The organism is Mucilaginibacter litoreus, assembly GCF_042676805.1.
GTDB classification, from domain to species: domain Bacteria; phylum Bacteroidota; class Bacteroidia; order Sphingobacteriales; family Sphingobacteriaceae; genus Mucilaginibacter; species Mucilaginibacter litoreus.
In genome coordinates, this window is the sequence record NZ_JBHTHZ010000005.1 from 288,358 (window position 1) to 345,797 (window position 57,440).

The following is a 57,440-nucleotide window of genomic DNA, read 5'->3' on the forward strand; positions in this document are numbered from 1 at the left end:
TGGTCGGCGTTAGCGCTTTGCCCACCGTTAAGATAATGAAACAACAGGCGATGCACCATAACATCCGGATAGCGGCGTATAGGAGATGTAAAGTGTGTATAATGGTCAAATGCCAAACCGTAGTGACTGGTGGTTTTTGTAGTGTAGATAGCTTTAGCCATAGATCTGATTGCCAGATGTGTAAGCACATTTTGTTCTTTTTTACCTTCAACATCTTCCATCAGGTAATTTAAAGATTTTGCTATCTCCTTATCAGACTTGGTGTTGATCTTATAACCAAACCTGGCGGCGAATTGTGCAAAGCTGTTCAAGGCATCCGGTTTAGGCGAATCATGTACACGATAAACAAATGTGTACTTATTTTTGCCTTTGCCCATTTTACTTACAAACTCGGCTACCTTGCGGTTGGCCAGCAGCATAAAATCCTCAATTAGTTTATGCGCATCCTTACGCTCTTTAACATACACACCTGTAGGTTTGCCATTTTCATCCAGCTTGAATTTCACTTCAGTAGTTTCAAAACTAATGGCCCCGGCTTTAAACTTACGTTCACGAAGTTTATAGGCTAATTCGTTGAGTTTTATTATTTCCTCAACAAAGTCACCGGTTTGTGTTTCAATAACATCCTGTACTTCCTCATAAGTAAAGCGCCTGTTGGAGTGGATCACTGTTTTACCAAACCATTGCTCTTTGATGTTGGCGTTTTCATCCAGCTCAAACACGGCGGCAAAGCATAGCTTATCTTCATTAGGTCTTAATGAGCATAATCCATTCGAAAGCCGCTCGGGAAGCATAGGTATAACACGATCCACAAGATAAACCGATGTGCCGCGCTCGTAAGCTTCTTTGTCCAACTCAGAGTCTGGCACGATGTAATGTGATACATCGGCAATATGAATGCCTACTTCATAATTACCGTTTTCAAGCTTCTTAAAAGACAGCGCATCGTCAAAGTCCTTGGCGTCGTGAGGGTCAATGGTAAAGGTCAGTACTTCCCTAAAATCCCGTCGGCTGGCAATTTCCTCATCAGTTATAGCATCAGGTATTTCCTCCGACTCGCGTTCAACCTCAGTGGGAAATGATAGGGGGAAACCATACTCGGCCAGTATGGCATTCATCTCGGTATCGTTCTCGCCCTGTTCGCCCAATACATATTTTATACGACCAACAGGGTTTTTAGCACCGGCCGGCCAGTCGGTTATTTCTGCAACTGCTTTTATACCATTGCGTGCACCGTTAAGCTCACCCAGCGGTATAAATATATCATGCATCATTTTACGGTCGTCGGCCAGTAAAAAAGCATAATGCTCAGATAACCGCACAATGCCAGTAAATTCCATTTTGTAGCGTTGCAGTATATCTACAATTTCGCCTTCTTTACGTTTACCACGGCTTTTTGCATAAACATAAACCTTAACACGGTCGCCATTTAAAGCATTTCGCAGTTTGCGCGGCGCTACATAAATATCACTTTCAAACTCATCATCGGTGATAATAAAGGCAGAACCATCATTAGTAAGATCGACACGTCCTTCAACAAATGTCTTTAGCTCTATCAGTTGAAACTTACCTGGCGATGGCTCCTTTAAAATGCCTTTAAAAGTTTCCTCTTCCAGTATATCATGTATAACCGTACGTGCATCTGGATCCCGAACGTTTAATTTTGCCGAAACCTGTTTATAATTGAGTGGTGTATTACCGTTTTCTTCAAAAACATCAAGAACCATCTGCGTAAGCACCTGATTGATTGATGATTTATTTTTTTTCTTTTTGGACATATATATTATAATGTGCTAAGATACGGAGCTTTAGATAATCCGTATAACTATAACAAGCTTTATGAGGCTATTGTTATTCAATTTGATGTAAAGATTGTATTTAAACAAGCTAATACATTTTATTATGATAATGGTAAACTATAAAAAATGCATACTTTTAAGCTGCAATGGAAGCAAAAAACAACCCTAAAATCATACGTGCCTGGGCCATGTTCGATTGGGCGAACTCTGCCTACAACCTGGTTATCACATCCACAATTTTTCCGGCATATTATGTTGCCATAACCGAAAATAAAGCTACAAATAACCGTGTAGACTTTTTCGGATTAAGTTTTGTAAATACCGCCTTGACCGATTACGCCTTAGCTGTTGCCTATTTAATAATGGTTATACTGTTACCTGTATTAAGCTCAATAGCCGATTACCGTGGCAATAAAAAAATATTCATGCAATTTTTTACACTGCTGGGATCAGCAGCGTGTTGCGGATTATTCTTTTTTACCGCAGACAGGCTTGAGCTGGGTATCATCTGCTTTGCATTGGCAGCCATTGGCTACAGCGGCGGTTTTGTGTTCTATAATTCCTATCTGCCTGAAATTGCCACACTTGATATGCAGGACAAAGTAAGCGCCAAGGGATTTACATTTGGTTATATCGGTAGCGTTCTACTCCAATTGGTTTGCTTTGCGTTTGTGTTAAAGCCGGATTTGTTTGGTATAACAGATAAGTCGTTACCTGCACAATTATCCTTTTTATTAGTAGGCCTGTGGTGGATAAGCTTTGCAATAATACCGTTCACAGTATTGCCAAAAGGCAGCCCAAACGCACAATTGCACAACCGCAATATTATAAGAGGCGGCTTTGAAGAATTAGGCAAGGTGTGGCGAAAAGTAAAGAACATGCCGCTTCTGAAACGGTTCTTGCCTGGATTTTTCTTCTACTCCATGGGCGTGCAAACCATTATGCTGGTAGCTACTGCATTTGCAGCAAAAGAACTGCACATGGAAACATCAGCATTAATTTCTATCATACTCATCATACAATTAGTAGCTATCGCAGGCGCTACAATAATGTCGCGCCTTTCTGACAGATATGGTAACGTTCGCATACTCATCTTTGTGGTTTTTATATGGATAGGAGTATGCATAGCCGCCTATTTTACAACTACTGCTACCGAGTTTTACATTATAGCTGTTGTTGTGGGCCTGGTTATGGGAGGCATCCAATCGCTTTCACGGTCAACCTATTCTAAATATTTACCGCAAAACATTCCTGATACGGCATCTTTTTTTAGTTTTTATGATGTAACCGAAAAACTGGCAATAGTAGGGGGGCTGTTTAGTTTTGGTTTTATAGAAGAAATCACTGGCAGCATGCGCAACTCTACGCTCGTACTGGGAACATTTTTCATTATTGGCTTGTTGATTTTGTTTTCATTACTGAAAGCCGAAAGGATTTACAGGAAAAATTCGGAATTTAGCACCCTTTGATATTTGCCGATGACTATCGATCTGTTTATTCCATGCTTCATTGATCAACTGTACCCTGAAACCGCTTTTAATACTGTTAAAGTGTTAGAAAAGGCTGGCTGTACGGTAAATTACAACCCCGAGCAAACCTGCTGCGGGCAGCCTGCATTTAATGCCGGATTTTGGGACGATGCTAAAGTTGTGGGTACCAAGTTTCTGAACGATTTTAAGGAAGATAGTGTCATTGTTTCGCCATCGGCATCTTGTACCGGCATGGTAAGAAATTACTATAATGACTTGTTTACCAACACTATGTCACATAACAAGTGCCGCAATATACAGAGCAATATTTACGAGCTGAGTGATTTTCTGGTCAACATTTTACAGGTTGACTATTTTGGCGCCGAACTGGATGGCCGGGCTGTATACCACGATAGCTGCGCCGGCCTGCGCGAGTGTCATATTAAGGAAGAACCTCGTCAGCTTTTGTCAAAAGTACATGGTCTGGAGCTGGTTGATCTGCAGGCAGGCGAAACCTGCTGCGGTTTCGGCGGTACTTTTGCCGTAAAATTTGATGCTATATCTACCGCTATGGCGCAACAAAAGGTAGATAATGCACTGGCTGCAGGCGCCGAGTATATTATATCTACAGATGCATCCTGCCTGCTGCACCTGCAAGGATATATCGAAAAAAACAGCATACCAATTAAAACTATGCATATTGCCGATGTGTTAGCCCACGGTTGGGGAAATGTATAAATCATTTTACCTGGCTGGGCAAAAAACCAAATTTGCGCTTAAAAGCAACTGTAAAATGATGTGCGTTTTTATAGCCAACCATTTCGGCCACCTCGCCCACATTTCGGCCGTTTTGTAATTGATGATAAGCGCTTTCCATGCGCAAATTGGTAACGTAGCCAAACACCGTAGTGCCGAATAAAGATTTAAAACCTTTCTTCAACTTGAAATCATTAAGGCCTGTGCGACGGGCCAGTTCCATAAGCGAGCATGGATTTTGCAGGTTGCTGCTTATTATTTGTTTTGCCTCCTCTAATCTGTTAATATCTTCACGACTGAAAGCCTCAACAACTTTCTGCTGCTCCGACTGATGTAGTTGTATTGATAATATTTCCAGGATTTTCGCTTCGATCAATATGCGCCTGATATAAATCGGTTTAGTTTGATCCATCATATCAGCCAGTATAGGTTGCATGCGGCTGTGCAAATAACTGCCGGTGGCTATAGTGGTAAGTGGGGCATACATATTATGCAGTTTACTTGCCAAAACATCTTTATTTATCAGCTTATCCATAAAATTATTTGTAAGGCAAATAGTTAATAATTTGGTTGATTGCTTGATCTTGATAAGCTTTTCATCCAATGAGCAGTGAAAGCTATAGTAATTCCCTTCTGTCAATAAATTAGTTTGTTTGTCTGATGAGATAATTGACAATTCACCTTCTAAAATAAAATTTAAAAGCCAGTTATAGTTTTTGCATTGTAACAACGTATTGCACTCTTCGGTTATCCGGTAAGTAGAGTAGCAAACACATGCTCCTTCTATCCAAAATTGCTCGGCATTGTAACTACCCCAATTATCAGATACATGTATGGTTTGCTTATCAAAATTATCAGCGTCAGCGAACGTGCTACCGCCTATTTGAATGCTTTGAATATCAGATGCAGGTGATGTGAAGGTAAGATACATAAAATCCGTTTAGCGTTGTTTTCAATCCGTTTGGCGTTAACCACATTGATATGTTAAGTGCAAATTTGCATCATTATTTATAATTAGTCTAAATAAATGAAAAATATTTTTGTCAGCCTTTTATTTATTTCTACCGGCGCGATAGCGCAGAAGGCAGACACCGCACATACAGATACGTCTAAAAAATTAAAGGAAGTTATAGTTACCGCTACACGTACCAGCAAAAACTTTATGCAGGTGCCCATGCCGGTAAGCACTATCAGCAGTAAGGAGATAAAAAACAGAGGCTTAGTAAGGTTAAACGAAATACTGGCAGAACAAACCGGCCTAACGGTCTTGCCAGATGCGCATGGACAGGGGATACAAATACAAGGCTTTAGTCCGGATTATACCATGATCATGCTTGATGGCCTTCCGCTGATAGGCCGCACAACCGGCATACTTGACCTTACACGCATTACTACTATCAATATAGAAAAGATTGAGATCGTAAAAGGCCCTGTATCTTCCCTGTATGGCAGCGAGGCTATGGCAGGTGTAATCAATATCATATCTGCAGCACCGCCATTTGGCGCATCGGGCAGCATAAGTGCACGTTACGGTACAAATAAAAATGCTGATGTATCATTAAATGGGGGATATGCTAATCAGCGGCTTTCACTTTCAGGATTTATTAACCGGTACAGCAGCAGTGGCTACTCGTTGCAGCCGCAATCTGGTGGTGCAACAGTATTCCCTTTTTACAGTTACACATTTAATGGCAGGTTGGGTTATAAGATCAGTGACGCCACCCGCTTAAACCTACAAGTGCGGGATTACACCAGCACGGCAGATAACGACTTTTTGGTAGAAGGCGACCGGGTAACTGGTGATGGTACTGAAAAAAACCTGAACATATCGGGCGGTTTAACGCATAAATTCTCTGGAAAATTTATCGGCGATGTTAGACTTTATCATACCAGTTATAAAACCCAATCGCTGTTATTGAATACCATTGATAACTCGGTATACGATGAAACTTTCTTTAATCAGAATTTTAACCGTGCCGAATTGCAGGGCGATTATAAAATATTAAGTAACCTGCGCTTTACAGGTGGCGGCGGCGCACAAAATGAGAGCGTTTTAGCTACTCGGTATAACGAAAAGAAGGCTTTTAACTCCGGCTATATCTATGATCAGGCAGATTGGTCACCTTTAGAAAAGCTGAACATAATTGCAGGCGGGCGGTATGATACGCACAGCGTTTACAAATCTCAGTTCAGCCCCAAACTGGCAGCAAGCTACCGCCTTAGTGACAACTTCACTTTGTTAGCTTCTGCAGGCAAAGGCTACAAAGCACCGGATTTCAGACAACTATACCTAAACTTTACCAATGCAATAGTGGGCTACAGCGTATTTGGCTATGAAGAGGCCGCCACTGAGCTAAAAAAATTACAGGATGCCGGGCAGATACAAAGTGTGCTGATAGATCCATCCACCTTACAAAGGTTGAACGCCGAGAGTTCTACTGCATACAATTTTGGTTATCGTTACCGCCCCTGGATGGGATTGATGTGGACCGTAAATGCTTTCCGTAACAATATCCGTGATCTGATAGATTCTGAGCCCATAGCCATCAAAACCAACGGACAATCGGTTTTTTCTTACTTCAATATCCATGATGTTTACACACAAGGCGCCGAAACAGATGTTAGCTATACCTTTTTAAATCACTGGACGGTTGCCGGTGGTTTACAATACCTTGAAGCTTACGATAGAAGCGTTTTAGATAACATCAAAGCAGGCGAAGTTTTTGGTATTGACAAGGCCACGCGAGAAACCGTCAGAATAAAAAAAAGCATGTATGGCGGTTTACTTAATCGCTCAAAATATATGGCTAACACACGTGTAGCCTATACAGATGATAAGACAGGTATTACAGCATCGGTAAGAGCCATTTACAGGGGCAGATACGGTTTTTCTGATGTAGATGGCAACGGCATTGTAAACCGCGATGATGAGTATGTAAAAGGCTATGTACTGCTTAATGCATCGGTTTCAAAGTTGCTTTTCCACAACCAGTTCCGCATGCAGTTAACCGCCGAAAATATAGGCAATTATAAAAATCCTGCAGCTATAAGCAACCTGCCTGGCCGCTTACTATATGCAGGTATTACTTACAGTTTTAATCAACAACAATCACACACATATTAAACACTTAAACATGAATAAACTTAAAACTATTGCATTAGTATTATTAAGCAGCAGCTTAATGTTCGCATCTTGTTCAAAAGATAATGGTGCGCCTGAACCGGAAGAACCAACACTAACCACCCAAACAGTGGCCGACCTTGATGGCACCGCCGGCGACGTTTATTATAGCCTGGGTACAAATTCTGTCGTGACTGGAAACGACATTAATACTAATAAATGGGACCTCAAATTTTCGTCTACCAGTATTTTTGTGAATAGTGGTTCTTCCGGTTCAGGAACTACGCAGGCACAGGTAGTTAATAACACTTTTGCTGAGCTAACAACCGCTCCTGCTGATGGTTACAAAGCCGACGCCACCGGGACAAATGCGATATCAGGTTGGTATACCTACACTGCTACTACCGAACCGCAACACGCTATACTGCCGGTACCAGGAAAAATAATTGTAATTAAAACAAGCAGTGGCAATTATGCCAAGCTTGAGATGCTAAGCTACTATAAAGGTAACCCAAATACTACTACTGCCGACTTTGCCGATTTGACTAAACGCCCAGCCTCAAGGTGGTATACCTTTCGGTTTGCTTATCAGGCAAATGGCAGTACTAAACTGAATTAACAAGTGATTAGTTAATACAAGCCCTGTTTTTACCCGCGGACTTTGAGCGTTTGCCGCGGGTAATGCAGGCACCAAAACCATCTTTCCTATGTGCGAAACTACAATACTCACACAAAACGGCTTAACCGTAATCAGCCATTGTCCGGATTGCGGTATGCTGAATATATGGCATCAAAATCTGCTGTTGTGCTTTACACCTTTGCAGTTTTTTGCATTTCAACGCTTCACAAACGATATGAATTTTGAGGAAAGATGCTTTCCGTTTCCCGATGGGTCTGAAAGGGTTGTGCTTTGTACCCCTAACAGAGATATTAATTTTGTTTATACCAAACAAGAGTGGGAAAGTTTTAATACAGCCATGTTGGAAGCTGTTTATCTGCTTGAGGTATACAATACAATCTATCAGTGAGTATTGAGTGGTAGTAGAGAGTGATAATAAATTAACTATAATTAACCGTACCTTTACCGAATACCATTCATTACAACCAATTCGGTACAATTGTTGTGTTTTTAACAATTCAGGGTTTAAGCCTTTTTAAACATAAAATACATTGTACTATGAAAACTCGGGATTTAAAAAACAACAATAACGGCCACCAGGGCAGTACAACAGCAGATCGCGGGCGTAACGATGCACGTGAGTTTCAGAAGTTTAAAGGAGTAAGTAATGGTGGCGCACAGCGTTCGGATCAAACCTCCAGTCGTGATGGCGCTCACCAGCCTCAACGAAAACAAAAGTAAAGTTTAAACTGTAGAACGCCCCGGCGAAAACCGGGGCGTTTTTATGCTATAATTTAATTAAGTGTATGGAACAATTGAAACTTAAAGGACAATCAGCAATAATTACAGGCGCCGACAGCGGGATAGGCAAGGGCGTAGCGCTGGCAATGGCAGCAGCAGGGGCTAAAATTACCGTTAACTACGCGCATAATGGCGATGCAGCGCAGGAGCTTGTTGATGAAATAAAAGCCAGTGGCGGCGAAGCAATAGCTGTTCAGGCTGATGTAAGTAAAGAACACGATGTGCAGAATATGTTTTCAAAGCACCTTGATGCATTTGGCTATTTGGATATTTTAGTAAACAATGCCGGCCTGCAAAAAGATGCAGCATTTGTTGACATGACACTTGAGGACTGGAATACCGTAATAGACGTAAATTTAACCGGGCAGTTTTTATGTTCGCGCGAAGCAGCTAAGCTGTTTATTAAACAAGGTATCAGAGAAGGAGTGAGCAGGGCTGCAGGCAAAATAATTTGTATGAGCAGTGTACATGAGGTTATCCCATGGGCCGGGCATGTAAATTATGCTGCAAGTAAAGGGGGCATCAGTCTTTTTATGAAAAGTGTCGCTCAGGAGCTTGCTCCTCATAAAATACGTGTAACAGGCATTGGCCCGGGGGCTATTCAAACGCCTATTAATAAAGATGCCTGGGAAACCCCTGAAGCTTTAAACAAACTTTTAACGCTAATACCTTATAAACGCATTGGAAAAACGGAGGATATTGGCTTACTGGCTACCTGGCTTGCATCTGATGAAGCTGATTATATTACCGGTACAACAATATTTATAGATGGAGGCATGACTTTGTATCCAGGCTTTGTAGATAATGGCTGATAATTTGTCATTATAAAGTCAGAAAAGAGGTCTAATTAGTTAGCTATTTTACTTAGTGTACTTTTTACAATAAGCATAATCGATTTTAATTAACATATTGTAAAATATACACTAAGTATTTACAAAATTTTTCAAAAATTCAGTTTTAATTGGCATTAATTATTAAATATTCATAATAATTACCAAAAATTATGAAAATGTTTAATATCAAAGTATTTTTGTTGCATAAATTAAAATTGAAAGTCATGAAAAAGCTATTTATAACTACCGCCATAGCAGCCCTTTTAAGCGTTAATGTTTTCGCTTCAACTAAGCCTGTAACAGGTGGTGATGATAACGTATCATACCTTGCTGTTACAAAATTCAACAAAGATTTTTACGGTGCAGAAAATGTATCATGGAAAGTAACTGCAAACTTTCAGAAAGTTACCTTTACAATTGACGGTGTAAAAAAATCTGCTTTTTACAATGCTAAAGGAGATTTGATAGGCATAACTCAAAACGTATTATTTAATGAACTGCCAGCTAAAGCCCGTAAGGAAATCGCTGCAAAATATGAAGGTTATTTTGCTAATGAGGTAATCAAACTTGAAAACGAAGATAACTTTGATTCAACTGTATACTTTGTTGACCTTAAAAACGACAAAGAGGAGCTTTTAGTAAGAGTAACTCCGTATGCTGGCGTATACTTCTTTCAAAAAGTAAAATAATTAAAACTCACTATATATTGAGGCCGCCCGGTATCGGGCGGCTTTTTTTTATTGCAAGCTTTTGTATATCAGTTAAATTAATAATTTATTTTGGTATTAATATTTTATTATATTTGATACAGATAGTTGTATTTCTCCATTGATTATTAAGCCTTTTTATACTCAGTCTTGAATTACTTACTGATCTTAACACAATTATATTAATACTGTTATACAAGAATTATGAAAACCGGAAAAGTAAAATGGTTCAATACACAAAAAGGCTACGGCTTTATCATTACAGAAGAGGGCAAAGATCTGTTTGTTCATTTTAAAGACGTTCAAGGTGGTGTAAACGCCATAAAGGATAATGATAACGTTGAATATGAAGAAGAAGAGGGCCGAAAAGGTATGCAGGCAGTAAAAGTCAAAAAAGTTTAATCAACGTTTAAAAATATATTAACCCCTGTTAAGCAGGGGTTTTTTATTGGCAATAATTTGCACCATTACAAGCAATAATTACCTTAGCAAATCCAATTGTTTACATCAAATTGTTATGACCGATATTTCTTCGTCTAAAATTTCCAGAAACGCTATTTTCCTGGTATTAGTGGCATCCCTTGGTTATTTTGTTGATATATATGATCTGCTTGTATTTTCAATTGTGAGGGTACCAAGCCTTACCGCATTAGGTTTATCTGAAGCCGAAATTACTTCTAAGGGGCAGCTCATTATCAACATACAAATGGCCGGCCTGCTCTTGGGTGGCATATTATGGGGAATAATTGGCGACAAGCTGGGCCGTATAAGAGTATTATTTGGATCAATATTACTATACTCTATTGCAAACTTTGCTAACGCTTATGTAAGCAGCGTTACCACTTATGCTATTATACGTTTTATTGCAGGCATTGGCCTTGCGGGCGAACTTGGAGCGGGTATTACACTTGTAGCCGAAACATTAAGTAAAGAGAAACGCGGTTACGGCACCATGATAGTTGCGGTTATAGGTTTATTTGGTGCTGCAGCAGCTTATGAAGCCGCTAAATATGGCTGGCAGACCGCTTATAAAGTAGGAGGTGTTTTAGGCGTTGTACTCTTGTTATTGCGGGTAGGCACATTTGAATCTGGAATGTTCAAAAACGTAAAGGAAAGCAATGTGTCAAAGGGCAACTTTTTGATGTTGTTTACAAATACCGGCAGGTTTAAAAAATACATTTACTGTATACTCATAGGTGCGCCGCTGTGGTATGTGGTGGGTGTATTAGTTACCTTATCACCAGAGTTTGGCAAAGCATTGGGCGCAACCAGTCCTTTAAGTGCGGGTGAAGGTGTATTATACTCATACATTGGCATTGCCATAGGCGATATTTTTGCGGGCTTGCTGGCTCAAATAACAAAATCAAGAAAGCTGACTATGCTGGTTTTTCTGTTATTGTCAGTTCTGAGTTCATTCACTTATTTGGGGTCAACAGGTATTACACATGATAAATTTGTGTGGATATGCTTTTTCATGGGCTGTACGGTAGGTTACTGGGCTACATTTGTAACCATAGCTGCCGAGCAGTTTGGCACTAATATACGCGCTACGGTTACAACAACTGTCCCTAACTTTGTACGTGGTTCGTTAATACCCATTAACATGGCTTTTAATGCTTTTAAAGGCCATTATGGCATGATAAGCAGCGGATACATTATGATGGTGCTGCTTACCGTGATATCTCTGTTTTCGTTAAGCCAGCTGAAGGAAACTTTTGGCAAAGACCTTAATTATATTGAGGAAGAAGCCGGGATAAGCTGAAGCAGTTCGGGTCAGTAAAATCAAATTACCTAAGACTTGGTACGTTCTGATAGCAAAAATCAGAATGAATGTTAACAGTTTGCTTACCTTTGAAGTTCCTATAATCATTCATTCGTTATTAAATGATCAGTAAAGAACAAATAGCTGTCGAATACAAACAGATACAGGACGAGATTTGTACCGCGCTTGAAGCAACAGATGGCAAAGCCAGGTTTGAAGAAGAGCTTTGGGAGCGGGATGGTGGCGGCGGCGGTTGTACCCGTGTTATACAAAATGGTAATATCTTTGAAAAAGGCGGAGTAAATTTTTCTGCCGTACACGGCCAGTTGCCGGATAGTGTTAAAAAAGCACTTAAAGTTGAGCAGAATGACTTTTTTGCTACCGGTGTTTCTATCGTGATTCATCCCAATCATCCGCTGGTGCCAATAATTCACATGAACATCAGGTATTTTGAGATGCCTTCATCCTTCAACCGTGAGGAGCCACCGGTAAGGTGGTTTGGTGGAGGCATAGACCTGACCCCGCATTATGTTTTTGATGAGGATGCCCGTTACTTTCATGGGCAGCTAAAAGGTGTTTGTGATAATTTTCATACTGACTTTTATCAGCGCTTTAAAGTTTGGGCTGATGATTATTTTTATATCAAGCACCGCAATGAAACCCGTGGTATTGGCGGTATCTTTTACGACAGGTTAACTGCCACGGATGATATTGGCTGGCAAGATGTTTTTGAGTTTTCTAAAGCCGTTGGCCGCACTTTTGCACCAACTTATATTGAATTAGTGAAACGTAACAGGAATAAGGCTTTTAATGACGCGGAACAGCAATGGCAATATCTTCGCCGAAGCCGTTACGCCGAATTTAACCTGGTTTATGATGCAGGCACAAAATTCGGGCTGGAAACTAACGGCCGTATAGAATCTATACTGATGAGCCTGCCGCCAACCGCCAAATGGATTTATGATTATCATCCTGAACCGGGCAGCGAAGAAGAAAGAACACTATCATTACTTAAAAAAGGAATTAACTGGGCATAGCATGAAGAAAGCATTTCCTTTAATTTTAGTTCTGGCATTACTCTGCTCATTTAAAATCGGCGAGAGCTTATCCGGCAGGTGGATTTACAGCGGGGGTATCTATAATGGAAAACCCGAACCGGCACCAAAAGATTATACCTTACAACGGCAGTATGATGCCGAACATTACGCCGCCCTTTTAATCGAAAAAGACACTCCACCTGTAACTTACGAGGCCGGCAACTACAAGTTGTTGCAGGATAGTTGCTTTGAAACCCAAACCTTTAGTGCCCAGCCCTCCAACCTGATTAATGTAACAGTGAAATACCATTATCAGATCAAGAATGACACATTAACTTTTGAAGGCATTTTACCCAACGGGACCAAAGTGCAGGAGTACTGGAAAAAAGCAGACAAATAACTGAACAGTTTTTGTTATTTACAACCATGTTATATGTAAACCGCCATGCACTGCATAGCTGTGTAAAACGTGCCGAATGTTAGTAAAAAAGCCTCGGTTTTATACATAATTTCTTATCTTCGCAGGTCGCTTTGCTTGCAATAAACCTATACTGAAGCGCACAATTGTCTACAGAAAAATTTTGAAATGGCTGAAGATTTAGAAAACGAAAATTCCCACAAAGAAGACAGAATAATTCCGATAAATATTGATGAAGAGATGCGGGCAGCTTACATTGATTATTCAATGTCGGTTATCGTATCAAGGGCGCTGCCCGATGTTCGTGATGGGTTAAAACCTGTTCACAGGCGCGTACTGTATGGTATGCTTGATCTGGGCCTCAATAATAATAAACCATATAAAAAATCTGCCCGTATAGTAGGTGAGGTGCTGGGTAAATATCACCCGCATGGCGATACCTCTGTTTACGATGCCATGGTACGTATGGCGCAGGACTGGAGCCTGCGTTATCCCTTTGTTGAAGGGCAGGGAAACTACGGCTCTATAGACGGCGATCAACCAGCGGCTATGCGTTATACAGAGGCTAAGCTGCAAAAGATAGCAGAAGAGATGCTGGCCGATATTAATAAGGACACTATTGATTTCCAGCTTAATTTCGACGACTCTTTACAAGAGCCAACTGTATTGCCTGCTAAATTTCCAAATCTTTTAGTTAACGGCGCATCGGGTATTGCGGTAGGAATGGCAACAAACATGGCGCCACACAACCTTAATGAGGTAATTGATGCTACATTAGCTTACATTGATAATAATGAAATTGAAGTTGGTGAGTTAATTAAACATGTAAAAGGCCCTGATTTTCCTACAGGCGGTATCATCTACGGGTACGAAGGCCCTCGGCAGGCTCTTGAAACTGGCAGAGGCCGTATTATCATAAGGGCAACCGCTGAAATTGAAACTTACAATAACGACCGAGAACGCATCATAGTCAGCGATGTGCCATACCAGATCAATAAGGCATTAATGATTGAGCGCACGGCCGAGCTGGTTAACGAGAAAAAAATTGAAGGTATATCAGCTATCCGCGATGAATCTAACCGCGAAGGTATACGCGTAGTTTACGAAATTAAAAGAGATGCCAACGCATCTATAGTGCTTAATAACCTTTATAAGTATACAGCACTTCAAACCTCATTCAGTGTAAATAACATCGCACTGGTTAACGGCAGGCCAATGCTGCTTAATCTTAAAGATCTTATTCATCACTTTGTTGAGCACAGGCATGAGGTTGTTATTCGCCGTACCAAATTTGAGCTTGCTGAAGCAGAAAAAAGAGCGCATATACTTGAAGGCTTGCTGATAGCCCTTGACCATCTGGATGAAGTGATCAACCTTATTCGCTCATCGGGTACCCCTGATGAGGCAAGGGAAGGTTTGATTGAAAAGTTTGGTTTGACAGACATCCAGGCGCGTGCTATACTTGACATGACGCTTCGCCGTTTAACAGGCCTGGAACGCGACAAGATCAGGGATGAGTATGATGCCTTGATGAAGCAAATAGAATATTTAAAATCGATACTTGCAGATGAAGGCCTGCGTATGGGCATTATTAAGGACGAGCTCTCTGAAATTAAAGATAAATATGGAGATGAGCGCAAAACCAAAATAGTGCATTCATCCGCAGAAATGCAAACCGAAGACTTTATTGAAGATGAGGATGTAGTTATTACTATATCGCATGAAGGTTATATTAAAAGGACTTCTTTAACAGAATATCGCCGACAGGGCAGGGGTGGCAAAGGGTCAATCGGAAGCAACAGCCGGGATGCCGACTTTATAGAGCATCTGCTTGTAGCATCTAATCATAACTATATGCTGTTCTTCACAGAGTCGGGGCAGTGTTTCTGGCTGAGGGTATTTGAAATACCTGAAGGTACCCGAACTTCAAAGGGGCGCGCTATACAAAACATCATTAACATTCCTAAAGAAGAAAAGATAAAGGCATACATTAAGCTGAAGTCGTTAAAAGATCGTGAGTATCTGGAAAGCAATTTCATCATTATGTGTACCAGGAAGGGTGTCATTAAAAAAACATCGCTTGAGGCATACTCACGTCCGCGTGCCAATGGTATTAATGCAATCAACATAAACGATGGCGACTCTTTGTTAGAAGCTACTTTAACAACCGGCACCAGCGAGATTGTTATGGCGCTTCAATCGGGTAGGGCTATACGCTTCAACGAGTCTACTGTAAGGCCTATGGGCCGTACCGCAACCGGCGTGCGCGGCATAAGCCTGGATAGCGATAACGATGAGGTTGTTGGTATGATAAGTATCAACGATGCTGAAACAACCGTATTGGTAGTGTCTGAAAAAGGTTATGGAAAACGTACGGATATCGACGATTACCGGGTAACGAACCGCGGCGGTAAAGGGGTAAAAACTTTAAACATCACTGAAAAAACCGGAAACCTTGTAGCTATAAAAGGTGTTACTGATAAAGAAGACCTGATGATAATCAACAGGTCGGGTATTATTATCCGTATAGCGGTAAGCGAACTCAGAGTAATGGGTCGTGCAACACAAGGCGTAAGGCTTATCACACTGAAAAACAACGACGAAATTGCCTCGGTTGCAAGTGTAGAACATGATGATGAGGAGGCACTTGATGAAGCAATTGTTGCAGAAGCTATTGCTGATAAAGAAATAGCCCAACAAACCGACAGTGATATAGTGTCGGAAACTGAAGATTCAACTATAAAACAAGATACTGAAATTGACGAAGGTAACGCTGACGATAACGCTACCGACGAGGACCTAATTGAATAACTTATGTATAAACATAAATTAGGGTTATTAATAGCAGGATTGCTTATCACATCATTAGCGTTTGGGCAATCAGAAGCGCTAAAGGTTGTGGTAAACAATCTTGCTTTTTACAAACAAAAGGGAGATCTGGCCTTTTTAGCAAGAGCAAAAAAATCGGCTGATAGCCTGGTTGTAACAAAAAAAGATTCGGCAGACATTGAAAAAAATGTTTACCGCATTATTGTAAACTCAAGTATTCTGTATATAGATTCTACAAATACTTTAAACCAGCCTGAGGACTTCCTTAATCAGACTGCTGCTTTATTTGATAAATTTGCTTCAAAAGGTCAGATATACAAGTATCAGCCCGAAATGGATTATGCAAAACGCTGCCTGGCAAATGCATTCATTAGAAAAGGGTTTGTACTTACCAGAAATAACGATTTCAAAAATGCAGGAATTGCTTTCCAGAAAGCAAAAAAATATGCACCTGGCCAAAAGCAAATAAACGCTTACATTGCTTATACAAGCAATAAGCAGGGTAATTTGCAGGACGCGGCGAAATATTACTCCAATTTGATCAATACCGATAGTACAAAACTTGAATACCTGGAAACCGCATCATCAATTTACAAATCAATGGGGGATACGGCTAAAGCATTGGAGGTAATTAAGAAGGGAAGGCGTTTGCTGCCAACAAATAAGCAGCTATTACAGGATGAAGCTAACATTTACAACAACAAACGCGATTATAAATCGTTAGAACCATTGCTGGGCCAATTGATAGACAATAACCCAAATAATGCGGATATTACTTTTGTGGCAGCAAACTGCTATGATAATTTAAATCAGTTTGATAAAGCAGAATCGCTTTATTTACGTACTATAGAACTTAATACCATGGCCTATGAGCCGGTATTGAACTTAGGATTGCTGTATTTCAAAAAAAGCACGTTGAATAAAGGCATTAACGATAAGAAAGATATAACAAGCGCTATATTGTGGCTGGAAAAGGCGAATGAAATATCGCCCCGTGATAAAAGATGCCTTGAACTGTTACATCTGGCTTACGCTAAAACCGGCAACCAGATACAGTTAGATAGGGTTAATGACCGCTTGGAACAGTTAAACTAATAAACTATAAAATGGCTGTTAATAAGCCATACACTCATTACCAATTTAAAACAGATTCAAATGAAAATTAAATTCTTAATGGCAGGGCTGTTAGGCCTTTATTCGATAACGGCATTTGCTCAAAAGGGAGAGCTTAATGATGCACAGAAAAGTTTTGAAACTTACGATGGTTTAAAAAGCCAGGCCCAATTAGCTATGCCCAGTTTAACAAAAGCAAAAGCTTCTATAGATAAAGCTGCAGCGAATGAGAAAACAGCTAATTTACCTCAAACTTTGGCATTGAAAGCTAATATCTATGGTTCACTTGCCAATCTTGATTCGGTAGAAACTACATCTTTACCGCTATTTACCACTGCTGAAGATGCGTTAAAAAAAGCAAAAGAGCTGGATACTAAAGGCGAAAACAAAAAACTGGTAGATAACGCAAACCTGATTTTAGCGCAGTATCAATTAAACAGGGGTGTTAAACAGTACCAGGCGGGTAAATATGATGAAGCTTACAAAGCTTTTGATTTTTACCGCAGTGTAGTGCCGGAAGATACAACAGCAATTTTGTATACAGGTTTGGCAGCATATAATTCTAAAAACTATCCTGCTGCTATTCAAAACTACAGCAAATTAGTTACTACCAAGTATTCAAAAGCTGAGGCTGTTTATGGAGACCTGGTAAACATGTACTTGACAAGCAAAGATACTACTAACGCTTTGAAAGCAATTTCAGAAGGCCTTACCAAATATCCTAACAATACAAGTTTAAGAAGCACCGAAATTGAGATCAGCTTAATACAGGGAAAACAAAAAGAAGTTTTAAGCAAAATACAAAGCGCTATAGCAAATGATCCGCAAAATAAAAATCTTTATTATTATGCAGGCTTAGTTTATTCACAAATAGCTGATTCATACTTATCACAAATAAATAAAGCAACTCCAGCCAATAAAGCTGCGTTGCAAGCTCAAAGAGATGAAAATTTTGCAAAAGCATCTGACATGTATAAAAAAGCAATAGCTATAGATCCTAACTACTTTGAAGCTAACTTAAACTTAGGTTATGCAGCTATATCACCAGCTATTGATACATACAACAATGCTAATAAGTTACCAGCAAACAAACAAAAAGAGTATACTGCGGCTATTGCGAAAGCTAACTCTCAGTTTGATGCAGCTAAACCATATTTGTTAAAAGCAGTTGAGTTAAACCCTAAATCGTTAGATGCGCTGAATAACTTGCTTACTTATTATAAAGGCAAAAAAGATGATGCTAACGCTGCTAAGATTTCTGCACAGATAAAAGCATTAAAATAATTATCATATATTTTTAGCCCATTCAATAGGATGGGCTAAAAATAAAATCCATTACTTAACATAATGTTAATTATAGGAAAAATAATTTATTTTTTATATGCACTTGCATTTATTAAAACAAAACAATTTTAACAGGCCATAAACCTGGTTGTTTAATGGCTTTTAAAGGTATTGGAATCAATAAAACAAATTAGATGAAAGGCACACAAATACTAATGAGACTGGCAACCATATTTATATTTTGACAGCTAATTTTAAAAAAATGATTTCTGCTTTAATGGTTATCCGGAATTGATATTCTGGTTAAATTGCATGAACCAATAGTTATTTAAAACAAAAAACCCGGATATGTTGATCCGGGTTTTTTATGCGATAAAACCTTTATTACATAGGTTTTTTAGTGGTATCGCTGGTGGTTGTGTCAGTTTTTGTAGTATCTGTATTTGCAGTACTATCTGTGGTAGTTGCCGGTGCAGTGGTTACAGTTGAATCTGTAGCTGTGCTATCAGAACCGTTTGTAGCCTTTTCAGATCCGCATCCCATTGTGATCAAACCAATCACCGTCGCCACTAAGGCAAAACTCAAAATTTGCTTTTTCATCGATATAAGTTTAAATGTGTGTTAATCAAAATATTAGTTACAGCATATTAATTAACCCTAAAACTCTAAACTTGTTTATTTAAGTATTACAATTATTAATTTCCTAAATTTTTGCCAATAAATAGCACCGGATCCATATTTTTAATAATTCAACTCAAATATTTTATGATATTTAACAATAATGATATTATCTGAAAGAAAATTGAAGTGGATATTGCGCCTCTATCCTCCCCTGTTATTTCAGCGCATTTGGGTTATAAAGTTCAATAAAAATTTTAGGGGTGTACAGGTCAGGATTTTCAAAAGTTTTTTTAATAAAAACTATAACGGTTCGGTTTTTGGCGGTACAATTTTTTCAGCGGCAGATCCTTTTTATCCCGTATTGTTCAATCAGATTCTAAACACTAACCATAGAAAACTTAAAATATGGTCAAAATCATCCAAAATTGATTTCTTAAAACCAGCATATTCTGATTTATATTTTCAAATCTTTATAACAGATACATTTATACAACAGGCTGCTGATATGCTTGATAATACCGGTAAGTTTGAGCATAGTTTTCAAATACAGATTATTGATAGCAATAATGATGTATGCGCATCATTAATAAACGAAGTATATGTGCGCGATTACAATTTTGTAACTAAACAAAGCCAATGAAAATATTTATGAACGATGCGTTCTTTGTAAATAAGGGCTTTAAGATATCAACAGATAAAACATTGCTCAAATTTGATGTAATATTTAATTATCTTAACGGGCAATCTTATTGGGCTAAAGGCATCACTCCACAAAAATTAAAGCGTTCTATAGACAACTCGGTTTGTTTTGGCGTTTATAAAGATGACCAGCAGGCTGGTTTTGCAAGGGTTGTTACGGATATGGCCACTTTTGCTTACTTGTGTGATGTTTTCATATTACCGGAGTATCGAAATAACGGTCTATCCAAATGGTTAATGCAAACCATCATTGCAAACCCGGATCTGCAAGGCATACGAAGATGGAGTTTAGCTACAAGAGATGCACATGGATTATATAAGCAATTTGGCTTTGAACCAATAACAAATCCAGGCATTTGGATGCAAATATTTACGCCCTACACAGAGCAATAAAGAAAGTTAAAAATGAATTTACGGAGACAGATATTAGAAGGTGAAGGCGTAAAACTCGATTTTAAAAAAACGATTACCAGCTGCGAAAAAATTGCCAAGACAATGGTTTCTTTCGCCAATAATGTTGGCGGCAGGCTGCTTATTGGCGTACTTGACGACGGCACCATTAAAGGTGTAAAGGATGATAGCGAAGAACGATATATGATAACACGTGCCGCACACTTTTTTTGTCGGCCTGCCCTTGAGCCTTTGTTTGAAGAAGTTTACTATGATGATAAGATTGTGCTTATGGTTGATATACCAGAAAGCAACGAAAAACCTCATTATGCACTCGCCGAGGATGGCAAGTGGTGGGTTTATATACGCGTAAAAGATAAAAGTGTGCTTGCAAGTAAAGTTGTGGTTGATGTGCTTAAAAGATCGGCTGCTGATGAAGGAGTTTTAATTGAATATTCATCAAAAGAGAAAGCATTGTTAGAGTATCTGGATAAGCAGGACCGAATAACGGTAAAAGAATTTTGCACACTGCTGAACATTGGCCGAAGGCGTGCTCAACGCATACTGGTTGATTTAGTTTTGTCTGGCGTTTTACTGGTGCATACCACAGAAAAGGAAGAGTTTTATACGGCTACTTAGCCTAAAGTAAACCCAAATTATTACATTTGCCGGCTTCTGTAAACCGGCAATGAGAAATCTGTTCATTAAATACAAACCCTACTACAGCGACAGCTTGAAGCTTGCTATACCGGTTGTGGTATCACAGATTGGGCATACACTTGTGCAGCTGTCTGATACTATAATTGTTGGCCAGTTTGCAGGGACAAATGCATTGGCAGGTATTTCATTATCTATAAGCATCTTTTTAGTACCACTGGCCATTGGTTTAGGTATAAGCTATGGAATCACTCCCCTCATTGCGCAGCACAATGGCCGCAATAATTTTGCCGAATGCGGTAAACTTTTAAGTAACAGCTTACTCTTAAACTTAGTTACCAGTATTGTGTTATTTGCAGTTGTGTACTCTGGAATGGCCTTGCTGGTAGATAAGCTCGATCAATCACCGGCCGTAGTTGCACAGGCAAAACCTTTTATGTTCCTGCTCAGCCTTTCCATTATTCCGCTGATGGTATTTGATGCCTTTAAACAGTTTGCACAGGGGCTTGGTTTCACAAAGCAAGCCATGTATATTACTATAGTGGGCAATATCCTGAATATATTGTTAGGAATAATACTGGTTAAAGGAATGTTTGGCATCCGTCCTATGGGTATTCGGGGTGTAGGCATTAGTACGCTTGTGGATAGGTGCCTTATGGCGATAGCGATGGGTATATACGTATTGAGGTCACCTTCATTCAAAAAATTTCTGGAAGAGCTAAAGTTAAGAAGTATAACGTTTATTAGTCTAAAACAGCTATTAGCTATTGGTATGCCGGTAGCACTACAATCTACCTTTGAGCTAAGCGCATTTGGTGGAGCATCTATCCTGATTGGTACCATTGGCGCGGTACCACAGGCTGCACACCAGATAGCCATATCCTTAGCCAGCATGACTTATATGATGGCCAGTGGCATATCATCAGCAGCTGCTATCCGTTCGGGTAATTACTATGGTGCCGGTAATCATTATGAATTACGGCTGTCGGCTATATCAAACTACCATATTGTAATAGTATTTATGTTTAGCACAGCCCTTATATTTACTGTTTTCAATCAATGGCTGCCCTGGCTATACACTTCAGATAAGGCTGTTATTCATATTGCCTCTCAATTACTTATGGTTGCAGCCCTGTTTCAGTTGTTTGATGGAACACAGGTTGTGGGTTTAGGCATTTTAAGGGGCATGGGTGATGTAAATAAACCTACATTAATAACTTTTATTTCCTACTGGATAATTGGGTTGCCAATAGCTTACCTGCTGGGGATATTTTTAAAATTAGGTGTGATTGGTGTATGGTTTGGGCTGGTATCAGGCCTGATGGCATCATCTGTAATGCTATTCGTACGTTTTAGGTACGTAAGCGAAAAAGTAAGGCTGATAAATGATTTAAAAATATAACTCATTAGCAACCCGGTAAGTGTTACAGTGCGCTTCAACTATGTCTTTTATATCGGGCGAATACCCTCCACCCATACTTATCTGTACGGGGATGTTATGAAACCTGCAAAGTTCAAGTACATACCGATCACGCTCTTTACAACCCTCTTTAGTAAGCGAAAGTTTGCCTAATTTATCTGATCGCAATACATCAACACCTGATAGATAGAAAATAAAATCTGGCTTCGCTTTTTCAATTAATGTAGGCAAAGTACTTTTTAAGATGCTCAAATATTGCTCATCTTCAATACCATCTTCTAACGGTATATCCAAGTCTGAGCGCTCTTTCCTGAATGGGAAATTTTTATCTCCATGCATCGAAAAAGTGAAAACCCGTGGCTCATGCTCAAATATCTGTGCGGTGCCATTACCCTGATGCACATCTAAATCAATAATTAATATAAATTTACATATCGCATTATATAACAAATAATTAGCCGCTATAGCCTGATCATTCAATAGGCAAAAACCCTCTCCCCAATTAGTACCTGCGTGATGTGTACCACCGGCTACATTAAAGGCTACACCATATTGCATAGCATAGCTGCACCCATCAATGGTTCCCTGAGCTATCCTTCTTTCCCTTTCTATAAGTTGGGCTGTAAGCGGGAAACCTGTACGTCGCTGGTCTTTTGGTGATAAAGTTAAATCCCGTAACTGCTGCCAATAATTGGCATCATGTGTAAGCAGAATACTTTTTTCATCAAGTATATTCGGCGAAAAAAGATTTTCCGGGGTGATTGTTCCTTCATGCAATAACTGCCCGGGTATAAGCTCGTATTTAAGCATTGGGAAACGATGGCCCGGAGGCAATGGATGCGCATATATTGGGTCGTAAGCTATCTTTAGCATAACATCGCCTACTCAAATATTTCACCAACATGTAGTTCAATTCCCCTGGAGATGTCATCCAAAGGCAGGTCGTTTGCATCGGTACCAAATGGATTTTCAATTTCTTCTGCCAATAATTCAATACTTGCAAACACAAATAGTATGAACCCAATGACCGGCATAATAAAATACTTTAAATCAAAAGCCCATGTAAAAGGCAGAGTGATGATATAAGTAAATATGAATTTTTTAATAAAAACACTATATGAGTATGGTATAGGTGTCTTTTTAATTCGCTCACATCCGCCGCAAATGTCGGTAAAAGATGTAAGCTCGGGGTTGATACTCAATAGCTGCTCCGCATTAATATGCCCTGTTTTATTCAGGCGATAAACCCTCTCAAGCATTGCAGAGGCTACCTGGTTAGGAACATGCTTGTTTGGATCGATTTTTAAATGAGTGTTTTCTTCAGGCTCAAATCTATCCCTCAGATGATTTTTAAGCACACGGGCATAAAGCGGAATAAGGTAATTGAAATATGCACTGTCTTGTGTTTCTGTTAGATGCTTAAGCTTGATGGCAAGGTTACGACTGTTATTGGTTAAACTGCCCCAGAGTTTGCGGCCTTCCCACCAACGATCATAAGCTGAATTGATACGGAATGCCAGCAGCAATGAAAATACAAAGCCAATGGTTTGATGGATATAAATCACTTTTTTGATAAAAGATGTCTCAGGTATTTTAAAAACATCTATCAGAAAAAATGTAATAACCCCGGCATAAATACTAACCGACAGCATCAATGGAAAAAGTTCCCGCAGTGTATCGGCCTTATTAAAACGAAATATGAGCCCAAACCACTGCTTAGGGTTATAGTATATCATCTTTTATAAATTAATAGCTCTAATAGCTTTAAACAAGGCTTCTCCGGCTTTAAACACATCGGTAAAAGTATTATACAATGGTACCGGACTTAACCTGATCACATCAGGTTCACGCCAATCGCCAATAATGCCATTATCAGATAAATAATTAAATATGTCCTTGGCATTACGTTTACAAATTACAGAAAGCTGACTACCACGTTGTTTAATGTCCTGCGGTGTAATAATGCGGTATACTTCTTCGCCAACCTGGGTATTGATATCATTAATCAAAAACTCAAGATAGGCAGTCAACCTGTCTGCCTTGGTTCGTAAGGGTATAATCCCCCCGGCTTTTTCAAAAATATCTAAGGATGCCTTGTGCACAGCCATTAACAAGATCGGGCTTGTACTGACGTTCCAACCCTGCGCGCCTCTCTCTGCTTCAAATCCGGGTTGCATCAAAAATTGTTTTTCGCGGCGGTACCCCCACCATCCGGCAAAACGGTTAAGGGTATTATTACTAAAATGCTTTTGGTGTACAAACGCTCCGCTAATACCACCAGGACCTGAATTCATGTATTTATACGAGCACCAACAGGCAAAATCGGCATCCCAATCATGCAGTTTTACAGGGACGTTACCAGCGGCATGCGCCAGATCAAATCCAACCATTGCCCCTGCCCTGTGTCCGGCCTTTGCAATAGCTTCCATATCAAATAGCTGCCCGGTGTAATAATTAATACCACTGAATAAAATTAAGGCAAGTTCATCGGCGTTATCCTCTATTTCCTGTATTATATCTTCTGTTCGCAGGGTTAACTCCCTATCCCTGGGTGCTATTTCGATAACTGCTGTTTGAGGGTCGAATCCATGAAAACGCAACTGGCTTTCAACAGCATATTGGTCTGACGGGAAAGCACCTGCTTCCATTAGTATTTTATACCGCTTACTATTTGGTTTATAAAAGCTTACCATCATTAAATGAAGATTCACTGTAAGCGAATTCATGATAGTAATTTCTGCAGGTTGCGCACCTAACAATTCAGCTAATGACGGTAACAAACCTTCATGATAACTTAGCCATGGCTGGTTACCGGTAAACCATCCCTCAACGGCGTGGTCTTCCCATGCGTTAAGTTGCTCCTGCAGGTATTGTTTTGCTGCACGAGGTTGCAAGCCTAATGAATTACCGCATAAATATACCGCATCGTGGCCATTATGCCTCGGTATCAAAAACTCATTTCTGAATAGTTTAAGTTCATCATGCTCATCCTGCTGTTGGGCGTAAGTAAGGTTGTTTTGGTAAACCATGCTTCAATTATACAAAAAAGGCGGGTGTGTACCCGCCTTAATTTTACAAAGCTACGTTGCCGTGCTTCCCTTCATCATATTGTTTACCGGTTAGCCGCGCTTTAAGCATATTAAATAGTACCACCATGCTACTGCTGCTGCTATCCCAATATTCTGCATCGGTAGGTGTTACTTTCAAAAGAGTAAGTGCCGGATCATCCAAGCCTTTTGGGAAAAAAGCTTCAATAAAAGGGTTCCATAGCTCTTTCATTTTAGCTTTATCATCTACTGTTGTGGCTTCGGCAACAATACTTAAATAGGTGTGATTTTTAGGATCTGAGTAAGTTACCGAAATTGTGTTTTCTACGGATATCTCAGTTACCTTAGGTGAATATTCATTGGTAAAAAACCAGATATTTCCTTCGTCATCGATATCAGCCGTACCCATTGGCCTGCTATTAAAGCCTTTTTCCGGGCTATAAGTAGTAAGCATAGCTGTTTTTATTTCTTTTACTCTTTCCTGCAAATACTGCAGGCTCTCTGTTTTTGACCAATCGCTGCTCATAGTATTATTTCATTTATATAGACGAGCATATAACCAATCAAGACAGTTATTTGTTGGGCTTACTTACATAAATATTTCCTTTTACATAAAAACGGTAAGGCAGTAATGCATCTTCGCCTGCATAGTCTACCCCAATACGCGGACAAGCCGCAACTTCTTCGTCAGCAAACGTAAGCCCCCTGTCTTCTATCCAGACAGTATCGCCTTGTAGGCTTTCAGCGTTTATTTTGCGTGATATGCCCATGGCTTTTGCAACCGAACCCGGGCCTTTAGTAATATTGGGTTTAAGTTTATCCATTCCACGTCGGGCAAGCATGGTATCTAATCCTTCGGTAGGTTGTATGGCTCTTATCAAAATGGCATGGGGCTGCCCTTCAGAAGATGTAACGATATTCAGCATTTCATGAATGCCATAACATAAGTAAACATAAATAACCCCTCCCTGTGCAAACATGGTTTGTGTACGTGGCGTTAACCTCCCACCATAAGCATGTGATGCTCTATCAATAACACCTGCATAGGCTTCTGTTTCAACAATATATCCGCCGGTAAGATCACCGTCGATACAAGTAAACAAATACTTGCCGATCAGGTCTCGGCTAAGAGCTACAACATCGGGGTTATGATAATAAAATTCCGGTAACTTCATTATGTTAATATATCGGCAAGCAGGGCATTTATTTCAGTGGCCCTGTCAATCACCATTACGTGCGTGCCGCCCTTTATAACTGCTGTAGGGTTTTTAATGTTTTGATAAGGAAACACCAGGTCATTATCGCCAATAATATGATAAAGATTATCGGGTATCGTATCATTTTTCCATTGCAGTACCGCTTCCATCGCCCATTTTAAAAACACTGGCGACGATCCTTTAAGCATGCTCATAAATAAAACCTGATCCACGGCAGACATAGATCCGAATATATATTTAACTAAAAAACCTAATTGAGTGAATAGCTTGCCGGGAATTATCCGCTGCAGCGGTATACGACGGAAAACTTTAAAATAAAAAGGTGCTTCACTGTCAGTTTTGATACTTGATATCAAAATCACCTTACTTAGCTTTAAGTGTTTGGCAACTTCAGTAGCTATCATCCCACCAAGAGACACGCCAATAACCGCATCTGATGGAGTTATATGATATTGATTTGCAATTTTTTGTGCATAAATAGCTAAAGTATCCTTTTGCTCTGGAATCAGCCAGTCGGTAGCCAGCGCTTCATACTGCGGAGGGATTACTATGTTGCCAAATAGGCGCTTATCTGCACCCAAACCAGATATCAAAAAGACCTTAGGCATTGAATTTTATAAGTTGTACAATTTGCTCAAGATACTTTGCATCTGTATCATCAAATTTATCCAGTTCTTCACTGTCTACATCAAGCACCCCTATTACTTCTCCCTGGTGAAACAATGGCAAAACAATTTCCGAACGTGATAACGAGCTGCAGGCTATATGCCCAGGGAAAGCATCTACATCAGGAACAATAAGTGTTTCTGCTTTACTCCATGCTGTGCCGCAAACACCCTTAGCCTTAGCAATGCGCGTGCAGGCAACCGGCCCCTGAAACGGCCCTAAAACAAGCTCATCGTTTTTTACCAGGTAAAAGCCAACCCAAAACCATTTAAATTGTTCTTTAAGCGCAGCAGCAATATTTGCCAGATTAGCTATCAGATCAGTTTCGCCGTAAAGTAAGGCTTCTATTTGAGGTATGAGCGATTGATACTGCTCTACTTTATTTGCCGAGCCTATAATTTTCAAGTCTTCTGCCATGCAGGCAAAAGTAATGACACTAAGCTGAAAGTAAATAAGACAAATATCATATTTAATATTTTATTTAGCACACAGATGATTGTAAGCCTTACTATAGTACGTTACCGAAAGCTTTTTGTGCCTTTCGCTTTGTTTGCAATGGCCATACACCGTTTGCCTATGTCATTACAAAATGGCTGCAGTTTTTGGAAACTGCTTGGCACCGGGAGTAACGGAACATTTGACCTGCAGCCCGATTGGCAACAGTGGGGATTAATGGCCGTTTGGGACGACCGGGAAGCTTACGATCGCTTTGCTCAAAAATCCTTTGTTAGTAAATGGTGGAATGCCTTAACTAAAGAAAGCTGGACTTTATTATGCCGCCCTATTCAAAGCCATGGCAAGTGGGACGGAAAAGAGCCGTTTGGAAAGCCAACCGGCCGCGATATTGAAGGCCCTATTGCGGTATTAACACGTGCAACCATTCGCATAAGCAGATTAAAAAACTTTTGGTCGCATGTTGATGATGTGGCAGATTTAATGACTAAAGCGCCGGGCTATGTTACCTCCATTGGCATTGGCGAGGCGCCCGCTTACAGGCAGGCAACCTTTTCTATATGGGAAAACGCAGATAAGATGAAAGCATTTGCTTATGGCAGCAAAGAGCACGCTGAAGTTATCAAAAAAACACGTAGCGAAGGATGGTATAGCGAGGAGCTTTTTGCCCGATTTAAAATTTTAGACAGCAGCGGATCATTAAATGGAAAAGATCCGTTGCAGCACTTATTACATACCACACCATGAGAGTTGTTGCAGAATTACCACACCCCGATTTTAAAATTACCATCATGAGCATGAACCAAAAATTCATCGTTAAGATGGAACAAGGCACACTTGAACAAACTTTTAAAATTCCTGAAATGGATTTGACAGATGGAGTAAACTCAGTATTTGAACTACTGGACGAAGAGTTTTTAGCAAAAGTATCAGCCCGCTTTAAAGAAATGGGCCAAGACTATCAGGATGCGTATTATCGATATAATTATTAGTATAAATAAAAATCATAATACATTTAAATACATTGTGTTATAAAAAATTATTTTTGATTACAAAATTTTATTTGGCATAAATATTCATTATTTAGCTTTAACTCTTACTAAACTAATAAATGCTTTATAGTCCTTATTTATAAAACTTATATAAAATGCTAAATATAAGCTAATTAAGATTTATAAATTTAATTAACCAAATATAATTTGGCTTGTATAGTATCACTGTATAAAGATAAAAATGCACATTATTAGAAAAAATTATTACATCTATCTATATGAAATTTGACAATAATTTTAAAATATTATTTGGAAGATAGTTTTTTATTGCCCTATATTTGAAACATTATTTGGTAGTAATACCATGATCAATTTTCCTTCGTAAGGATTTTGATTTATAAAGAAGCGGCGAGAGATCAGGCTCGACGAACCGCTGGCAACCCTGCAAAGTGTAGAAGGTGCCAATTCCTGTCCCGGAAGAATAGATTACCCGGGGGATATAAATTAATTATCATGAAAAGTCTGATTTATTTAGCTAAAACAAACACATCAAAAGCCCTACCGGGTCAAACTGTATACAACCAATCTGCAGGATGTATTTGTATGTGTTGCTGCTGTTGTTAACGCAGCCACGTCCACCTTTCTTTTCGAAAAAATACGTGCAAACCAGTGTGGATATTTGTATCCCTTGTCAATCAACACAATTAAATCAATTTTAAAACATTACTATCATGTCAGCCCTAAAATTTGAAACTTTGCAGTTACATGCAGGCCAGGAAGTGGACAGTGTAACTAACTCGCGTGCTGTTCCGCTATATCAAACTACATCATACGTTTTCAATAATGCCGAGCACGGTGCAAATCTTTTCGCTCTTAAAGAATTCGGTAATATTTATACCAGGATCATGAATCCGACTACCGATGTTTTTGAAAAGCGCATTGCCGCCCTTGAAGGTGGTATAGCTGCGCTTGCAACAGCATCTGGCCAGGCAGCACAGTTTATCGCCTTAAATAATATATTGCAGGCAGGTGATAACTTCGTCACCTCTCCTTTTCTATACGGAGGAACTTATAATCAGTTCAAGGTGGCATTTAAACGCCTTGGTGTTGAAGTTCGTTTTGCCGAAGATGACTCTGCTGAGAACCTTGAAAAACTTATTGACCATAAAACGAAAGCGCTTTATGTTGAAACAATAGGAAACCCCGGTTTCAATATCCCCGATTTTGAGAAGCTTGCACAGCTGGCTAATAAACATGATTTGCCTTTAATAGTAGATAACACCTTTGCCGCCGGAGGTTATTTGTTCAGGCCGCTGCAGCATGGCGCTCATATCGTAGTTGAATCGACCACTAAATGGATAAACGGCCATGGCACAAGCATTGGTGGTGTAATTGTAGACGGGGGCACTTATGATTGGGGCAATGGTAAATATCCGCAATTTACTGAGCCAAGCGAAGGTTATCACGGATTGATATTCAACGATGTTTTTGGCAAAAACGGGCCATTTGGTAATATCAATTTTATTATTCGTGCACGGGTTGAAGGCTTAAGAGATTTTGGGCCTGCGCAATCGCCATTTAATTCATGGCTGAACATACAAGGGTTGGAAACCCTGTCATTACGTGTACAACGCCATGTAGATAATGCCCTTGAGCTTGCCAAATGGCTTGAGCAGCAGCCGCAGGTAAAAAAGGTCAATTATCCCGGGCTTGAATCGTCCCCACAACATCTTAACGCTAAAAAGTATTTAAAAAATGGCTTTGGCGCTGTTTTATCCTTTGAAGTAAATGGCGGTAAGCAAAATGCTTCAGAAGTAATAAATAACCTTAAGCTTGTTAGCCATCTGGCCAACGTGGGCGATTCAAAGACATTGATCATTCAGCCATCTGCAACCACACATCAGCAGTTGAGTGATGCTGAACAATTGTCTGCCGGTGTTACCCCTGGCCTGTTACGTGTAGCTGTTGGTATTGAACATATTGATGATATTAAAGCCGATTTCGAGCAGGCATTAGCGAAGTTACCACAATTGATATATGCCTGATATTATAGTTTTAGTTTTTAAGTGATGGTTATGAAGGGGTAGCCGCTAAGCGCTACCCTTAATAACAACAAAAGAGAAATGAGTACACAAACCTTTACCTATACAGGAAAATTTGAACTTGAAGCGGGCCGTAGCTTACAAGGTATTGAGATAGGTTACACTACATACGGCACGCTTAATAAAAACCGGGATAATGTAGTGTGGGTATGCCATGCCCTCACTGCAAATTCCGACGTTTTTGAATGGTGGAAAGGCCTTTTTGGCCATCAGGATCATTTCAATCCGGACGATTATTTCATAATATGTGCCAATGTACTGGGATCTCCATACGGCACAACCAGCCCGCTTAGTAATAACCCTGCCACAGGTCAACCCTATTTTTTAGCGTTTCCTGAATTTACTATCCGCGATATTGTAAAAGGGCATCAATTGTTGGCTAACCATTTAGGTATTGATCATATCGAAATACTTTTAGGTGGTTCGTTAGGCGGGCAGCAGGCACTGGAATGGAGCATACTGGAGCCCGAACGTATCAAAAACCTGATACTTATTGCTACCAATGCCAGCCACTCTCCTTGGGGAATCGCCTTCAATGAGTCGCAACGGCTGGCTATTAGTGCAGATCGTACTTTCTTCGCCGGCTCTGCAGATGGTGGCAGCAAAGGGTTAAAGGCTGCACGCAGCATTGCGCTCTTATCCTATCGTAATTATAAAACCTATGGCATTACACAGCAAGAAGATGGTGATGATATACCAGGAACGTTCAAAGCAGCTTCATACCAGAATTACCAGGGCGAAAAGCTGGTTAACCGGTTCAATGCTTATAGTTACTGGTATTTATCAAAAGCTATGGACTCGCACAATGTTGGGAGAGGCAGGCATGGCGTTGATAAGGCGCTAAGTTTAATTAAAGCGCGCACGCTTGTAATTGGTATAAAATCTGATGTGTTGTTTCCTGTAGAGGAGCAACAATATCTTTTCAGGCACATACCTAAATCAGCATTTGCCGAATTGGATTCGTTTTATGGTCACGACGGTTTTTTAATTGAAACCGAAGACCTTACAAAAGTTATTACATCGTTTTTGAAAACGGATGTAAAAGGAAAAATTATTGAATTACAAAAAATAGCTTAATGAGCAAGAAATTGAATATTGGCCTCTTCGGATTTGGTGTTGTAGGCCAGGGATTATATGACATCATCAAAACGAAAAACCTGAATCTCGAAATTGTAAAGATCGCAATAAAGAACCCTGAAAAAGAGCGCTCTTTGCCAAAAGAGCTTTTTACTACTAACAGGGATGAAATACTGAATAACCCAGAAATTAACACTATTGTTGAGCTGATAAATGATACCGAAGCCGCATTTGAGATTGTTTCAAGAGCGCTTAGCTCTGGTAAAAATGTAGTATCGGCCAGTAAAAAGATGATTGCCATTTATCTGGATGAGCTGATCGAACTTCAGCATAAACATGGCACCTCTTTATTGTACGAAGGCGCTGTTTGCGGCAGTATACCTATCATTCGTAATCTGGAAGAGTATTATGATAATGAATTATTGCACTCTATAAGCGGTATTTTCAACGGCTCATCAAACTACATCCTTTCCAAAGGATTTTTGGAAAATTTAGATTACGATTCTGCTTTAAAACAGGCGCAGGACCTTGGCTTTGCTGAAACGGACCCTACTATGGATGTTGGCGGCTTTGATGCTAAGTTCAAGCTGATCATAGCGGCATCACATGCTTATGGGGTGGTTATCAAACCTGAAAATGTATTAAACATAGGCATTCAAAATTTATCAGCCAATGATTTGCAATACGCCCGCGAGAAAAACCTTAAAATAAAATTGGTACCGGTTGCCAAAGAGCTTGATGACCGCCATGTCACCCTATTTGTGCTGCCAAAGTTTGTAAATGAAAGTGAGTTTTTATATAACGTAGAGTATGAATATAATGGTGTAACAGTGCAGGCTGCATTTGCCGATCAGCAATTCTTTTTTGGTAAGGGCGCAGGTGGTCACCCCACTGGTTCTGCAGTACTATCAGATATTGCTGCATTACGCTATAATTATGCTTATGAGTACAAAAAAGCCAAAGGATTAACCAACCTACAGTTTACGAATAACGTGGAGATAAATATTTATCTGCGCTATGAGGATGAGGCTTTGGTAGACGCACTGAATTTTGAAGAAATTCACGAGCGCTTTTATTCTGGCAATTATAAATTTGTGATAGGTAAAATCAACCTGCAGTCACTTATTCAAAATCTGGAGCTGATAAATGCTGACAACGCTTTTGTGGCTTTCGCTGATCAATTGACCGGCATTACCTTAGCAGAACGCAAATTAGAAAGTGCTGTATTATAAAATCAAAACCGACTATAAACAAAATGGCCCCGAAATTCGGGGCCATTTTGTTTATGCGTTGTGCTAAATTATTTCACAGCATCTATAATAGCTTTAAAAGCATCTGGATTGTTCATAGCCAAATCAGCTAACACCTTACGGTTTAAACCGATTTCTTTAGCGGCTAACTTACCCATTAACTGTGAGTAAGAGATACCATGCTGACGGGCACCCGCGTTAATACGCTGGATCCATAAAGCCCTGAACTCTCTTTTTTTGGTTTTACGGTCGCGGTATGCATACTGTAAACCTTTTTCAACTGTGTTTTTAGCAATAGTGTAAACCTTGCTGCGTGAACCCCAATAACCTTTGGCGAGGTTCATGATTCTTTTCCGGCGTCTTCTCGACGCTACTGCGTTAACTGAACGTGGCATTTTGTTTGTTTTTTGGTAGTGAGTGTTCCTGTTTTACCCGGAAGCTTCAGACTCTAATACCTGGTTAAAAATTAATTAATTACTTGCCGATACAAAGCATGCGTTTTACGTTACCCATGTCAGCATCAGATACTAAACTGGTGTGACCAAGGTTACGCTTACGTTTGGTTGACATCTTGGTTAAGATGTGGCTTTTGTATGCGTTTTTTCTGGCAATTTTACCGGTTCCAGTAAGCTTAAAACGCTTTTTTGCACTGGAATTGGTTTTCATTTTTGGCATAACTGTTATTTATTTAGATATAAGATTTGAGATGTGAGATCTGAGAAAACCTACCTCAGCCACACCTCATTTCCTGTGTTTACACTGTTACTAATTCAAAGACCTAATCAAAGAGAATTATCTCAAATCTCAAATCTAACGTCTTTTATCTATTTTTTACCTGCCTTAGGCGCTACCGTTAAAAACATACGCTTACCTTCAAGTTTAGGCAATTGTTCTACTTTACCAACCTCTTCTAATGCTTGTGCAAAACGAAGCAGTAGTATCTCGCCTTGTTCTTTGTACACAATTGCACGGCCTTTGAAGTGAACGTAAGCCCTTACCTTTTCGCCTGATTCCAGGAATTTGGTGGCATGCTTTAATTTAAAATCAAAGTCATGGTCATCAGTATTCGGCCCAAAGCGTATTTCTTTAATAACGGTTTGCTTGGCATTATTTTTTATTTCCTTCAGCTTTTTCTTCTGCTCGTAAATAAACTTATTGTAATCAGTTACTTTACAAACCGGTGGGTTAGCGTTTGGAGAAATTTCGACCAAGTCAAGCTCCTGTTCCTGGGCAATAGCCAAAGCATCTCTTAACGAGTAAACACCCTGTTCTACATTGTCACCCACAAGACGCACTTCCTGCGCCCTAATGAACTGATTGATATTATGTTCGGCTTCTTTCTTCTTAAAAGGAGGCCGTGGTCCTCTGTTAAATGGTCTGTTTAATGCCAAGTTATACTGTTATTTCTTTTATTATTTGCTGTTTAAATTCTTCAATACTCATACTTCCCATATCGCCGGCACCATGTTTACGTACCGAAACTTTGCCTTCTGCGGCTTCTTTTTCGCCTACAATAAGCATATACGGGATTTTTTTGACTTCAGCATCGCGTATTTTACGGCCGATTTTTTCATCTCTAAAGTCAATCAGCCCGCAAATATCGGAATCTTTTAACTCATCTGAAAGTTTTTTTGCATAATCTTCATACTTTTCTGAAATCGGCAGTATGATGAATTGTTCCGGCGACAACCATAATGGGAAGTTACCCGCGCAATGCTCAATTAAAACAGCCACAAAACGCTCCAGAGATCCAAAAGGCGCACGATGTATCATCACCGGGCGATGTTTTTGATTGTCACTTCCGGTATATTCCAATTCAAAACGTTCTGGCAAGTTATAATCCACCTGGATGGTACCTAACTGCCATTTACGGCCAAGCGCGTCTTTCACCATAAAATCAAGCTTAGGACCATAAAATGCAGCTTCACCGTACTCTATTACTGTAGGCAGGCCCTTCTCTTTAGCGGCTTCAATAATTGCCGATTCTGCCAATGCCCATGTTTCGTCGCTTCCTATGTATTTGCTCTTGTTTTCCGGATCTCGTAACGATACCTGTGCAGTATAATTATCAAAACCAAGCGCGCCAAAGGTGTATAGCACTAAGTCTATTACTTTTTTAAACTCATCTTTCACCTGGTCAGGCCGGCAAAATAAATGTGCATCATCCTGTGTAAAGCCACGTACACGTGTCAGTCCATGCAGTTCGCCGCTTTGCTCGTACCTGTATACGGTACCAAACTCGGCAAAACGCACCGGAAGGTCCTTGTAAGAGCGTGGTTTAGTTTTGTATATCTCACAGTGATGCGGGCAGTTCATTGGTTTTAACAAGAACTCCTCTCCTTCCTGCGGAGTTTTTATAGGCTGGAAAGAATCAGCGCCATATTTTTCATAATGACCTGAAGTGATATATAAATTTTTATGGCCGATGTGCGGAGTGATTACCTGCTCGTAACCTGCCTTAACCTGTGCGGTTTGCATAAAGCGTACTAAGCGTTCGCGCAATGCAGTACCTTTAGGCAGCCATAATGGCAAGCCCATACCCACTTTTTCGCTAAAGGCAAAAAGCTCAAGCTCTTTTCCCAACTTGCGATGGTCGCGCTTTTTCGCTTCTTCTATAAGGTGTACATACTCAGCAAGCTCACTTGCTTTAGGGAAAGTAACACCATAAATACGCGTAAGCTGCTTGCGGCTCTCATCACCACGCCAGTAGGCACCGCCCATACTCATTAATTTAACGGCTTTAATATGGCCGGTATTAGGGATGTGCGGACCGCGGCATAAGTCAGTAAAGTTCCCTTGTGTATAAAACGTGATTGAACCGTCCGGCAGGTCCTTTATCAGGTCGAGCTTATACTCGTCACCTTTTTCGGTGAAATATTCAATAGCATCAGCTTTGCTAACCGGTTTGCGAATATACTCGCTCTTGGTTTTAGCCAGCTCAATCATTTTATCTTCGATCTTTTTAAATTCTTCTGATGAGAATTCACGGTCGCCAAAGTCTACATCATAATAAAAGCCGGTCTCTATAGCCGGGCCGATACCAAATTTGGTACCCGGATATAATGCCTCAAGTGCTTCGGCCATTAAGTGTGCCGACGAATGCCAGTAAGTTGATTTGCCTTTGGTATCATTCCAGGTCAACAGCTTTACGGATGAATCTTCTTCGATAGGACGACTTGCATCCCAAACTTCGCCGTTTACTTCGGCTGCTAATACGTTACGTGCTAAACCTTCGGAGATAGATTGTGCTATCTGCATGGAAGTGATCCCCTTGTCGTACTGACGAATGGAACCATCAGGGAGTGTAATGTTAATCATCTACAACTATGATTTAAATTTTATAAAATGTGTGATATAAAAAATGATCGCATACTAACGCGATCTTTCAACTTGATGCAAAAATATGATTTTAGGGACAAGCAGAAAATTTAATATCATAAACCTTACTGACATCAACAAAAAAAAGCGGCCCGATAGCCGCTTTTCCTGAATATGTTTAATTATTATCCTTTAAAATGTTGGATGATCAAACTGGCCAGTTCCACGCCTATACGTTCCTGCGCTTCGTTAGTAGCAGCACCAATGTGGGGCGTTAAAGAAATTTTAGGGTGTGATAAAATGTCCTGACGTGGCGTCGGCTCATTATCAAAAACATCCAGTGCAGCAAAGGCAACCTTACCACTGTTTAAAGCAGCTATCAGATCGCTTTCGTCAATCAGTCCACCGCGTGAACAGTTAACTAAACCAACACCTTTTTTCATTTGCTCAAATTCAGCAGCTGTTATCAGTGGCTTGTCGACAAATGGCGTATGCAGCGATATAAAGTCGGCATTTGTGATAATATCTTCTTTGGTAGCAGTTTTAACAGCAACCTTAGCAACAAAGCCACCACCTAAAACCACTTCAATCTCAGGTGCAAACGGAAAAACGTCATAAGCCAACACTTCCATACCTACGCCAATAGCAATTTTTGCTACTTCGCGGCCAATACGGCCAAAACCAAGTATACCTAAAGTTTTACCACGAAGCTCGACACCTTTAGCATAAGCTTTTTTCAGATCATTAAATTTTGTAGCTCCGTCTACCGGCATTTTTCGGTTACTATCCTGCAAAAAACGAACGCCGCCAAACAAATGGCCAAATACCAGTTCGGCCACAGATAATGATGAAGAAGCAGGGGTATTGTAAACACCTATGCCTTTTTCCTTGGCGTATTCAACATCAATATTATCAACTCCTACGCCACCACGGCCAATCAGTTTAAGATTAGGGCAGGCATCAATCAAGGCCCTGCGCACTTTAGTTGCGCTGCGTACAGTAATGGCATCGTATTCCTGTAAACGTACGGGTAATTCGTCCTGAGGTATGTTAGTAGTATCTACCAAAAAACCCGCATCCTCCAGCATCTTTTTCCCAATGGGATCGATGCCGTCATTAGCTAATATTTTAATCATTGTTTTGAATGTTCTTTAGTTTATCAGCTCATTGGTTTATTGGTTCGCATTGTTATAGAAAACTAATGAACAATTAAACCAGTGAACCAATTGAACCATTATTTATTTTTTTCAGCGAACTCACGCATGGTATCAATCAGCACATAAACGCTGGTGATAGGTAATGCATTATAAATAGAAGCACGGAAACCACCCACGCTTCTGTGGCCTTTTATGCCCACAATTCCCTTTTCGTCACAAAGTTTCAGGAAAGGTTTCTCAAGTTCGGGGTTTTCCATCACAAAGCATACGTTCATTCTTGAACGATCTTCGGTCGCGGCAACCGCTTTAAATAACGGATTGCGATCTATTTCTTCGTAAAGTACTCTCGCTTTCTCGTTATTATCTTTCTCCATTGCTTCAACACCGCCTTTAGCTTTTAACCATTTAAGAGTAAGCATAGATACATAAATGGCGAAGCATGGTGGTGTATTATACATTGAGCCGCCTTCTATCTGTACCTGGTAGTTAAACATAGCGGGTATCTTACGGCTTGTTTTACCTAACAGATCATCTTTAACAATTACCAGGGTAACACCGGCAGGTCCCATGTTTTTCTGAGCGCCGGCGTAGATCAAACCAAAATCCGCAATGTTTACTTTACGGCTAAAAATGTCTGAAGACATATCGCACACTAAAGGCACCGGCGATTGAGGGAACTCTTGCAATTGGGTACCGTATATAGTATTGTTTGATGTGATGTGGAAATAAGCTGCATCCGCAGGTACGGTATAGTCCTTAGGAATGTAGGTGTAATTACTTTCTTTTGAAGTTGCTACAACCTCAGTAGTACCAAAAAATTTAGCCTCTTTGATAGCTTTGCTTGCCCATACCCCACTATCCAGATAGGCTGCTTTACCACCTTCTGGTAACAGGTTATATGGAGCCAAGGCAAATTGCGTACTTGCACCGCCCTGTAAAAATAATACAGAGTAACCTTCAGGCACGTTAAATAATTCTTTAACCAATGCAACCGCCTCATTTAACACTTCTTCAAATTCAGGCGACCTGTGCGATATCTCAAGTAATGATAAACCCGTTGCGTTAAAATCAAGTACAGCTGCTGCAGCCTGTTTAAATACCTCTTGGGGTAAAATACCAGGGCCGGCACCAAAATTATGTTTCATAACAATGTTTATTAAATGATCAGGTATTATAAAGTTTATATTTGAAAGTGCCGAAGTTAGCAATTTCGACAATTTTCATAGACTTTTTTTACACTTTTTTAACAAATAGATTTTTGAAAAAAGGCAAAAATTATGAATTTGTTAATGAAAAGAGATATTTAAATACTAAGAATGCAAGTTTTGCAATTAAATGTGTTTTAAACTGCTAATTGTATCAGATGGGCTATCCTTGGAAAATATTGAATTACCGGCTACAAATACATTTGCACCAGCTTCTTTCAATTTACTAATGTTACTTGTATCTACACCACCATCAACTTCAATCAACAAGTTCGGATTGGCATTAATAGCCAACTGCTTTATTTCTGCAAGTTTTGTATAGGTATGCTCTATAAACTTTTGCCCGCCAAACCCAGGGTTTACCGACATGATCAACACCATATCCAATTCAGCAATAATGTCTTTTAAAAATGAAACAGGAGTAGCAGGATTTATAGCTACGGCAGCTTTACAGTTTAGCTGTTTGATAGCCTGTACAGTACGATGCAGATGCGTGCAAGCTTCAAAATGCACCGTGATGCTATCAGCGCCCGCATCCTTAAAATCGTTCAGGTAACGGTCGGGGTCTACTATCATTAAGTGAACATCCAGTGGCTTTTTTGCGTGCTTTTTAATAGCCTTCAACACCGGAAAACCAAAGGATATATTAGGTACAAACATTCCATCCATGATATCCACATGGAACCAATCGGCCTCGCTATTATTAATCATTTCAACATCGCGTTGCAGGTTGGCAAAGTCTGCGGATAATACGGAAGGTGCTATCAAATGGTCCATGCGGTAAATATATAATATTGTTTTAAGGATGTAAACAACAGTAAATAATTGTGACATCCACTGTGCAATCAATACCTTTTGCAGTGATCTTACTTACCTTTAGATAATCATCTCGGGTATATCTCTTTCAATTATCAATTTTCCGGCTGTAGCTTTTCTTATATCATCTACGGTAACCCCCGGCGCCCGTTCGAGCAATTTAAAACCACCCTGAGGCAATACATCAAGTACAGCTAATTCCGTTACTATTTTTTTTACACAGTTAACGCCTGTAAGTGGTAAAGTGCATTTAGCTAATAGTTTTGATTCACCCTCTTTATTTACATGCTGCATGGCTACAATAATGTTCTCTGCAGACGCTACGAGGTCCATCGCCCCGCCCATTCCTTTTACCATTTTACCCGGAATTTTCCAGTTGGCTATATCACCATTCTCTGATACTTCCATTGCGCCCAATATGGTAAGGTTCACTTTTTTTGCGCGGATCATGCCAAAGCTCATGGCGGAATCAAATATAGCCGATCCCGGTAACTTGGTAATTGTTTGCTTACCCGCGTTAATGGTATCCGCATCTTCCTCGCCTTCAACTGGAAATGGCCCCATGCCCAGCAGGCCGTTTTCAGATTGCAGCACTACATCAATATCATCAGGTATATAGTTGGCTACCAGTGTTGGGATGCCTATACCAAGATTAACGTAGTAACCGTCCTTAACTTCTTTTGCTATGCGTTTAGCTATACCTGTTTTATCTAACATCTTTATTTATTTGATGACATTGTGGCAATCCTTATTAAGTTAACTGGCTATGAGATTGCTTTGTTCCCCGCAATGACAGGGTTTAATTATGTCTTCCCCTAACTGTAAGTTTCTCTATCCGCTTTTCATACCCTTCACCTTTGAATATCCTGTGCACATAAATACCCGGCGTATGAATATAATCCGGATCCAGTTCACCGGGTTCAACCAGTTCTTCTACCTCGGCTATTGTGATTTTACCAGCCATGGCCATTACCGGATTAAAGTTACGTGCAGTTGACCGGTATACCAGGTTTCCCATTGTATCGCCTTTCCATGCTTTTACTATGGCGAAGTCGGCATCAAAGGCCATTTCCATTAAGTAATCTTTTCCACAAAAATTGCGCACTTCCTTGCCTTCTGCCACCTCGGTACCAATGCCTGCAGGCGTAAAAATAGCGGGCATGCCATAGCCTGCTGCCATACAACGCGTTGCCAATGTTCCCTGTGGTATCAGTTCAACTTCAAGTTCCTCGCTTAACAGTTGCCTTTCAAACTCGGCATTCTCTCCTACGTAAGAGGATATCATTTTTTTCACCTGGCGGTTACGCAGCAACAACCCGATCCCAAAATCGTCCACGCCGGCATTATTAGAAATACAGGTAAGATTTTTTACACCGCTTTTTACCAGTGCAGCTATACACTTTTCTGGCAGACCGCAAAGCCCAAAACCACCAAGCATTAAGGTCATGCCATCTTTTATGTCGCGTATGGCCTCGTCAGCGCCGCTTACTGTTTTATTCATGTTTATAATTGGTTACCACAAATCTAAGTATTCAAAACAAATACTATGCATGCATAATATAATTTTTACATTGTATTTTCTAAGTACCGCAGTCTTCCAATCAAATTACTTAACCTACAATTAAAAAAATCAAACAAAATATATTACCAGTGTTTATTAAATAGCATCAATCTATAAACAAATGGAATTACAAAATGATAATCAGCATGAAGAGCCTAAGGCTTATCGTGTTAATGATGACGATAATTTAGAAGAAAAAGATTTACGTAAGCAAACCTTTTTATTTGGCACTGAAGAAAAGGATGGTACCGAACCAGGTATGGAAGCCAATGGTGCCGGCGGCCAAAACTTTGGAGAAAGCAATGTTACGCCATCCGGCGATGACCCTAACAACCCATCCCAAAACGCGGGGTATGATAATGAATATTTTAAACGTGCCGAACCCTCAGAAGAGCACCCGGAGTTTCAGAATTTTAAGGATCCTAACCAATTAGGGCAGCCAAATTACAGTGAGGCGACAGGCGCTGTACCAACCGGCCAATCAGACGAGGAAAACGCAGCACCTGCCAAAGAGGGCTCTGATGAAAATAAAAATGATCAAAATGAAAATTTTCAGGAAGGCACCGCTGACAACGACGGCCATAACACCGGCATAAACAGCGATGGCGATGTAGCCGGATATAACGAACTCCCAGACCAGCAAAAGGTTGGTGAGTAATAAAAAGGGGGATTTACTTCCCCCTTTTTATTTCATTGCCTTTACATCCAGGTCAGTATAGTATCTCTTCTTCTTTACAAAAAAGTCCCACACAATGCTGCGGTTATACATGCCGGTTAATTGCCACTTTTTCTTCAGCTTACCTTGGGTTCCAGTTTTAGTTTTACTAAACAATCTGCGCACATAATTTTGGTGTGCCCTGCTTACTGCCCAGGCATCCTTACGCTTGCCCTCGGCCAAAAACCGAAATATGGCAACCAGGTCCATCCAAAAGCGTAAACTTATAACCCACAATCCTCTCCATAGCGGCAGATTGTTCTTTAACATCAATAAATTGTTACGAAAGTTTAAGTATGTTTTTAGTGGATTTTCGGCATTCAATGTTCCGCCACCAACATGGTAAACAGTAGATTCGGCACAATACATTACTTTATAGCCTAAATTTTTTAATCGCCAGCACAGGTCAATCTCTTCCATGTGGGCGAAAAAGTTATCATCAAAGCCCCCAGCTTCCTGCCAACACTTTCTTTTAACAAATAAGGCTGCGCCAGTCGCCCAGAATACTTCACAGCTTTTGTCGTACTGGCCTTTATCTTCTTCTATTTCATAAAACATCCGTCCGCGGCAAAACGGGTAACCAAATTTGTCTATAAATCCACCGGCTGCCCCCGCGTGTTCAAAGTACTCCTTCTGGTAGTAAGAACGGATTTTGGGTGCAGCTGCTGCAATAAGGGCATCGCCTTCCATCAAGGCGATCACCGGCTCTATCCAGCCGGGCTGTACTTCAACATCAGAGTTAAGCAATACATAATAATCTGCTTCTATCTGATTGAGCACAAGATTATAGCCACCTGTAAACCCATAATTGGCACCGGTTTCTATTACTCTGATATTGGGGTATGTAGTCTTTAAAAACTCAACAGAACCGTCAGAAGAACCATTATCCCCTACCACAACCTGCATGTTAGGCCAGGTTGATGCAAGCACATAAGGTAAAAAATCCCGGAGGTATTTAACGCCGTTCCAGTTTAATATCACCACGGCGACTTTTGGCGGATTCGTCATAAATTTATATCCTCCGGCCGGTGTTTCCAACGTCGATGGCTCCATAGCCAGTATTGCGGTTTTTCTTGTATCAATTTTTCAAGGTAATGTACATGTGCTTCAGTTATTTCATGCCCTGTAGTTGTTTTAGGCTGCTCTATTAAAGGCACAAGTGTATAAGTATAGTATCCCCGCTTAACCCGGTCGATCCGATAAAATATTACCACAGCATCAATCATTTTTGCCAGCTTTTCAATCCCCAGAAAAACTGCGGTTGGCTGGTTCAGAAATGTGGTAAAATAATTTATCTCATGGGCTACAGGCGTCTGGTCGCTCACTAATACACTAAAGCTAAGCTCATTTTTAATAGCTATCATGGTACGCAAAGTTTGCTTCATAGAAACTAACATGGCCCCAAACCTTGCCCGCACGTTATTAAATAATCTATTAAAATCCTCGTTTTGCAAGGGTTTATAAACTATCACGCGCTTTTCATTTGTTAATAAGCCAAAGGCCAAAGCCGCCATCTCCCAATTGCAATAATGCCCTGCTGCCGCAATGATGCTTCTGCCCTGGCCAAAATAATGCTGTACCAACTCCGGATTAGTTGGCTTCATTCGTTTACGTAATGAACTCTCTGAAACGCTTATCATTTTTACCGTTTCAACTACCAGATCAGTTAAATAATGAAAATATTGCTTTTCTATTTTACGACGATCAGCGTCGCTCCTTTCCGGAAAAGAATTTGTGAGGTTTTGCCTTACTACACTTACTCTGTACCTGATCAAATAATATATAACAACATACAGTACATCTGCAATAAAATAAAGCAGCCAAAACGGCAATAACGATATAAGGTATAAAAAAAATATACCTGCGTATGAAGCCGCTTTTCTTAACATTTTTCCCAATTTTGCCACAAACATAAAAAATATATATGATTGCTAACGGTGCTGTTTTGCCGATGTTTTATCTACCACCAGTTGAGTTTTTCAGTAAACTAAACACATTTAAACCTAACATAGTATTTGAGCGCGAAGAACATTTCCCTAAACAAACTTATCGTAACAGGGCCAATATTTATTCTCCGGACGGCGCTTTAAGTTTGGTAGTCCCTGTGATAAAAGGGTCGAAAAATCATACTAAAACCAGGGATGTAAAGATAAGTTACGATTTCAGGTGGCAGCGCCTGCATTGGATGAGCCTGCAGGCATGTTATCGCCGTTCGGCTTATTTTGAATATTACGAAGACAAATTCGCACCATTTTACGAAAAGCAGTACGAATACCTTTTTGATTTCAACCGGGAACTGCTCGAGTTGATACTCTCCTTTATGAAAATTAAGCTTGATCTGAAATTTACAGAGACTTACGAAAAAAGCTATCAGGATATAACTGATTTAAGGGAAGCTTTTAACGCCAAAACGCCAACTTATTATGAACAAAAACAATATTTCCAGGTTTTTGATGAAAGAATGGGTTTTATCCAAAACCTAAGCATTGTAGATCTGCTGTTTAATCAGGGACCACAGGCGGTAAATTATCTGTAAATGAAAACATACTCATCCAGGGTACGCTATAAACATAAAAGACGAAATTTTGAAGTAGGTACCCGACCGGGCACTATCTCTATCCCTGATGATGCACTGGAACCAAAAATCGAGGTCTACTCGTTCAATGAAAAAGATTTGCAGGTAAGCACCGGTAAGAATATGGAAACTATTACCAAGCAAATTGCAAAATGTACCGATCATACCCATTGGATAAAGATTAACGGGCTTGGTGATGCAACCCTTATAGAAGATATTGGTAAATTTTTAGGCATCAACCAACTGGTGCTTGAGGATGTAGTAAATACACACCAACGGCCCAAATTTGATGAGTATGAAGGTTATGTATTTGGCACCAGCCGCATTTTATATATTAACAAAGAGAACGAACTGGTGAACTGCCAATTTAGCGGCATTGTTAAGGATAACATCGTCATCAGCTTTGAAGAAAGCTATAATGATTATTTCAAGCCGGTTAAACAGAGGCTTGAGGCAGGTAAAGGCTTGATCAGACTTGCTGGCCCAGGTTACATATTATATACCTTAATTGATACTATCTTAGATAATTATTTTGTACTGCTGGCGCAATTGGGCGATAGTATTGATGAAACTGAGGACAGGTTATATCAAAGCCCTAACAAAGCTATTATGTTTGATGCGCAGCACCTTAAACGCACCTTAATAGTTGTACGGAGGGCATGCTGGCCAGAAAGAGACAAGATCAATGATATGATACGCAGCGAAAACCCGCTGATAACCAAGGATACAAAAATTTACCTAAGAGATGCTTATGACCATTGTATACAAGCAATGGATATGATTGAAAGTTATAAAGAGGTAACCAGCAGTATTATAGATCTGTATTTAAGTATGGTAAGCAACCGGATGAATGAAATTATGAAAGTGCTTACTATCATCTCGGTTATATTTATTCCACTTACATTTATTGCCGGCATTTATGGCATGAATTTCAGTCGCGAAGATACCCATGGTCATGTTATTCCTGATAATATGCCGGAACTATATGCCCATCATGGTTATGTTTATGCACTTGTCGGGATGTTTGTTATAGGAGCAATTCAGTTGTTTATTTTCTGGAAAAAAGGGTGGTTTAACAAGCTTTGATCTGAGGTACTAACAAAATTATTTATGGATGTTTACTACCTCATTCACATCAATTTCGAGTACTTCACAAACTTTAAGAAGATTTTCGACGGTAAGTTTACTGTAACCAAGTTCGAGTTTTGAATAGGCGTTTTGCGAACACTTCATACGCATAGCCATATATTCCTGGGTATAATTATGGTCTTCTCGAGCCTTACGGATATTCTGAATAATAGCTTCTATATTTCTTGCAGATTGCGACTTCATAGTTTAATAAGGGTAAAGTCACAATTACGAATAAAATTTATTTTCAGATTTATTTAATTTACCTGCAGTTAAAACCAAATGGTGTAATGCATAAAAAAAGCGGGCAGCTCGCCCACCCACTTTTTTTGAGAAAAACTAAATTATACCTAAAAAACAAATAGAACCTTTTAAAGTAGCCGGAAGTCAGAAGTTTAAAGTCTTATGTCGAATACTTTGAACTTTTGACTCAAGACTTTAAACTAATTACTTACTCAACAATCCATCCAGCGTTACAGAAGCATAATAAATGCCGCCTATAGTTGGGCCGCCTGCATATTGTATATATCTTTTATTAAATACGTTGCTTGCCCCTATTTTAAAGGTTGCATAGTATACAGGTACACGCAAGGTAACCTGCGCATCAACGGTGTGTATGGCCGGCACTGTCCCGGTCACCAGCGGGCTTTCCCATAGGTATGATTGCTGCCATTTATACACCACGTTGAAGCCAAAATTTTTCACTACTTCGCGGTTACCAAATGAAATATTGCCAGACCATTCAGGCGTGTTAAAACCTGTCACAAAGATGTCTGAAGCTTTCTGTGCCTTTAATTTATTAAAGCTTACATTGCCGGATACGGTATATCGCTTGTAAAAATTATAGCTTAACCCTGCTGATGATCCATAGTTATTATAAATATTTTTTGCATTAGTGTATACGCGGTAACGGCTTTGCCCCTGGCTTGCAGCATTTGTTGACGTAGCAGTAGTTGGATCACGGTTGATATCCAGCATGGCTAATACGGCCTGGTCTGTACCAACTGTTGTTCCGTTTGGTACAAATACCTGCACCTGGCCTAAAAATCCATTATAGCGGTTAGCATAGGCATCAATATCTAAAAACACCCTGTTATCAGCAAAAATACCTTTGTAGGCTATTTCAAAAGAAGTGATTTGCTCCGGTCGTGCCTTAGGCAGATCTGCCACCTGTAAAAGGCCACGGTTAGCCAATGCAGTAGCATCATCGCCGGTTGCTGATTGTGCTTTAACCGCCGCGTTAAACGCGGTTACCGATTGTTGTGTGTAGCTATTGTTGAGGTAACCTAATCCCTCGTTTATAAACTCAAGACTGCCTACACGTTTAACACGGCCGTTGTTCACGTATGACAAAGCCTCGAACAAAGACGGAAAGCGGTAACCGTTTTGAAAGGTAAACCTAAAGTTGTGGTTTGTTGCAGGCGAGTAAACAGCTGCTAAACGTGGTGTAAATTTAGGCTGAAAATAAGGATTATAATCCCAGCGAACAGATCCAAATAGCTTCAGCTTTTCATCAAACAACGTTTTAGTAACCTGTGTAAAAGCACCATATTTTTTATAGATTACATTATCGCCAAAGCTGCCATCGGCTAATGGTGTATTCCGATCTGCAATAGGGCGGCTAAAATCAACAAAGTTATTACCATCTGGGATGATAGAATAAACACGCACATCGGCACCAACCAACAGATCAATAAATTTGATCTTATTGCTTAGGTCCCATTGTGCCTCGGCATTGTACAGGTGGCTCTTTTGCACTAAAGCAGCACCGCCGGTTTCAGGTGCGTTAGGTATCAGGCTCGATTTAATATCCCAGTTGTTTATGCCGATGATGGTTTTGCGTAAGGCATCAAAAGCCGGGGTGCCGGGCTCCACCCTCCCGGCATCCGCGGCGGCGCGTGCAGCTTGTGTTGCAGCAGCCAGGTTAGCAGAGGTCAGTCCACCGTTTGCATTAGCGTAAGTATTTAGTGCATTTTTATAAGTTGTGCCCCAGGCAGAGTTGCCGGCATGATTCAAATCCAGGTTATCGGCAAGCGGTTTAACATTGAAGGAGTTACCCGTATTCTCAATAGATTCATAGGCCCTCACTAAAAAGTCGCTGCCTTTCAATTCTACCTTGTGGTTTTGCACGGTGGCACCATCTAACGATATTTTATTACCACGTTGAAAAACGCCGTCCATACGGCCGTACCTGTAAGTATATGATAACTGTAAATCAGGCTTTAATTTATAAGCTACTGTACCATCCAGTTTAAGGTTAGTCACTTTTGGGTCAACCAGATCAATCTCATTGTAACCCGTACGTGCAACCGTAAGGTTTGGCCTTGCTACTCCATCTACTACAATGCCTTTTATAGATACAGTGTTACTGCCGGCAAGTGCATCATCACCATACTTGTTCCAACCATCATAAGCGGCATTATTAGCGCCGGTAAGTTCCGGATAAGCAGGGTTAGCAGTTTTCAAATTGCCTGGGTTCTGGTCCAGGCGGGTATTAGATTGCCAGTCGGTACCGGTAAGGTAGCTGGCATTTACTTTAAATGCAAATTTATCATTCCATGCTTTGGCGTAGCGTATGGCAGTTTCGTTAATAGTACTTGGATCAACACCTATTCCGTCCACATGGTTTACTCCAGTGCGGTGATAAAAACTTAAGCCTTGTGTCTTAAAGGGATCTTTAGTGAATAAGTTAGATAACCCGTTAATGGCATTTGTGCCATACAAGGCTGCCGCAGCGCCGGGTGTGATCTCTATACTGGCAATATCCAACTCTGTAGGGCCGATAGCGTTACCCAATGGTACACCTAAGGTTGCAGATTGCATATCCACCCCATCCGCCAACTGCATAAATCTGAAATTGTTAGGGCTGTTGAATCCCCTGGTATTCGGCACTTTCAGGGTTATACTGGTAGTGGTCATCTGCACTCCTTTAACATTTTCTAAAGCATCATAAAAGCTGGGCCCGGGCGATTGCTTCAATGCGGTAATGCTTAGTTTATCAATAGCTACCGGCGACTTCAATAACTTTTCCTCGCGGCGTGATGCGGTGACTACAACTTCGTTGATCAGCAAAGCCTGATTGGTTAGCTGAACATTAATGGCGCTACTGGCATTGCGTATTATAAATTCCTGGCTTTGATAGCCAACCGCAGTAAATATGAGTGTAAATGGAAGTTTGATATTACTGGTCAACGAAAATTTACCGGCACTATCGGTAGATGTTTTATTATAAGTACCTTTTATGGAAACTGTTGTCCCCACCAAGGGCTGGCCATGGTCGTCGTTCACGCGGCCGCTTAATACATAACTGCCATTAAGCTGTGCTTTTGACAAACCCGGTACAAGCGCTAAAACAAGCGCAATAAGTTTTACTAAACTTTTAAAGGACTTCATTAAATAAGGTTGTGAGAATGAAAAAATGGATCAGTTAACTATTGATTTGGCTCAACAGCAGCAACAACATGCAGCAGTGCACTGCATTCGATTTGTATGATTTAATGAGGAAGTAAATAAATAATACATTGTCTATAGAATTACTAGACAAAAATATAAATTGTTTATCTTTCACCAAATTAATTGTAAAAATTTTTGAATTAGTAAGCTCATATACTGTATTATGGCGGCTTATAACTGCTAAATGCGTATTATTGTCTACTAATCTTATATACAATAATGTCTGTTACTTATCGCCGCATAGTTATTAAAATAGGTTCTAATGTGATTACACAATCTGATGGCCTGCCGGATATTGCGCGTATTGAACACTTGGTAACACAGGTTGCAGAGATAAAGAAACAGGGTATTGAAGTAATTCTTGTATCATCGGGTGCAGTGGCATCAGGCAGAAGCCTTATTAAAATTTCAGAGAAATCAGACGCGGTTGCAGTCCGACAATTGCTGGCTTCCATCGGTCAGGTAAAATTGATCAATATATATGCTGAGTTGTTTAACAAATTCGGAATCCTTTGTTCGCAGGTATTAGTAACCAAAGAAGATTTTCGCGATAGGCTGCATTACCTTAACATGCGTAACTGTTTAACAATACTGCTGCAGCATAACGTTATACCGGTTATTAATGAAAATGATGTAGTATCGGTAACAGAACTGATGTTTACTGATAACGATGAACTGGCCGGCCTAATAGCCGCTATGCTTAATGCTGATGCATTGATAGTACTTACCAATGTAAATGGTATTTATAACGGCGACCCGAAGCTGCCCGGCTCATCTGTAATAACCGAAATAAAGGGCGGCGAATTGAACTTTGCATCCTTTGTAAGCTCCGGAAAGTCGCAGTTTGGTCGGGGTGGAATGATCACCAAGTCGAACATTGCGCTTAAAACAGCACAATTAGGTATTGCCGTACATATCGCCAATGGCACAACGGGCAACATCCTTAGTAATGTTTTGACCAACAAGGCAGAACACACTCGTTTTGTACCTGTTAAGGTGGCATCAGGCAAAAAGAAATGGATAGCACACTCAGAAAATGCAGCCAAGGGTATTGTTAAGGTTAATGAAGGTGCTAAAGCTGCTTTAACCTCTAACAAGGCATCGAGCCTGCTACCTGTTGGAATAACAACCGTTTTAACCGATTTTAAAAAAGGTGATATTATAAAAATTTTAGATGAAAATGATAAGGTAGTCGGAATAGGCATAGCTGAGTATGGATCTGATAAGGCACGTGAGCGCGTTGGCCAAAAAAATCAGAAAGCGCTAATACATTACGATTACCTTTACTTGCAGTGATAACATCATGGATTATAATCATTACTTTGAAAACGCATTGAAAGCCGGAAGGAATAAAATCCTCTCTCCTGCTATAATCGACAAGATTCTGCTGGAGCTTGCACAAGCTGCTATTGAACAAACTTCCTTTTTGCTACAAGAAAATGCAAAAGACCTTGAGCGTATGGATGCTGCTGATCCTAAGTATGACCGCCTTAAGTTAACAGCAGAACGGATTGAAAGCATAGCTAACGACATACGTAATGTAGCGGGATTGGAAAACCCGCTTGGCAGGGTATTATCGGCGAATACTATGCCCAATGGCCTTAAAATATCAAAGGTACGTGTTCCGCTTGGTGTGGTGGGCGTTATCTACGAGGCACGGCCTAATGTAACTTTTGATGTATTTTCGCTTTGTTTTAAAACAGGTAACATCAGCATATTAAAAGGCGGCAGTGATGCTGAGCATTCTAATAAAGCGATCATTAAAGTGATACATGATGTTTTAAAAAGCAATAGCGTAGACACTAATTATGCTACCTTATTACCAATAGAAAGAGAAGCGACAGACGCATTGCTCAACGCAATCAGCTATGTAGATGTGCTTATCCCCCGTGGAAGCCAGTCGCTGATTGATTATGTTCGTAACAACAGCAAAGTGCCGGTTATAGAAACCGGCGCGGGCATAGTGCATACCTACCTTGACGAAACAGGCGATCTGGAAAAAGCGGTAGCAATAATTGATAATGCAAAAACACGCCGGGTAAGTGTTTGCAATGCGTTGGATTGCCTTATCATCAATAGCAAACGGCTTGGCGACCTTGTACACATTGCGGAACCGCTTAGCCTTAAAGGCGTACAGCTTTATGCAGATCAAAAAGCCTTTGAAGTGCTTGATGGAATATATTCTGACAAGTTGTTAACTAAGGCTCAGCCTGAACATTTCGGCACGGAGTTTCTGTCGCTTAAGATGGCCGTTAAAACAGTAGATACGCTTGATGAGGCATTGCAACACATTGCCGAAAACAGCTCAAAACATAGCGAGGCCATTATATCTGAAGATGAATTGAGCATAGAGAAGTTTCTAAACCGAGTTGACGCGGCGGCGGTATATGTGAACACATCAACCGCTTTTACAGATGGCGCCCAATTCGGTTTAGGCGCTGAAATCGGCATCAGCACCCAAAAATTACATGCACGCGGCCCAATGGGCCTGGATGAGCTGACCAGTTATAAATGGATTATAAAAGGCAACGGACAAATCAGGAAGGTGTAATTTAGGGCAGAGTATGCCTCTGCCCTGCTGTATTAAAGGTTTATGGATTCAATGGCCTTTTCTAATGCCGTTTCCTTAACACCGGGTATTTTTAAACCCTCCGCCCGGAAAAACTTTATATCAGCCATTCCTAAAAATCCTAACACGGTTTTAAGGTAAGGTTCAATAAAGTCAATAGGCTTAAGATCACCTTCAGAATAAATTCCTCCTGAAGATATAGCAACATACACCTTCTTTCCCTTAACAAGCCCTTCTGGCCAGCTTTCCGTATAACGGAATGTCTTACCCGCTCTTACAATATGGTCAATCCATGCTTTAAGGCTGGAGTGGATTGTGAAATTGTACATAGGTGCGCCTATAACTATGGCATCGGCATCCATTAGTTGGGCAATGGCCTGGTCTGAATGTTTTACGGCTTCAGCCAGCTCGGGCGTAAATTGTTCGGGTGGTGTAAAGAACGAGGTAAGGTGCGATTCTTCCAGATGCGGAAAAGGTTGGTCAACCAGATTGTAGATTGTTACCGTACTGCCAGGGTTTGCCTGCTGCAGCTTTTTTACAATGGCATCTCCAAGTTTAATGCTGAAAGATTCGTTGCCGCGAGGGCTTGATATTAAATGCAATATTTTCATTTTTATTCTGTTTTGTTACATCAGCAAACCTATGTATCCTAACTATTCAAAAGATATCAGTATCCCAAAGGATAGTACTATGCTTTAGGATAGTTGGTAGATTTGCAGTATGGCTAATGAGGCAAAACATGTCACCGAACAGTGCAATGCAGCACTTAACGCTATCAGAGATACGCTTTATGTTTTAAGCGGCAAGTGGAAGATCCAATTGATAGTGATTCTGCGGGATGGGCCTATGCGATTTAATGAGATACAGCGGGCTTTAATAGATATCACGCCTAAAGTACTTTCAAGAGAATTGAGAGAACTGGAGTTGAATGAGTTTGTCATCCGGAAGGTTTATGATACTTTTCCTGTCACAGTAACTTATGAACTAACACCTTATAGCGCTACCCTCGATCCAATAATCGACAGCTTGCGTAAATGGGGTGTTCAGCACCGCGAACGTATTGTAGAAAGCAGGCGCAGTAGTGAAGAGCGACTGCCTTAAAAGTGTATTTATAAAAATACAACGCAAGGGTTACTTTATATATAATGCGGTAATTAAGGCATAGTAATTATTATCCTTTGAAAAAAGTAATCAAAATAAGTTTTCGCGTATTATTGAGTTTAATAATATTTATTGGATTATATATCTTAACTGCCTTTACGCTTTCGAAAATCACAGTACCAGCTGAAAAATCCTTAAATGGAGATATTGATATCTATATTTTGACCAACGGCGTGCATACCGATATAGTTGTGCCAATAAAATCCAGGCAGATAGACTGGAGCAAACAAGTAAGTTTTAGTAATACGATACGGCCCGATACAACAGCCAGTTTAGTAGCATTTGGCTGGGGCGATAAAGGCTTTTATTTAAACACCCCAACCTGGGCAGACCTAAAGTTCAGTGTGGCATTTAAAGCCGCATTTGCTCTAAGCACATCAGCCATTCATACAACTTTTTATAAGCACCTATCAGAAAGCTCATCCTGTAAAAAGATTAAGATAAATAATGAGCAATACGCCAGATTGATAGCTTACATTCAAAATAGCTTTCAGCAAAGCGCCAACGGAAACACTATCAATATAAGAACCAATGCCAATTATGGCGATACAGATGCTTTTTATGAAGCTAAACGTAAATACAGCTTATTTTACACATGTAATACCTGGGCCAACAATGCTTTGAAAGCTTGCGGGCAACGCGCATGTTTATGGACGCCTATGGATAAGCCAATATTTGATAAATACCGATAATGGTTATTGTTGACTGTAACTTGAAGCTTACCATTTTACCCTGCTCTGACCCAAGCTATTAATGCCATTAATACTAAAAGCGTATCTTTGCAGCCGATATGAGTAAGCACGGTAGAATTCTGGTGGCCATGAGCGGCGGTGTTGATAGTTCTGTAGCAGCAGTAATGCTGCATGAGCAGGGCTATGAAGTTATTGGCCTTACCATGAAAACCTGGGACTACGCGTCTGCCGGTGGCAGCTCTAAAGAAACAGGTTGCTGCAGTTTGGATAGCATTAACGATGCCCGTTCATTGGCCGTTGCTTACGGCTTTCCCCATTATATACTGGATATTAGGAACGAGTTTGGCGATTTTGTGATCGACAATTTTGTGGATGAATATTTGGCCGGACGTACTCCTAACCCATGTGTACTTTGTAATACGCACATTAAGTGGGAAGCACTTTTAAAACGCGCTGACAAACTGGATTGCGAGTTCATTGCAACCGGACATTACGCTAATATCCGTCAGCAGGATAACGGGCGTTATGTAATCTCAAAAGGTAAAGACGAAAATAAAGATCAATCTTATGTACTCTGGGGAGTATCTCAGCGTAATCTTGCCCGCACTAAATTTCCTTTAGGCAGTTTTTCTAAACCAGAAATCCGCCAAATGGCTGTGGACATGGGCCAATTAGAACTTGCCGGCAAAAGCGAAAGCTATGAAATTTGCTTTGTTCCTGATAACGATTACCGTGCTTTCTTGCGGCATAAAGTCGACGATCTGGATGAGCGTATTGGCCCGGGTAATTTTGTACTGACAGATGGTACCATTGTAGGTAAGCATCAGGGATACCCTTACTATACCATAGGTCAGCGCAAGGGTTTGGGAATAGCTTTGGGTAAACCTATGTTTGTTACCCAGATCAATGCCGATAACAACACTGTTGTTTTGGGTACCGCCGAAGAACTTGAACGTAAAGAAGCATGGGTGCGTAACCTGAATCTCATCAAATACGAAAGCATTACAGAACCTATTGAAGCTGTAACTAAAATACGCTATAAAGACGCTGGTACCGAAAGCAGGATTGTGCAGATAGGCGACCATATGAAAGTATCATTCGAGCATATGGTATCGGGTATAGCACCTGGCCAGTCGGCGGTGTTTTATGAGGGTAACGACTTGCTTGGCGGCGGCTTTCTGTTATAAACTTTACGTTAAAAGCGTAAAATCTGCAAACATTTTTCCTTTAAAAACATTCCTGTTTAACAGCCTGTAAACCTTGCGGCAGCGCAAAACAATTTGCGTTTCTATTACTTTATGTTTTCTTTGCAAAAAAAAGGGGCTTAAATGGCTAAAAATTTACTCATAGTTGAATCACCGGCGAAAGCCAAAACCATCGAAGGCTATCTTGGAAAAGACTTCACCGTAAAATCAAGTTACGGCCATATCCGCGATTTAGTAAAGTCTGAAGATGCTATCGACATCAATAATAACTTCAACCAAAAATATGAGGTACCTGCGGATAAAAAACAGGTAGTCAGTGAGTTAAAGAAATTAGCTAAAGAAGCAGACATGGTTTGGCTCGCATCCGATGAGGACCGCGAAGGAGAAGCTATATCATGGCACCTATATGAAACCCTGGGCTTAAAAGAGCCCGCCACCCGTCGTATCGTATTTCATGAAATTACCAAGCCCGCAATTTTGAGGGCTATAGAAAATCCGCGCAAAATTGATTATAACCTGGTGAATGCCCAGCAAGCCCGCCGCGTTTTAGACCGCCTGGTTGGTTTTGAGCTTTCGCCTGTTTTATGGAAAAAGGTTAAACCTTCACTTTCAGCTGGCCGTGTACAATCGGTAGCTGTGAGGCTTATTGTTGAGCGTGAGCGTGAGATAAATAAGTTTAAAAGTGAAGCCGCATATAAAATAGTAGCTGTATTTGGTACAGGCAAAAGCGCTTTCAAAGCAGAACTGTCAGAGCGTTTCGCAAAGCAGCAAGATGCCGAAAAATTTCTTCAGGATTGTTTGAATGCTGTTTTCGAGATCAAATCATTGGAAACAAGGCCAACCAAACGCTCACCGGCCGCACCGTTTACCACATCAACGTTACAACAGGAAGCCAGCCGCAAATTAGGCTACTCAGTAGCACGTACCATGCAGGTAGCCCAAAAACTATATGAATCTGGTTACATCACTTATATGCGTACGGATTCTGTCAACCTTTCTGATACCGCATTGGCTGCAGCAGCGAATGAAATTAACAGTGCTTATGGCGCTAAATACCATCAGCAACGTAAATATAAAACTAAAAGTGCCGGGGCACAAGAAGCTCATGAGGCCATCCGCCCTACTTATTTCGATAAGCATACTATTGATGGCGATAACTCTGAAAAGCGTTTGTATGACCTGATATGGAAACGGGCCATCGCCTCACAAATGAGTGAGGCTCAGTTTGAAAAAACAGTTGCAAAGATCAGTATATCAACCCGTAAAGAGGAACTTACTGCAAATGGGGAGGTAATGAAGTTTGATGGTTTCCTGAAAGTTTATCTTGAATCAAATGATGATGAGGATGATAACCAGGCAGCAGATGGCGAAAATGCCATACTGCCACCTTTAAAAAAAGGGCAATCTCTTGATCTTCAGGAAATGACCGCAACCGAGCGCTTTTCGCGCCCACCGGCAAGGTATACCGAGGCCAGCCTGGTAAAAAAACTCGAAGAGTTAGGTATCGGCCGTCCATCTACCTATGCCCCTACAATATCAACCATTCAAAACCGTGGGTATGTAGTTAAAGAAGAACGTGAAGGCAAACAGCGCAACTTTAACGTACTGACGCTTAAAAGTGGTAACATCAGCAAAGACACGAAAACAGAAAATACCGGAGCAGAACGTGGTAAATTGTTCCCTACCGATATCGGCGCCGTGGTAAATGATTTTCTGGTACAACACTTTCAGGGCATTGTTGATTTCAATTTTACAGCAAGTGTTGAAAAGGAGTTTGATGAGATAGCTCAGGGCCTTAAGGACTGGACCAAGATGATACGTACTTTTTACGATCCTTTTCACAAAGATGTAGAGAGTACCATAAAAACCGCTGATAAAGCAACCGGCGAGCGCGAACTGGGCGTTCATCCCGAAAGTGGTAAAAAAGTATCTGTACGGATAGGTCGCTTTGGGCCTTTCGTACAGATAGGTGAAACTCCTGCCGACGATAAGGAAGAAAAGCCTGCGTATGCAAGCCTGCGTATGGGCCAAAGTATTGAAACCATAACGCTTGAAGACGCGCTTGAACTTTTTAAGCTTCCTAAAGCAGTTGGCGAGTACGAAGGGAAGATCATGAAAGTTGCGGTTGGACGTTTTGGCCCTTACATAAGCCATAACGGTGCCTTTGTATCTTTACCTAAAGGCCTGGATCCTCTTGATGTTACTGAACAACAAGCTATAGAGTTAATAAACGAAAAGCGCAAAAAAGATGCTGAAAAGTTAATCAAAGCATTTGATGAAGACCCCGATGTTAAAATATTGAACGGACGATGGGGGCCTTATATTGAATTTGGTAAGTTAAACGTTAAAATACCTAAGGATAAAGATCCAAAAACGCTGACCTACGAAGAATGTAAAGCCCTTGCGGATGCAACTCCAAAAGATGCAAAAAAAGGCCGTTTTGGTAAAGCTGCATCATCTAAAACAACTACTAAGGCTACGGCCAAAAAACCGCCGGCTAAAAAGAAATAATGTAGTGCGTTTGATACTCACTACTTACAACAATAAAAATGATTAAAGATCTCCCTCCAAATATTGTTAAGGATATAGCCATTGCAGTTGCCCTGGAAGGCGAGAATGCCGAAAGCAAAGTATGGTATGTGTACTTGATCAACCTTAAGAACCAGCCTATTGAGAATGTACTCATAACCTCCAAGGGTTACGGTGAAAAAGAAGGAAAACTGGTAAAAACATCTATACTAAGGCA

Annotated in this window: 58 protein-coding genes and 1 riboswitch (2 of these 59 only partly in view); of the genes, 34 read left to right on the forward strand and 24 right to left on the reverse strand. The window is 40.4% G+C overall.

The window, feature by feature from the left end; translation table 11 throughout:
• Positions 1 to 1,778 carry the 5' portion of a ribonuclease R gene (gene rnr / locus ACFQZX_RS09405; protein WP_377114224.1) on the reverse strand. Its footprint begins 361 nt before the window's first position, so only the first 1,778 of its 2,139 coding nucleotides appear in the window; its start codon is at positions 1,776 to 1,778; its stop codon lies beyond the left edge, outside the window.
• Between the two features lie 167 nt (positions 1,779 to 1,945).
• Between rnr and ACFQZX_RS09410 the strand changes: the two genes are divergently transcribed.
• Positions 1,946 to 3,268: an MFS transporter gene (locus tag ACFQZX_RS09410; RefSeq protein WP_377114226.1), complete on the forward strand. Its 1,323-nt coding sequence runs from the start codon at positions 1,946 to 1,948 to the stop codon at positions 3,266 to 3,268.
• Positions 3,269 to 3,277: 9 nt separating this feature from the next.
• A complete protein-coding gene (locus ACFQZX_RS09415; RefSeq protein ID WP_377114229.1) occupies positions 3,278 to 4,006 on the forward strand; it encodes a (Fe-S)-binding protein in 729 nt (242 codons plus the stop codon).
• 1 nt (position 4,007) lies between these two features.
• Here the strand turns inward: ACFQZX_RS09415 and ACFQZX_RS09420 are convergent, their stop codons facing one another.
• The gene (locus tag ACFQZX_RS09420; RefSeq protein ID WP_377114232.1) at positions 4,008 to 4,955 is read right to left on the reverse strand and encodes a helix-turn-helix transcriptional regulator; all 948 of its coding nucleotides are present in this window, start codon (positions 4,953 to 4,955) and stop codon (positions 4,008 to 4,010) included.
• Between the two features lie 96 nt (positions 4,956 to 5,051).
• Between ACFQZX_RS09420 and ACFQZX_RS09425 the strand changes: the two genes are divergently transcribed.
• From ACFQZX_RS09425 to ACFQZX_RS09485, 13 genes are all read left to right on the forward strand, one after another.
• A complete protein-coding gene (locus ACFQZX_RS09425; protein WP_377114235.1) occupies positions 5,052 to 7,148 on the forward strand; it encodes a TonB-dependent receptor plug domain-containing protein in 2,097 nt (698 codons plus the stop codon).
• Between the two features lie 10 nt (positions 7,149 to 7,158).
• Positions 7,159 to 7,764 carry an HmuY family protein gene (locus ACFQZX_RS09430; RefSeq protein ID WP_377114238.1) on the forward strand — a complete coding sequence of 202 codons (606 nt, stop codon included), beginning with the start codon at positions 7,159 to 7,161 and terminating at the stop codon, positions 7,762 to 7,764.
• Between the two features lie 88 nt (positions 7,765 to 7,852).
• The gene (locus ACFQZX_RS09435) at positions 7,853 to 8,173 is read left to right on the forward strand and encodes a hypothetical protein (RefSeq protein WP_377114240.1); all 321 of its coding nucleotides are present in this window, start codon (positions 7,853 to 7,855) and stop codon (positions 8,171 to 8,173) included.
• Positions 8,174 to 8,322: 149 nt separating this feature from the next.
• Positions 8,323 to 8,505, forward strand: coding sequence for a hypothetical protein (locus ACFQZX_RS09440; RefSeq protein ID WP_377114243.1), 183 nt, complete (start codon positions 8,323 to 8,325; stop codon positions 8,503 to 8,505).
• Positions 8,506 to 8,570: 65 nt separating this feature from the next.
• On the forward strand, positions 8,571 to 9,377 hold the full coding sequence (locus ACFQZX_RS09445) for an SDR family oxidoreductase (RefSeq protein ID WP_377114246.1): 807 nt from the start codon (positions 8,571 to 8,573) through the stop codon (positions 9,375 to 9,377).
• A 245-nt stretch (positions 9,378 to 9,622) separates the two neighbouring features.
• Positions 9,623 to 10,087, forward strand: a complete 465-nt coding sequence (locus tag ACFQZX_RS09450) for a hypothetical protein (protein ID WP_377114248.1) — start codon at positions 9,623 to 9,625, stop codon at positions 10,085 to 10,087.
• A 222-nt stretch (positions 10,088 to 10,309) separates the two neighbouring features.
• Positions 10,310 to 10,507, forward strand: coding sequence for a cold-shock protein (locus tag ACFQZX_RS09455; RefSeq protein WP_377114250.1), 198 nt, complete (start codon positions 10,310 to 10,312; stop codon positions 10,505 to 10,507).
• Between the two features lie 115 nt (positions 10,508 to 10,622).
• Complete coding sequence (locus ACFQZX_RS09460) at positions 10,623 to 11,867, forward strand: MFS transporter (protein ID WP_377114253.1); 1,245 nt, start codon at positions 10,623 to 10,625, stop codon at positions 11,865 to 11,867.
• 122 nt (positions 11,868 to 11,989) lie between these two features.
• Positions 11,990 to 12,904, forward strand: coding sequence for an oxygen-dependent coproporphyrinogen oxidase (hemF, locus tag ACFQZX_RS09465; RefSeq protein WP_377114255.1), 915 nt, complete (start codon positions 11,990 to 11,992; stop codon positions 12,902 to 12,904).
• Between the two features lies 1 nt (position 12,905).
• Positions 12,906 to 13,304 carry a hypothetical protein gene (locus ACFQZX_RS09470; RefSeq protein ID WP_377114257.1) on the forward strand — a complete coding sequence of 133 codons (399 nt, stop codon included), beginning with the start codon at positions 12,906 to 12,908 and terminating at the stop codon, positions 13,302 to 13,304.
• Positions 13,305 to 13,490: 186 nt separating this feature from the next.
• Positions 13,491 to 16,133 carry a DNA gyrase subunit A gene (gene gyrA, locus ACFQZX_RS09475; protein WP_377114260.1) on the forward strand — a complete coding sequence of 881 codons (2,643 nt, stop codon included), beginning with the start codon at positions 13,491 to 13,493 and terminating at the stop codon, positions 16,131 to 16,133.
• A gap of 3 nt (positions 16,134 to 16,136) precedes the next feature.
• Positions 16,137 to 17,246: a tetratricopeptide repeat protein gene (locus ACFQZX_RS09480; protein WP_377114263.1), complete on the forward strand. Its 1,110-nt coding sequence runs from the start codon at positions 16,137 to 16,139 to the stop codon at positions 17,244 to 17,246.
• Between the two features lie 60 nt (positions 17,247 to 17,306).
• Positions 17,307 to 18,548, forward strand: coding sequence for a tetratricopeptide repeat protein (locus ACFQZX_RS09485; protein ID WP_377114266.1), 1,242 nt, complete (start codon positions 17,307 to 17,309; stop codon positions 18,546 to 18,548).
• Between the two features lie 384 nt (positions 18,549 to 18,932).
• Here the strand turns inward: ACFQZX_RS09485 and ACFQZX_RS09490 are convergent, their stop codons facing one another.
• Complete coding sequence (locus tag ACFQZX_RS09490; protein ID WP_377114269.1) at positions 18,933 to 19,148, reverse strand: hypothetical protein; 216 nt, start codon at positions 19,146 to 19,148, stop codon at positions 18,933 to 18,935.
• Between the two features lie 181 nt (positions 19,149 to 19,329).
• Here ACFQZX_RS09490 and ACFQZX_RS09495 point away from each other — a divergent pair, with 181 nt between their 5' ends.
• Genes ACFQZX_RS09495 through ACFQZX_RS09510 form a run of 4 tightly spaced genes read left to right on the forward strand, consistent with a single transcriptional unit; the run spans position 19,330 to position 22,317 of the window.
• Positions 19,330 to 19,809, forward strand: a complete 480-nt coding sequence (locus tag ACFQZX_RS09495) for a DUF4442 domain-containing protein (protein ID WP_377114272.1) — start codon at positions 19,330 to 19,332, stop codon at positions 19,807 to 19,809.
• Complete coding sequence (locus tag ACFQZX_RS09500; protein WP_377114275.1) at positions 19,806 to 20,261, forward strand: GNAT family N-acetyltransferase; 456 nt, start codon at positions 19,806 to 19,808, stop codon at positions 20,259 to 20,261. The genes ACFQZX_RS09495 and ACFQZX_RS09500 overlap by 4 nt, the downstream gene beginning before the upstream one ends.
• A gap of 12 nt (positions 20,262 to 20,273) precedes the next feature.
• Positions 20,274 to 20,897, forward strand: coding sequence for an AlbA family DNA-binding domain-containing protein (locus ACFQZX_RS09505; protein ID WP_377114278.1), 624 nt, complete (start codon positions 20,274 to 20,276; stop codon positions 20,895 to 20,897).
• A gap of 49 nt (positions 20,898 to 20,946) precedes the next feature.
• Positions 20,947 to 22,317 carry an MATE family efflux transporter gene (locus tag ACFQZX_RS09510; RefSeq protein WP_377114281.1) on the forward strand — a complete coding sequence of 457 codons (1,371 nt, stop codon included), beginning with the start codon at positions 20,947 to 20,949 and terminating at the stop codon, positions 22,315 to 22,317.
• Here ACFQZX_RS09510 and ACFQZX_RS09515 read toward each other — a convergent pair.
• Genes ACFQZX_RS09515 through ACFQZX_RS09545 form a run of 7 tightly spaced genes read right to left on the reverse strand, consistent with a single transcriptional unit; the run spans position 22,306 to position 27,682 of the window.
• Positions 22,306 to 23,208, reverse strand: a complete 903-nt coding sequence (locus ACFQZX_RS09515; RefSeq protein ID WP_377114284.1) for a histone deacetylase family protein — start codon at positions 23,206 to 23,208, stop codon at positions 22,306 to 22,308. The genes ACFQZX_RS09510 and ACFQZX_RS09515 overlap by 12 nt on opposite strands.
• A gap of 8 nt (positions 23,209 to 23,216) precedes the next feature.
• The gene (locus ACFQZX_RS09520; protein WP_377114287.1) at positions 23,217 to 24,071 is read right to left on the reverse strand and encodes a bestrophin family protein; all 855 of its coding nucleotides are present in this window, start codon (positions 24,069 to 24,071) and stop codon (positions 23,217 to 23,219) included.
• Positions 24,072 to 24,074: 3 nt separating this feature from the next.
• Positions 24,075 to 25,364 (reverse strand): kynureninase, encoded by a 1,290-nt coding sequence (kynU, locus tag ACFQZX_RS09525; protein WP_377114290.1) that lies wholly within the window; start codon positions 25,362 to 25,364, stop codon positions 24,075 to 24,077.
• Positions 25,365 to 25,407: 43 nt separating this feature from the next.
• Positions 25,408 to 25,908 (reverse strand): pyridoxamine 5'-phosphate oxidase family protein, encoded by a 501-nt coding sequence (locus ACFQZX_RS09530; protein ID WP_377114293.1) that lies wholly within the window; start codon positions 25,906 to 25,908, stop codon positions 25,408 to 25,410.
• A 46-nt stretch (positions 25,909 to 25,954) separates the two neighbouring features.
• The gene (locus ACFQZX_RS09535) at positions 25,955 to 26,557 is read right to left on the reverse strand and encodes a DNA-3-methyladenine glycosylase (protein ID WP_377114295.1); all 603 of its coding nucleotides are present in this window, start codon (positions 26,555 to 26,557) and stop codon (positions 25,955 to 25,957) included.
• Positions 26,557 to 27,207: an alpha/beta fold hydrolase gene (locus tag ACFQZX_RS09540; protein WP_377114298.1), complete on the reverse strand. Its 651-nt coding sequence runs from the start codon at positions 27,205 to 27,207 to the stop codon at positions 26,557 to 26,559. The genes ACFQZX_RS09535 and ACFQZX_RS09540 overlap by 1 nt, the downstream gene beginning before the upstream one ends.
• Positions 27,200 to 27,682 carry a GAF domain-containing protein gene (locus ACFQZX_RS09545; protein WP_377114301.1) on the reverse strand — a complete coding sequence of 161 codons (483 nt, stop codon included), beginning with the start codon at positions 27,680 to 27,682 and terminating at the stop codon, positions 27,200 to 27,202. The genes ACFQZX_RS09540 and ACFQZX_RS09545 overlap by 8 nt, the downstream gene beginning before the upstream one ends.
• Before the next feature lie 75 nt (positions 27,683 to 27,757).
• On the opposite strand from ACFQZX_RS09545, the gene ACFQZX_RS09550 reads away from it, so the two are divergent.
• The 5 genes from ACFQZX_RS09550 (at position 27,758) to ACFQZX_RS09570 (ending at position 33,121) form a co-directional block, all read left to right on the forward strand.
• Entirely contained in the window at positions 27,758 to 28,465 is a 708-nt protein-coding gene (locus ACFQZX_RS09550; protein WP_377114303.1) for a DUF3291 domain-containing protein, read from the forward strand.
• Positions 28,462 to 28,710 (forward strand): hypothetical protein, encoded by a 249-nt coding sequence (locus tag ACFQZX_RS09555; protein ID WP_377114305.1) that lies wholly within the window; start codon positions 28,462 to 28,464, stop codon positions 28,708 to 28,710. Before ACFQZX_RS09550 ends, ACFQZX_RS09555 begins: the two co-directional genes overlap by 4 nt.
• Before the next feature lie 392 nt (positions 28,711 to 29,102).
• A riboswitch (SAM riboswitch) is annotated at positions 29,103 to 29,216 on the forward strand.
• A 225-nt stretch (positions 29,217 to 29,441) separates the two neighbouring features.
• Positions 29,442 to 30,755 (forward strand): O-acetylhomoserine aminocarboxypropyltransferase/cysteine synthase family protein, encoded by a 1,314-nt coding sequence (locus tag ACFQZX_RS09560; protein ID WP_377114308.1) that lies wholly within the window; start codon positions 29,442 to 29,444, stop codon positions 30,753 to 30,755.
• A gap of 78 nt (positions 30,756 to 30,833) precedes the next feature.
• A complete protein-coding gene (locus tag ACFQZX_RS09565; protein WP_377114311.1) occupies positions 30,834 to 31,889 on the forward strand; it encodes a homoserine O-acetyltransferase family protein in 1,056 nt (351 codons plus the stop codon).
• A complete protein-coding gene (locus ACFQZX_RS09570; protein WP_377114314.1) occupies positions 31,889 to 33,121 on the forward strand; it encodes a homoserine dehydrogenase in 1,233 nt (410 codons plus the stop codon). The genes ACFQZX_RS09565 and ACFQZX_RS09570 overlap by 1 nt, the downstream gene beginning before the upstream one ends.
• 68 nt (positions 33,122 to 33,189) lie before the next feature.
• Here the strand turns inward: ACFQZX_RS09570 and rplT are convergent, their stop codons facing one another.
• The 9 genes from rplT to ACFQZX_RS09615 all read right to left on the reverse strand — a co-directional run bounded on the left by rplT (position 33,190) and on the right by ACFQZX_RS09615 (position 41,136).
• Positions 33,190 to 33,534 (reverse strand): 50S ribosomal protein L20, encoded by a 345-nt coding sequence (rplT, locus tag ACFQZX_RS09575; RefSeq protein WP_377114316.1) that lies wholly within the window; start codon positions 33,532 to 33,534, stop codon positions 33,190 to 33,192.
• Between the two features lie 79 nt (positions 33,535 to 33,613).
• Positions 33,614 to 33,814 (reverse strand): 50S ribosomal protein L35, encoded by a 201-nt coding sequence (rpmI, locus tag ACFQZX_RS09580; protein WP_173413919.1) that lies wholly within the window; start codon positions 33,812 to 33,814, stop codon positions 33,614 to 33,616.
• A gap of 149 nt (positions 33,815 to 33,963) precedes the next feature.
• Complete coding sequence (infC, locus tag ACFQZX_RS09585; protein WP_377114318.1) at positions 33,964 to 34,530, reverse strand: translation initiation factor IF-3; 567 nt, start codon at positions 34,528 to 34,530, stop codon at positions 33,964 to 33,966.
• 1 nt (position 34,531) lies between these two features.
• Positions 34,532 to 36,457: a threonine--tRNA ligase gene (gene thrS / locus ACFQZX_RS09590; RefSeq protein ID WP_377114321.1), complete on the reverse strand. Its 1,926-nt coding sequence runs from the start codon at positions 36,455 to 36,457 to the stop codon at positions 34,532 to 34,534.
• A gap of 185 nt (positions 36,458 to 36,642) precedes the next feature.
• Entirely contained in the window at positions 36,643 to 37,593 is a 951-nt protein-coding gene (locus ACFQZX_RS09595; protein WP_377114324.1) for a D-2-hydroxyacid dehydrogenase, read from the reverse strand.
• 98 nt (positions 37,594 to 37,691) lie between these two features.
• The gene (gene serC / locus ACFQZX_RS09600; protein ID WP_377114326.1) at positions 37,692 to 38,759 is read right to left on the reverse strand and encodes a 3-phosphoserine/phosphohydroxythreonine transaminase; all 1,068 of its coding nucleotides are present in this window, start codon (positions 38,757 to 38,759) and stop codon (positions 37,692 to 37,694) included.
• A 186-nt stretch (positions 38,760 to 38,945) separates the two neighbouring features.
• Complete coding sequence (rpe, locus tag ACFQZX_RS09605) at positions 38,946 to 39,596, reverse strand: ribulose-phosphate 3-epimerase (protein ID WP_377114329.1); 651 nt, start codon at positions 39,594 to 39,596, stop codon at positions 38,946 to 38,948.
• Positions 39,597 to 39,695: 99 nt separating this feature from the next.
• Positions 39,696 to 40,352 (reverse strand): 3-oxoacid CoA-transferase subunit B, encoded by a 657-nt coding sequence (locus tag ACFQZX_RS09610; protein ID WP_377114332.1) that lies wholly within the window; start codon positions 40,350 to 40,352, stop codon positions 39,696 to 39,698.
• Between the two features lie 82 nt (positions 40,353 to 40,434).
• A complete protein-coding gene (locus ACFQZX_RS09615) occupies positions 40,435 to 41,136 on the reverse strand; it encodes a CoA transferase subunit A (protein WP_377114334.1) in 702 nt (233 codons plus the stop codon).
• A 181-nt stretch (positions 41,137 to 41,317) separates the two neighbouring features.
• On the opposite strand from ACFQZX_RS09615, the gene ACFQZX_RS09620 reads away from it, so the two are divergent.
• Positions 41,318 to 41,854 (forward strand): hypothetical protein, encoded by a 537-nt coding sequence (locus tag ACFQZX_RS09620; RefSeq protein ID WP_377114336.1) that lies wholly within the window; start codon positions 41,318 to 41,320, stop codon positions 41,852 to 41,854.
• Between the two features lie 27 nt (positions 41,855 to 41,881).
• Here ACFQZX_RS09620 and ACFQZX_RS09625 read toward each other — a convergent pair whose 3' ends face one another.
• Entirely contained in the window at positions 41,882 to 42,964 is a 1,083-nt protein-coding gene (locus ACFQZX_RS09625; RefSeq protein ID WP_377114339.1) for a glycosyltransferase family 2 protein, read from the reverse strand.
• Positions 42,916 to 43,800, reverse strand: coding sequence for a lysophospholipid acyltransferase family protein (locus ACFQZX_RS09630; protein ID WP_377114342.1), 885 nt, complete (start codon positions 43,798 to 43,800; stop codon positions 42,916 to 42,918). Before ACFQZX_RS09630 ends, ACFQZX_RS09625 begins: the two co-directional genes overlap by 49 nt.
• A 35-nt stretch (positions 43,801 to 43,835) precedes the next feature.
• Between ACFQZX_RS09630 and ACFQZX_RS09635 the strand changes: the two genes are divergently transcribed.
• Positions 43,836 to 44,447 (forward strand): WbqC family protein, encoded by a 612-nt coding sequence (locus ACFQZX_RS09635; protein WP_377114344.1) that lies wholly within the window; start codon positions 43,836 to 43,838, stop codon positions 44,445 to 44,447.
• Complete coding sequence (gene corA / locus ACFQZX_RS09640; protein ID WP_377114346.1) at positions 44,448 to 45,572, forward strand: magnesium/cobalt transporter CorA; 1,125 nt, start codon at positions 44,448 to 44,450, stop codon at positions 45,570 to 45,572.
• A gap of 18 nt (positions 45,573 to 45,590) precedes the next feature.
• Here corA and ACFQZX_RS09645 read toward each other — a convergent pair whose 3' ends face one another.
• Together ACFQZX_RS09645 and ACFQZX_RS09650 are read right to left on the reverse strand one after the other, a co-directional pair.
• Positions 45,591 to 45,818, reverse strand: a complete 228-nt coding sequence (locus ACFQZX_RS09645; RefSeq protein ID WP_377114349.1) for a helix-turn-helix domain-containing protein — start codon at positions 45,816 to 45,818, stop codon at positions 45,591 to 45,593.
• Positions 45,819 to 46,061: 243 nt separating this feature from the next.
• Positions 46,062 to 49,007: a TonB-dependent receptor domain-containing protein gene (locus ACFQZX_RS09650; protein WP_377114352.1), complete on the reverse strand. Its 2,946-nt coding sequence runs from the start codon at positions 49,005 to 49,007 to the stop codon at positions 46,062 to 46,064.
• Positions 49,008 to 49,286: 279 nt separating this feature from the next.
• Here ACFQZX_RS09650 and proB point away from each other — a divergent pair, with 279 nt between their 5' ends.
• Positions 49,287 to 50,363 (forward strand): glutamate 5-kinase, encoded by a 1,077-nt coding sequence (proB, locus tag ACFQZX_RS09655; RefSeq protein WP_377114355.1) that lies wholly within the window; start codon positions 49,287 to 49,289, stop codon positions 50,361 to 50,363.
• 7 nt (positions 50,364 to 50,370) lie between these two features.
• Positions 50,371 to 51,618, forward strand: coding sequence for a glutamate-5-semialdehyde dehydrogenase (locus tag ACFQZX_RS09660; protein WP_377114358.1), 1,248 nt, complete (start codon positions 50,371 to 50,373; stop codon positions 51,616 to 51,618).
• A gap of 32 nt (positions 51,619 to 51,650) precedes the next feature.
• Here the strand turns inward: ACFQZX_RS09660 and ACFQZX_RS09665 are convergent, their stop codons facing one another.
• Positions 51,651 to 52,247 (reverse strand): FMN-dependent NADH-azoreductase, encoded by a 597-nt coding sequence (locus ACFQZX_RS09665; protein ID WP_377114361.1) that lies wholly within the window; start codon positions 52,245 to 52,247, stop codon positions 51,651 to 51,653.
• A 109-nt stretch (positions 52,248 to 52,356) separates the two neighbouring features.
• Here ACFQZX_RS09665 and ACFQZX_RS09670 point away from each other — a divergent pair, with 109 nt between their 5' ends.
• From ACFQZX_RS09670 to ACFQZX_RS09690, 5 genes are all read left to right on the forward strand, one after another.
• Positions 52,357 to 52,737 (forward strand): winged helix-turn-helix transcriptional regulator, encoded by a 381-nt coding sequence (locus tag ACFQZX_RS09670; RefSeq protein ID WP_377114364.1) that lies wholly within the window; start codon positions 52,357 to 52,359, stop codon positions 52,735 to 52,737.
• Between the two features lie 77 nt (positions 52,738 to 52,814).
• The gene (locus ACFQZX_RS09675) at positions 52,815 to 53,489 is read left to right on the forward strand and encodes a TIGR02117 family protein (protein WP_377114367.1); all 675 of its coding nucleotides are present in this window, start codon (positions 52,815 to 52,817) and stop codon (positions 53,487 to 53,489) included.
• Positions 53,490 to 53,587: 98 nt separating this feature from the next.
• On the forward strand, positions 53,588 to 54,676 hold the full coding sequence (gene mnmA, locus ACFQZX_RS09680) for a tRNA 2-thiouridine(34) synthase MnmA (protein WP_377114370.1): 1,089 nt from the start codon (positions 53,588 to 53,590) through the stop codon (positions 54,674 to 54,676).
• Between the two features lie 141 nt (positions 54,677 to 54,817).
• Positions 54,818 to 57,205 (forward strand): type I DNA topoisomerase, encoded by a 2,388-nt coding sequence (gene topA / locus ACFQZX_RS09685; protein WP_377114373.1) that lies wholly within the window; start codon positions 54,818 to 54,820, stop codon positions 57,203 to 57,205.
• 38 nt (positions 57,206 to 57,243) lie between these two features.
• Positions 57,244 to 57,440: the 5' portion of a hypothetical protein gene (locus ACFQZX_RS09690; protein ID WP_377114376.1), read on the forward strand. The gene runs 208 nt beyond the window's last position; only the first 197 of its 405 coding nucleotides appear in the window; its start codon is at positions 57,244 to 57,246; its stop codon lies off the right edge, out of view.

Excerpts from the sequence above, each read along its gene's own strand:
- ACFQZX_RS09410 (WP_377114226.1), top strand. The coding sequence starts at position 1,946 with ATGGAAGCAAAAAACAACCCTAAAATCATACGTGCCTGGGCCATGTTC.
- ACFQZX_RS09505 (WP_377114278.1), top strand. The coding sequence starts at position 20,274 with ATGAATTTACGGAGACAGATATTAGAAGGTGAAGGCGTAAAACTCGAT.
- ACFQZX_RS09455 (WP_377114250.1), top strand. The coding sequence starts at position 10,310 with ATGAAAACCGGAAAAGTAAAATGGTTCAATACACAAAAAGGCTACGGC.
- corA (WP_377114346.1), top strand. The coding sequence starts at position 44,448 with ATGAAAACATACTCATCCAGGGTACGCTATAAACATAAAAGACGAAAT.
- ACFQZX_RS09550 (WP_377114303.1), top strand. The coding sequence starts at position 27,758 with ATGATTGTAAGCCTTACTATAGTACGTTACCGAAAGCTTTTTGTGCCT.
- ACFQZX_RS09660 (WP_377114358.1), top strand. The coding sequence starts at position 50,371 with ATGGATTATAATCATTACTTTGAAAACGCATTGAAAGCCGGAAGGAAT.
- ACFQZX_RS09490 (WP_377114269.1), bottom strand. The coding sequence starts at position 19,148 with ATGAAAAAGCAAATTTTGAGTTTTGCCTTAGTGGCGACGGTGATTGGT.
- thrS (WP_377114321.1), bottom strand. The coding sequence starts at position 36,457 with ATGATTAACATTACACTCCCTGATGGTTCCATTCGTCAGTACGACAAG.
- ACFQZX_RS09440 (WP_377114243.1), top strand. The coding sequence starts at position 8,323 with ATGAAAACTCGGGATTTAAAAAACAACAATAACGGCCACCAGGGCAGT.
- ACFQZX_RS09620 (WP_377114336.1), top strand. The coding sequence starts at position 41,318 with ATGGAATTACAAAATGATAATCAGCATGAAGAGCCTAAGGCTTATCGT.
- ACFQZX_RS09560 (WP_377114308.1), top strand. The coding sequence starts at position 29,442 with ATGTCAGCCCTAAAATTTGAAACTTTGCAGTTACATGCAGGCCAGGAA.
- ACFQZX_RS09495 (WP_377114272.1), top strand. The coding sequence starts at position 19,330 with ATGATATTATCTGAAAGAAAATTGAAGTGGATATTGCGCCTCTATCCT.
- ACFQZX_RS09530 (WP_377114293.1), bottom strand. The coding sequence starts at position 25,908 with ATGAGCAGCGATTGGTCAAAAACAGAGAGCCTGCAGTATTTGCAGGAA.
- ACFQZX_RS09595 (WP_377114324.1), bottom strand. The coding sequence starts at position 37,593 with ATGATTAAAATATTAGCTAATGACGGCATCGATCCCATTGGGAAAAAG.
- hemF (WP_377114255.1), top strand. The coding sequence starts at position 11,990 with ATGATCAGTAAAGAACAAATAGCTGTCGAATACAAACAGATACAGGAC.
- mnmA (WP_377114370.1), top strand. The coding sequence starts at position 53,588 with ATGAGTAAGCACGGTAGAATTCTGGTGGCCATGAGCGGCGGTGTTGAT.
- gyrA (WP_377114260.1), top strand. The coding sequence starts at position 13,491 with ATGGCTGAAGATTTAGAAAACGAAAATTCCCACAAAGAAGACAGAATA.
- topA (WP_377114373.1), top strand. The coding sequence starts at position 54,818 with ATGGCTAAAAATTTACTCATAGTTGAATCACCGGCGAAAGCCAAAACC.
- proB (WP_377114355.1), top strand. The coding sequence starts at position 49,287 with ATGTCTGTTACTTATCGCCGCATAGTTATTAAAATAGGTTCTAATGTG.
- rpe (WP_377114329.1), bottom strand. The coding sequence starts at position 39,596 with ATGGACCATTTGATAGCACCTTCCGTATTATCCGCAGACTTTGCCAAC.
- ACFQZX_RS09470 (WP_377114257.1), top strand. The coding sequence starts at position 12,906 with ATGAAGAAAGCATTTCCTTTAATTTTAGTTCTGGCATTACTCTGCTCA.
- kynU (WP_377114290.1), bottom strand. The coding sequence starts at position 25,364 with ATGGTTTACCAAAACAACCTTACTTACGCCCAACAGCAGGATGAGCAT.
- rplT (WP_377114316.1), bottom strand. The coding sequence starts at position 33,534 with ATGCCACGTTCAGTTAACGCAGTAGCGTCGAGAAGACGCCGGAAAAGA.
- ACFQZX_RS09460 (WP_377114253.1), top strand. The coding sequence starts at position 10,623 with ATGACCGATATTTCTTCGTCTAAAATTTCCAGAAACGCTATTTTCCTG.
- ACFQZX_RS09420 (WP_377114232.1), bottom strand. The coding sequence starts at position 4,955 with ATGTATCTTACCTTCACATCACCTGCATCTGATATTCAAAGCATTCAA.
- ACFQZX_RS09570 (WP_377114314.1), top strand. The coding sequence starts at position 31,889 with ATGAGCAAGAAATTGAATATTGGCCTCTTCGGATTTGGTGTTGTAGGC.
- ACFQZX_RS09565 (WP_377114311.1), top strand. The coding sequence starts at position 30,834 with ATGAGTACACAAACCTTTACCTATACAGGAAAATTTGAACTTGAAGCG.
- ACFQZX_RS09540 (WP_377114298.1), bottom strand. The coding sequence starts at position 27,207 with ATGCCTAAGGTCTTTTTGATATCTGGTTTGGGTGCAGATAAGCGCCTA.
- ACFQZX_RS09430 (WP_377114238.1), top strand. The coding sequence starts at position 7,159 with ATGAATAAACTTAAAACTATTGCATTAGTATTATTAAGCAGCAGCTTA.
- ACFQZX_RS09450 (WP_377114248.1), top strand. The coding sequence starts at position 9,623 with ATGAAAAAGCTATTTATAACTACCGCCATAGCAGCCCTTTTAAGCGTT.
- ACFQZX_RS09485 (WP_377114266.1), top strand. The coding sequence starts at position 17,307 with ATGAAAATTAAATTCTTAATGGCAGGGCTGTTAGGCCTTTATTCGATA.
- ACFQZX_RS09520 (WP_377114287.1), bottom strand. The coding sequence starts at position 24,071 with ATGATATACTATAACCCTAAGCAGTGGTTTGGGCTCATATTTCGTTTT.
- ACFQZX_RS09615 (WP_377114334.1), bottom strand. The coding sequence starts at position 41,136 with ATGAATAAAACAGTAAGCGGCGCTGACGAGGCCATACGCGACATAAAA.
- ACFQZX_RS09510 (WP_377114281.1), top strand. The coding sequence starts at position 20,947 with ATGAGAAATCTGTTCATTAAATACAAACCCTACTACAGCGACAGCTTG.
- ACFQZX_RS09545 (WP_377114301.1), bottom strand. The coding sequence starts at position 27,682 with ATGGCAGAAGACTTGAAAATTATAGGCTCGGCAAATAAAGTAGAGCAG.
- ACFQZX_RS09555 (WP_377114305.1), top strand. The coding sequence starts at position 28,462 with ATGAGAGTTGTTGCAGAATTACCACACCCCGATTTTAAAATTACCATC.
- ACFQZX_RS09535 (WP_377114295.1), bottom strand. The coding sequence starts at position 26,557 with ATGAAGTTACCGGAATTTTATTATCATAACCCCGATGTTGTAGCTCTT.
- ACFQZX_RS09630 (WP_377114342.1), bottom strand. The coding sequence starts at position 43,800 with ATGTTAAGAAAAGCGGCTTCATACGCAGGTATATTTTTTTTATACCTT.
- rpmI (WP_173413919.1), bottom strand. The coding sequence starts at position 33,814 with ATGCCAAAAATGAAAACCAATTCCAGTGCAAAAAAGCGTTTTAAGCTT.
- ACFQZX_RS09515 (WP_377114284.1), bottom strand. The coding sequence starts at position 23,208 with ATGCTAAAGATAGCTTACGACCCAATATATGCGCATCCATTGCCTCCG.
- ACFQZX_RS09480 (WP_377114263.1), top strand. The coding sequence starts at position 16,137 with ATGTATAAACATAAATTAGGGTTATTAATAGCAGGATTGCTTATCACA.
- ACFQZX_RS09500 (WP_377114275.1), top strand. The coding sequence starts at position 19,806 with ATGAAAATATTTATGAACGATGCGTTCTTTGTAAATAAGGGCTTTAAG.
- ACFQZX_RS09645 (WP_377114349.1), bottom strand. The coding sequence starts at position 45,818 with ATGAAGTCGCAATCTGCAAGAAATATAGAAGCTATTATTCAGAATATC.
- serC (WP_377114326.1), bottom strand. The coding sequence starts at position 38,759 with ATGAAACATAATTTTGGTGCCGGCCCTGGTATTTTACCCCAAGAGGTA.
- ACFQZX_RS09425 (WP_377114235.1), top strand. The coding sequence starts at position 5,052 with ATGAAAAATATTTTTGTCAGCCTTTTATTTATTTCTACCGGCGCGATA.
- ACFQZX_RS09665 (WP_377114361.1), bottom strand. The coding sequence starts at position 52,247 with ATGAAAATATTGCATTTAATATCAAGCCCTCGCGGCAACGAATCTTTC.
- ACFQZX_RS09650 (WP_377114352.1), bottom strand. The coding sequence starts at position 49,007 with ATGAAGTCCTTTAAAAGTTTAGTAAAACTTATTGCGCTTGTTTTAGCG.
- ACFQZX_RS09445 (WP_377114246.1), top strand. The coding sequence starts at position 8,571 with ATGGAACAATTGAAACTTAAAGGACAATCAGCAATAATTACAGGCGCC.
- ACFQZX_RS09625 (WP_377114339.1), bottom strand. The coding sequence starts at position 42,964 with ATGGAGCCATCGACGTTGGAAACACCGGCCGGAGGATATAAATTTATG.
- ACFQZX_RS09415 (WP_377114229.1), top strand. The coding sequence starts at position 3,278 with ATGACTATCGATCTGTTTATTCCATGCTTCATTGATCAACTGTACCCT.
- ACFQZX_RS09635 (WP_377114344.1), top strand. The coding sequence starts at position 43,836 with ATGATTGCTAACGGTGCTGTTTTGCCGATGTTTTATCTACCACCAGTT.
- ACFQZX_RS09610 (WP_377114332.1), bottom strand. The coding sequence starts at position 40,352 with ATGTTAGATAAAACAGGTATAGCTAAACGCATAGCAAAAGAAGTTAAG.
- ACFQZX_RS09435 (WP_377114240.1), top strand. The coding sequence starts at position 7,853 with ATGTGCGAAACTACAATACTCACACAAAACGGCTTAACCGTAATCAGC.
- ACFQZX_RS09670 (WP_377114364.1), top strand. The coding sequence starts at position 52,357 with ATGGCTAATGAGGCAAAACATGTCACCGAACAGTGCAATGCAGCACTT.